Source organism: Achromobacter insolitus (assembly GCF_002209555.1).
GTDB classification, from domain to species: Bacteria; Pseudomonadota; Gammaproteobacteria; order Burkholderiales; family Burkholderiaceae_B; genus Achromobacter; species Achromobacter insolitus.
The window spans coordinates 55,974-112,250 of record NZ_NJIF01000014.1 but is presented as its reverse complement, the minus strand read 5'-3'; the positions used below and the strand labels follow the sequence as shown (position 1 = coordinate 112,250).

Sequence of the window (56,277 nt, the reverse complement as noted above, 5' to 3'; positions counted from 1 at the left end):
GGGGTGTTGGGCGGGTTTCAGAGTGAGAGGGTGATGGAGTACGAGGATATGAAGAGGGCGTTGGCTGAGGTTAGTGATGGGTTGCCGGGGGAGAAGGCGCAGTAGCAGGTTCTGTTTCTGTTTCTGAAGGTTCAGGTTCTTGAGACGCCCGATGGCGCTGCGCGCTGGTGAGGAGCGCTCTGGGATGTCACGGGCAATTTTTCGTGACGGTCCATCAAAGCGCGTTGGCAGGTCAATCGCCACTTGAACTCCAATGCCGGATGGGTGGCGCGCGTACGGGTCTTCATGCGCAAACAGCTGCCCGCCGCGCGCCCCCCATCACCGCCCCCTCCCCCTAACGGCGACGCCATCAGAAAACCCGCCTACGCATGCGCGCCAGCGATCACAATCACACTTCAAATAATCACGTATGTATTAATCGGCCGCCCGCGCGGCCGATTAATGCGGGCACCCCAAGACTCTCCCCTGACCCCGGCTCCAGCAGCGCCACAAGCCAAGACGCACATAGCCCGTCGTCGCGGGCGCGTGGCGGCTCGCAACCTCGATGCGCCCGAGGGAATCTGAAGGGAAGGCCGAAGGCCTGGACGAAGATGACAAGGGGGAAGTCCGGAGCGAAGGCTCCGGACCGCAATCGTGGGCGCGAGCCGCCACGCGCCCGCGACGACGGGTGACCTACGAAGAGCTATGCAGATCGCCCCAAGAACAACGTCAAAGCCCGTTCTGCTTGAACCAATCCAACATCCGAGTCCAAGCCTGCTCGGCCTCCGCCTTCCGATAAGAAGGCCGATAATCCGCATGAAACGCATGCGGCGCGTCCGGATATACATCGATCCGCGAAGCCTTCGCCGCAGCCGGACCCTGCGCCAGCTCCAGCCGCATCTTGTCCACGTCGGTCATCGGGATACCGGCATCCTTGCCTCCGTATGCGCCCAGCACTTTCGCCTTCAGCGCATTCACCTGGCTCAGCACCGATCTGGGCTTCAATTCCGAAGGCTGTCCGCCCAACTGGCCGTACCAGGCCGCGCCGGCCTTGAGCTTAGGGTTGTGGGCGGCGTACAGCCAGACCTGGCGGCCACCCCAGCAGAAGCCTACGATGCCCAGCCGGTCCGGATTGCCGCCGTTGGAGGCGGCCCAGGCGGCGGTTGCATCCAGGTCGGACGTCACTTGCGCATCCGGGACCTTGCCGATGATTTCGGCCTGGAGCTTGGGGATCTCGGTGTACTTGGACGGATCGCCCTGGCGCGCGAACAGTTCAGGCGCGATGGCCAGGTAGCCCTGATGGGCCAGCCGGCGGCATACGTCCTGGATGTACTCGTGCACCCCGAAAATCTCCGACACCACCAGCACGGTGGGCAGGTCCTTCTTGCCCTTGGGCGCCGCGCGGTAGGCGGGCATCTTGCCGTCCTGGACCGGGATGTCCACCTTGCCGGCCAGAAGGCCGCTGGTGTCGGTCGTGATCGTGGTCTGCGCCACGGCCTGCCCGGCCGCCAGCGAAAAACCCGTCGCCACCGTGGTGGCGATGAAACCCCGCCGATCCAGCCTCAAGGGCGGAAGCAGGCTGTCGAAGTGCGCGTCCTGGTCATTCATCGAGAATCTCCTGGCAAAAAGCTGGCGCAAGGCAGTCTTGCACCGCCCACGGGGCCAGCCTGGTTCACTTCAGGGAGAAGTCCACGCGCGAGGGTTGTCCCTCGTCCTTGATGCCGTCCGCGTCCAGCTGCGGCGCAACGATAAACACACGATCCGCGAGTCCTTCCTGGGCTTGCAGCTTCTCATAAACCGCCTGCGCGCGCGCATCGGCCAGTTGGCGCAACTGCTCATCGCCAACGGGCGCCACGCTGCGCAGCATCTCCTCCATCTGCTCCGGCGGAACGGACTTGGCCATGCCGATGAAGTTGCGCGGCTTGTCCTTGATGTCCGTGTCGTCGTAGACCTCTTCCAGGTACTTGGCGCGTTCCGCGCCCGATACCTGGACGCCCGCCGGGTTCGGCTTCTTGCCGCGCGGTGTGACGTCCGCTGCCTTGGCGGCGCGGATCTTGGCGTCGACCCAGGCCTGGCGCAGGCCTTCCATGTCGGTCTTGGGGTCGGCGCGGCCGCTGATGTCCATTTTCAACGCGGGACGATCCGTCAGCGCCTTGATCAGCGTATCCAGGCGCTGCACGCTGTCCTCGGTCAGCGCCGCGCTGCCTGGCGCGAACTCCACGTAGGACAGTTCCTCGCCGCCGCCAAAGGCCGAGGCGAGCAGGCTGAAGGGCGACGTGACGGCTTTGACCACCAGGTTCAGCAGCACCCGCACCACAATGCCGCCCACGGAGAACTCCGGGTCGTCCAGCGAACCGGAAATCGGGAGGTTGATGTCGATGTTGCCGCGCGAATCCTTCAGCAGGGCCACGGCCAGCAGCACCGGCAGCTTGGTCGCGTCCGGACTGTTGGTCTTGTCGCCGAAGGTCAGTTGATTGAGCACCACGTGGTTGGTGGCTTGCAGCGCGCGGTCCTTGATCTTGTATTCCAGGTCCACCGACAGCTTGCCGCGCTTGATGGGGTAGCCCACGTACTTCGCGGAATAAGTATTGAAGCGCGGCAGGTCCACGCCCTTTGCCGATGCCTTCAGGTCCAGCGACAGGTACTTGGCGAAAGGCTGCACCACGCCGCTGATAGAAAGCGGCGCGGTGGTGTAGACGCGGCCGGTGACCTTGACCTTGGCGGGCTGGGGGTTGGTGGACGACACTGCCGTGATCGAGCCGTCGATGCTGGACAGCTCGGCCACGTAGTTGGGCTTGACGAAGCGGTCCGTGAAAGTCATGCGGCCGCGGCTCAACGTGACGCTATTGACCGAGATGTCCGGCATGCCGCCGCTCTTGGCGGCTGTGGTGGCGGGCGGCGGCGCCGCGCTGCGACCTGGCGTCTGCGTGTCCTGGGTGATGGAGCCGCCCGCCTGGCCAGGAGCCGCCACGAGATCCATGACGTTCAGGCGGCCCTGCGCATTGAGCAGCACGCGACCGTAGAAATCCTCCAGTGCGATGTCGCCCAGCCTGGCCCCTATCTTGTCGCCCGCCACCGAGATATCCATGCCGGTGAAGCCCAGGCGCTTCCAGTTCAGGAAGTCGTCGTTGTTGACGCGGTCCTGCAGGTCCACCCCAGTGACCTCGACGCCCCCCTTCCAGCTGGCCCTCATCGGGGCGGAGCCCGCGGCGGCGGCGAACTCGGCGTTGCCGCGGGCGCCCAGGGTAATGGCGCGCACGGTCGCATTCAAGCTGGAGGCGGCGTACGGCGCGAAGGACGCGACGTTCAGCTCGGCCAGGTCCACCGAGGTTTTTACCGTCAATGGCTGGAGCGTGAACGCCCCCTTGAGATCCAGCTTGCCGTTGCCCTGGACCCCGGCGGCGGCCAGCATGAAGTTGCTCTGGCCCGGCCCCATCGCCAGTCGATCGGCGGTCACGCGCAGGCTTTGCATCGCAATGTCCAGCCCCGGCTTGAGCGATTCGTCTCGGGCCTTGAATTGCGCCAGGTCGGCCTGCACGGCGGTGGCCGACGCGTCCACCGCCCCGTCCTTTTCATGCACATGGACCTGCGCACTTGCGGCCAGGCGGCCGTCCAGCAACGCGATCGGCGCCGCGCTGCGCACGGCCGGCGCCAAGGGTGCGAGGGCGACATTGCCCAGACGCACGCCCAGTTCCAGCGAGAGCGGCTTCAAGACGAGCGGCCCTTTGGCGCGCAGCCAGCCTCCGTCGGTGCTGTTGTCCATGGTCAGCCACAGATTGATGGGCTGGTCTGGCGCTTGCGGCAGGGCCACGCCCTCGACCGTCGCGGCCAGGCCAGTCATCACGTAGTCCAGCTTGCTCACCGCGTCGGTGACGTAGACCTCGCCTTCGTGCAGATTGAAGGCGTCCAGCTCAACCTTCCATTCCGCGGGCGCGGGCGCAGGCGGAGGCGCGGCGGCATCCGTGGATGCGGGCGTGGCGGGATTCGCGGCAGGGGCGTTTGCCGCCGCCGGGACCGCGGCCGCTTCGTTGGCGGGGGCTGCTGCGGCGGCTGGAGCCGTGGCTGCTGCGGTAGTCGTTGCTGCGGTTGTAATTGCTGCGGTTGGAGTTGCTGCGGTAGTCGTTGCTGCGGCCGTGGTTCCAGATGCCGCTGCGGCGGCGGGCGCCTTGGCTACCGCGACCGGCGCCGTCGCCGCGTTGTCTGCCGCCTTGTCTGCCGCCTTGGCAGGGTCCAGGCCGCTGGCTTTCCGCAGCTTGTCGGCCACTGGCGTGGCGGTGGGCTCCACGCCCCCCAGCCGCTTCAGCCCGGCAACCACGTCCAGCCAGTTCAGGTGTTCATTGGCATGGCGACGCACATGGATCTGCGGCGCCCACAGGCCGATTTCGCCCACGTAGGCATGACGCGCAATGGGCTCCAGCTCCAGGCGGGTGACGGTCAGCGCGCTCCAGGCGGCCAGGTTCTCGCCGGCGGCGTCGCGCAAGTCCAGCCGCCGCAGCCCCAGGTCGCCGACGACGCGGATCTTGGGCGGCGCGTCCTTGGGCTGCTCGAATACGACCTGCAGATTGGAATCCAGCAGCGCGCTCTCGAGCTTGAACGGCAGCGGCATGGGCCAGACATCCGCCCACTTCTCCAGTTGCAGGCCATTGAATGCCACGCGCAACGTGGACGACGGCACTTTGTCGAACGGCCTGGCCACGCCGTTCAGGTCGAAGGGGCTGCCATTGATGCGCAGATGCACGCGCGGCTGGACGTCGATGTCGGTGGCGTAACCGAAGGTGGAAATGAAGGGCACGCCCACGCCAAGTTCATCGACGACCTGCTTGCGGCCGGTGACCTTGTCGTCCAGCGTGATCGAGCCGTTCTCGATCACCATATTGTTCAGCGAGAAGCGCGGCAGCCCTTCGTCCGGCTTGGGCGGCTCTTCGGGCTTGGCGGCCGTCAATTCGGCCACTCGTTGCTGAATATCAGAGAAATTGAATCGCATGACGTCCTCGCGGACGATGGCGATGTTAGGCTCGCGCAGCGTCAGTCGATCCACGACCGGCGCAAACCAGAACAGGGAAGTCCAGGCCGCGCTGACATCGAGCTCGGCCAGCCTCAGCAACGGCGTCTGCGAATCAGGTTGCGCCACGGCCAGGTCGCGTGCCCGGACGGTCAGCGTGAAGGGATTGAAGCTGATGTCGCCGACGGAGACGTCCCGCCCGATCATCTTGGAGACGTCCTGCACCAGGACGTTGTGCAGCACTTTGGGGACTTGCCAGGCGGCAACCCCGAAAAGGACAAGTACGAATGCCGCGATACCCAGAAGAATCTTGCCGACCCGGCGGGTTAACCGAAGTTTGGGCATCCGCAAGGGCATTGCGCGTCTCCTGATACGAATTGAAGGCCGAGCGTTTCCGTCCTTCCAATAACTACAGGCGCGATTATCGCGCCCCCTGCACCGCTCGTCTATCATAGGCGTATCAGCGGCCCCAACCCGGCCAGCCGGGACCACCCTTTTCAATCATTAACAATTTTCGCTCCCGATTCCCATGTCCACGCCCACCCCAACCCTGAGTCACCTGGACGAAGCCGGACAGGTCCGCATGGTCGATGTCATCGCCAAGACGGACACTGAGCGCGTGGCCATCGCCACCGCCAGCGTGCGCATGAATGCCGTTGCCTATGGCCTGCTGACCCAGCCGGGCCAGGGCAAGGGCGAAGTCCTCAACACCGCCCGCGTCGCCGCCATCCTGGCCGCCAAGCGTTGCGCCGACACCATTCCGCTGTGCCACAGCCTGCCTCTGGCCTTCGTCGGCGTCGAGTTCGCCCTGGACGACGCCGAGCATCGCATCGACGTGCTGGCCACCTGCCGCACCAGCTACAAGACCGGCGTGGAAATGGAAGCCATGATGGCCTGCAGCGTCGCCGCGCTGACCATCTACGACATGTGCAAGGCGGCCGACAAGGGCATCGTCATCGAGCAAGTTCGCCTTAAGTACAAGGCAGGAGGAAAAAGCGGTGAATGGCGCAACGATTAATCTTCTGTACTTCGCGCGCGTGGCCGAACTGGTCGGCAAGCGCTCCGAAGCCTGGCCCCTGCAGGGCGAGTCCACCGGCGCGCAGCTGCTCGCCGCGCTGGGCGAACGCTATCCGCAACTCGCGCCCTCGGCGCGCCTGAAGCTGGCCATCAACCAGACCCACGCCAAGCCGTCGGCCACCATCCGTGCGGGCGACGAGGTCGCGGTATTCGAACCCGTCACCGGAGGTTGAACGCCATGATCAGCGTCCAGGAAGCCGATTTCGACGGCGCCGCGCTCACGGCCGCGCTGCGGGAAAGCGCCGGCCCGGGCGTGGGCGGCATCGTCACGTTCGTAGGCTATGTGCGCGACTACGCGCCCGACACCCCCACCGATACGCTCTTTCTCGAACACTACCCTGGCATGTGCGAACGCGAACTGGAAGAGATCGCCGCAACCGCCCGCGCCCGCTGGAACCTTGACGGCACCGTCATCGTGCACCGCGTGGGCGCATTGCCGCGCAATGCCCAGATCGTCTTCGTGGCGGCGGCCAGCGCCCACCGCGGCGACGCCTTCCGCGGCTGCGAATACATCATCGACGCGCTCAAGACCCGCGCGCCCTTCTGGAAGCGCGAAACCCTGTCGGGCGGTAGCAGCTTCTGGGTGGAACAACGCCAATCCGACCAGGACCGCACGCAGTCCTGGGATGAAAAGGCCCCCACGCCGCACGCTACGCGCTTGCTGCCCCCCGAGGGGGCCGTTTTTGCCTCGGGACGGCCCAGCGGCAAAAAATCCTCAACGACAAAGAAGGAGCATCCATGAGCGACGAAAGCCTTGTTTCGCTGGCCTGCGCCGTACTGACGGTCAGCGACACCCGCAGCGCGGGCGACGACACCTCGGGCAACCTGCTGGCCCATAGCCTGGCCCATGCCGGCCATCAATGCGTGCGCCGCGACATCGTCAAAGACGACGTCTACCAGATCCGCCGCGTCATCAGCGACTGGATCGCCGACCCCGAGGTGCAGGTGATCCTGACCACGGGCGGCACGGGCTTCTCGCATCGCGACCATACGCCCGAGGCCATCGTGCCGCTGCTGGACCGCGAAATTCCGGGCTTTGGCGAACTGTTCCGCCAGATCTCCTATACCGAAATCGGCAGTTCCACCATCCAGTCCCGCGCCTTTGCCGGCTCGGCCAACCAGACGCTGATCTTCTGCCTGCCCGGTTCCAACAACGCCTGCGAAACGGCCTGGTCGCAGATCATCCGCGAACAACTGGACAGCAGCCATCGCCCCTGCAATTTCGCCACCCAATACAAGCAACGCGAAGAAGACAACTGACCCATGCTGGATTTTGATCAAGCCCAGACCCTGCTGGCCAATGCCGCGGGTCCGCTGCAACGCAGCGAAGAGGTGAGCCTGGCCGATGCCGCCGGCCGCGTGCTGGCCGCCGATCTCACCGCCACCGTGGACATCCCGCCCGCCGACAACAGCGCCATGGATGGCTATGCCCTGCGCGTAGCCGACTGGGGCGCTGGCGTGCGCCTGCCCATCCAGCAACGCTGCTATGCCGGCGAAATGCCGGAGCCGCTCAAGCCCGGCCACGCCATCAGACTCTTCACCGGCAGCCTCATCCCGGAAGGCGCGGACACGGTCGTCATGCAAGAGGACACCGTCGAAGCCGACGGGCAAGTGGAAATCTCGCGCCCCCCCGCGCCCGGCCAGCATATCCGCCGCCGCGGCGAAGACACGCTGGCGGGTGCCCCGCTGCTGGCCGCCGGCACGGTGCTGGAAGCGGCGCACGTGGCGTTGATGGCCTCGCAAGGACTGGCCCGCGTGCAGGTCTTCGGCCAGTTGCGAGTGGGCATCCTGACCACCGGCGACGAGCTGGTGCTGCCCGGCCAACCGCGCGCGGCCGAACAGATCTACAACTCCAATGGCCCCATGCTGGCTGCGCTGGCGCGCGGCATGGGCGCCCTGCCCGTGCATGTGCTGCACGCCCGCGATACCGAGGCCGACCTGCTGGCGGCCTTCAAGACGCTGCTGGCCGACTGCGACCTGGTGCTGAGCGTGGGCGGGGTATCGGTGGGCGAACGCGATCTGGTCAAACCCGCGCTAGCCGCGCTGGGCGGCGAACTGTCGCTCTGGAAAGTGCGCATGAAGCCGGGCAAGCCGGTAGCGCTGGCGCAGATCGACGGTAAGCCGGTGGTCGGCCTGCCCGGCAACCCCGTATCGGCCTACGCCGTGTACACGCTGCTGGTGACGCCGCTGATACGCCGCATGCAGGGCCGCGACGCGCTGTTCCCGCCGATCAGCCAGCTGCCCCTGCGCACCGAGCATCCGCGCCAGGACAGCCGCGAGGAATTCCTGCGCGTGCAGCGCCGCCTGGCCGACGACGGCAGCGCCGAACTGGTGCCCTATGGTCACCAGGGTTCCGGCGTCATCAGCTCGTTGCCCTGGGCGACGGGACTGGCCCGCCTGCCGGCCGACACGCGGGTACAGGACAAGGACCGGGTCGCCTACTACGACCTGCGTCACTGGCTGGCGTAGCGTTCCGCCGCCGCCAGTTCCTCGGGCGTATTGACGTTCATGAAGGCATCGGGCGCGTCGTCGAAGCGGGCTTCGACGGCGCCCGCCCTCGCCTGCCACAGCCCCACCTTGCGGTCCCCGGCCCGCAGGTACTCCAGCAGGTCGGGCAATAGCGACGTGCGCAAGGCCATGCAGGCCGAATGACGCTGTCCGCCCGCGGCCGCATAAGCCATGGGTGCTGCCGCGGATTCGGCCGCGCCGACCAGGCGCCCCGCCAGATCCGGGGGCAGGAACGGCGTGTCGCAAGGGACCACCACCAGCCACGCGTCTTGCCGCGCCGCCGCCAGGCCCGCGGCGATACCCAGCAGCGGCCCTTGCCAGGCGCCAAGATCCGCTTCACCGTCCCGCACCACCTCGCCGTAGGCGGCATAGCGGTCCTCGTGGCGGTTGGCGCTGATGATCAGGCGCGAGACCTGCGGCGCCAAACGGCGCGCGACATGCGCCACCATGGGCTCGCCCCGCAAGACTACGAGGCCCTTGTCTTGCCGGTTCATGCGCGTGCCCTCGCCGCCGGCCAGGATCAGGCCGGCGATTCCGGTGCGGACGGGCGTTTCAGCCACCGATGTAGCTCATCTCGATCTTGCGCGCTGGATCGGCCATGTTGCGGCCGCGCAGTTCCGAATAGTTATCGCTGCGTCCGGCCCAGATGCCCGCAATGATGGCGGCCAGCTCGGCATCGCTGGCGCCGTCGCGCAACGGCGCGCGCAGATCATAGCCGTCATGCGCGAACAGGCACAGGAAGAGCTTGCCTTCCGGCGACAGGCGCGCGCGCGTACAGCCGCCGCAAAAGGCGTGCGTGACGCTGGAAATGACGCCGATCTCGCCGCCGCCGTCCAGGTAGCGCCAGCGCTCGGCCACGCGCCCCATCTCGCCACTGGCGACAGGCTCCAGCGGATACGCCGCGCCGATGCGGTCCAGGACTTCCTGGCTGGGCACGACTTCGGCGAGATTCCAGCCGTTGGTATTGCCCACGTCCATGTATTCGATGAAACGCAGGATGTGCCCGGAATGCCGAAAGCGTTCCGCCATGGGCAGGATCTGACCGTCGTTCAGGCCGCGCCGCACCACCATGTTGACCTTGACCGGCGCCAGTCCGGCCTCGGCCGCGGCGTCAACGCCGCGCAGCACGTCGTCCGGCGTGAAGCCGCTGTCGCTCATACCCTGGAACATGGCAGGATCCAGCGCATCCAGGCTGACGGTGACCCGGGTGAGTCCCGCGGTCTTGAGCGCGGCGGCCTTGCGCGCCAGCATGCTGCCATTGGTGGTCAGGGTCAGGTCCAGCGGAGCCCCGGCGGGCGTGCGCAGCTCGGCCAGCAAGCCCACGAGGTTCTCGATATGTTTGCGCAGCAGGGGTTCGCCGCCGGTCAGGCGGATCTTCTCCACGCCAAGCTGCGTGAAAATGCCCGCCAGACGGCTGATTTCCTCGAACGAGAGCAGCGCGGAATGCGGCATGAAGGTGTAGCTGCTGTCGAAGACTTCACGCGGCATGCAGTACGTGCAGCGGAAATTGCAGCGGTCCGTGACCGAGATCCGGAGGTCGCGCAGCGGCCGCGCGCGCTGGTCCCGCGCGGGCTGCCCATGCGGCGGCAACTCGCCGGGCGCGACGGGCGCCAGAGGACCGCCGCGGCGATCGGCAAGAAAGATCACTTTGCTCATGGGGACATCATATCCCGGCGCATCGCGTTCCGTGCTCATGAAAAGGCCTCTTCCAGCGTCTGCAGCCGGCCCGTGTCCCGGGTGTCGTAGCCCGCCAGCTGGCTGACGTAGCCAACGTAGTCCGGACTGCGCATGATGGAGAGCAGGTCGCGCATGGCTGGCGTCTCCAGGGAGGACTTGCGGATGGCGAAGAAGTAGCGCTCGCGCACGAGCGGGATGAAATCCAGGCCGAAGCGGGAGGCGGCCGTCTCCACCCCCATGCCCGTGTCGGCCATGCCGCTGGCGATATGCGCGGCAATGGCCATGTGCGTGAATTCGTTGGTTTCGTACCCCTGGACCTCGCTGATGGAGACTCCCGCCCGCTGCAGCATCAGGCCCACCAGATAGCGGGTGCTGGAGCCGATCTGGCGGTTGACGAAGCGCACGTCGGGCCGCGCCAGGTCCGCCATGCCGCTGATCTGCTTGGGATTGCCCGCGGTCACGAACAGGCCAGCATTACGCACGGCCAGGTGGATGAGCATGTACTCGTCGGCGTGCAGCCATTGGGCGTAGCGCTCCATGATGGGCGCTTCGAAATCGCCCAGCGGCACCTGAAAGCCCGCCAGATCGCATTCGCGCCGCTCCAGCGAGGCCAGCGCCTCGATGGCGGTGCGGTAACGCAATTCCAGGCCGGGCTTGCGGTTGCCCATATGCTGCATCAGCGATTCCACGGCGAAACCGTGGCTGGCGTGCAAGCGCAGGTGCGGGCCGCTTTCGGGCAACAGGCGCTCCAGTTCTTCCTGCAATTCCGAGGCCATGCTGTCCAGCGTGGGCATCAGGCGCGCCTCGATGCGGCGGTTGGCCCACAGCAAACGCTGGGCGAAAGGGGTCAGCTGCGTGCCCTGGCGCCGATTGGTGATGAGCAGCTGGGTACCGAAGATGGCCTCGAAACGGCGCAGCACCCCCCAGGCATGCCGGTACGACAGTCCGCAGGCGCGGCAAGCGCCCGCGATGTTGCCCGTGGCGTCGATCGCGGACAGCAGGGCGAGCATGTCCTGCAGCGGGACGGGCGCCGGGTCGTCATCTCCGCCCAGAGTCCATTGCGGCCGCAGGCCGATACGGAACTTATATGTCATTTATTTCTTATTGAAGAGGGTGCATTACCCCGTTAGAGTACACAAATAACGCGGTTTGAGGGATTTTTATATGTTTTTTAAAACATATAAACAGCAAGCTCCCACCCGCCACAACAGCAACACAGGAGGAGACCGACGTGCACCAGCGCGAGGCAACATCCGATCTGGCGTCCAGCGGCGGCGCGCGCGGCGGCCAGATGGCCCTGGACGCGGCCCAGGCGTCCCACACCCCGGCCATCGCGGCCACGGCCCGCATACTCGCCCGGCTGAAGGACCAGCCCGGCCCGCTGCTGCCGGTGCTGCACGCGGTCCAGGATGAACTGGGCTGTATTCCGGCCCCGGCGGTGCAGACCATCGCCGAGGCCCTGAACCTGTCCCGCGCCGAGGTCCACGGCGTCATCACCTTCTATCCCCATTTCCGCAGCGAACCCGCGGCGCGCCACACCCTGGAGGTCTGCCGCGCCGAAGCCTGCCAGGCCATGGGCGGCGAACATCTGGCCGCCCATGCCCGCAGCGCACTGGGCTGCGACTTCCACGCCAGCAGCAAGAACGGCGACTTTTCGCTGGAACCGGTGTACTGCCTGGGCCTGTGCGCGCAGTCGCCGGCGGTGATGATCGACGGCCGCCCCCACGCCCGCGTTACGCCGCAAAAACTGGACCGCCTGATTGCCCGCACCCTGGAGGCCAAGGCATGAGCCTCCCTATCGTCATCTACGTGCCGCGCGACGCCGCGGCGCTGGCCATGGATGCGGATACGGTCGCTCGCGACATCGAGCGCGCAGCCGACGCCCGCGGGCTGTCCGTGCAGATCGTGCGCAACGGATCTCGCGGCCTGCTGTGGCTGGAGCCCATGGTCGAAGTCGTTACGCCGCAGGGCCGCATTGCCTATGGACCCGTGCAGCCCGAAGACGTGGACGCGCTGTTCGACGCCGGCTGGCAGAGCGGCGGCGAGCATCCGTTGCGCCTGGGCCTGACCGAAGAAATCCCCTACCTGAAGCATCAGGAACGCCTGACCTTCGCACGGGTCGGCGTGACCGATCCGCTGTCCTTGCAGGACTATGCCGCGCACGGCGGCTTGCAGGGGCTGCAACGCGCGCTGGCCATGGAGCCAGGGCAGATCATCGACGAAATGGTCGCCTCGGGCCTGCGCGGCCGCGGCGGCGCGGCATTCCCGACCGGCATCAAATGGAAGACAGTGGCCGGCACCCCCGGCGACCAGAAGTACATCGTCTGCAACGCGGACGAAGGCGATTCCGGCACCTTCGCCGATCGCCTGCTGATGGAAGGCGACCCTTATGTGCTGATCGAGGGCATGACCATCGCCGGCCTGGCGGTGGGCGCGACCTACGGCTACATCTACGTGCGTTCCGAGTACCCACAGGCCATAGCTACGCTGGAGGCCGCGATCACGCGGGCGCGCAGCGTGGGATGGCTGGGCAAGGACGTGCACGGCAGCGGCCGCCGCTTCGACCTCGAAGTGCGCAAGGGCGCGGGCGCCTATATCTGTGGCGAGGAAACGTCCCTGCTGGAAAGCATCGAGGGCAAGCGCGGCGTGGTCCGCGCCAAACCACCCCTGCCCGCGATCTCGGGCCTGTTCAGCAAGCCCACCGTGATCAACAACGTGATTTCGCTGGCTACCGTGCCTATCATCCTGGCCAAGGGCGCGGCCTATTACCGGGACTACGGCGTGGGCCGCTCGCACGGCACGCTGCCGTTCCAGCTGGCCGGCAACCTGAAGCATGGCGGACTGGTCGAGAAGGCCTTCGGCCTGAGCCTGCGCGACCTGCTGTACGGTTTTGGGGGCGGCAGCGCCTCCGGCCGGCCGCTGCGCGCGGTGCAGGTGGGCGGCCCGCTGGGCGCCTACCTGCCCGAATCGCAATGGGACGTGCCACTGGACTACGAGGCATACATCCAGATATCGGCCATGGTGGGCCATGGCGGGCTGGTGGCGTTCGACGACACCGTCGACATGGCGCGCATGGCGCGCTACGCGATGGAGTTCTGCGCGGTCGAATCCTGTGGCAAATGCACGCCTTGCCGAATCGGCTCCACGCGCGGCGTGGAAACCATAGACAAGATCGTCGCGGGCGGCCCCGGCCGCGAACAGCAGGTGCACCTGCTGCGCGACCTGTGCGACACGATGCTGGGCGGCTCGCTGTGCGCCCTGGGCGGCATGGCGCCCTATCCCGTGCTGTCGGCGCTGAACCACTTTCCGCAGGACTTCGGCATCGAGTCCTCCCATTCTGCCGCGCACGCGGCTTGAACCCGAGACCGTCATGCTAGAAACCGTCATCAAGCGCGATCGCGACATGGGCACGCCGGCGCGCGAGTCCGCCGCAACCGTCACCCTGACCATAGACGGCCAGGAAATCACGGTGCCCGAAGGCACCTCGCTGATGCGCGCGGCCGCCGAGGCCGGCATCAATATTCCCAAGCTGTGCGCCACCGACAGCCTGGAGCCCTTCGGCTCCTGCCGGCTGTGCCTGGTGCAGATCGAAGGCCGCCGCGGCTACCCTGCCTCGTGCACCACGCCCGCCGAAAACGGCATGGTGGTCCATACCGAAACGCCCAAGCTGCACGACCTGCGGCGCGGCGTCATGGAACTGTACATTTCCGACCACCCGCTGGACTGCCTGACCTGCCCGGCCAACGGCGACTGCGAACTGCAGGACATGGCCGGCGTGGTGGGGCTGCGCAACGTGCGTTACGGCTATGACGGCGCCAATCACCTGAAGAGCGAAAAGGACGAGTCCAATCCGTACTTCACCTATGACGCGTCGAAGTGCATCGTCTGCAACCGCTGCGTGCGCGCGTGCGAGGAAACCCAAGGCACCTTCGCCCTGACGATCTCCGGCAAGGGCTTCGAGTCGCGGGTATCGCCGGGGCAGGACCAGCCCTTCCTGGACAGCGAATGCGTGTCCTGCGGCGCCTGCGTGCAGGCCTGTCCGACCTCCACCCTGCAGGAAAAGACCGTCATCATGATGGGCCAGGCCGAACACTCGGTCGTGACCACCTGCGCCTACTGCGGCGTGGGCTGCGGCTTCAAGGCCGAGATGAAGGGGCAGGAAGTGGTGCGCATGGTGCCCTGGAAGGACGGGCAAGCCAACCGCGGCCATTCCTGCGTCAAAGGCCGCTTCGCCTGGGGTTACGCGACGCACAAGGAACGCGTGACCAAGCCCATGATCCGCAAGCACATCACCGATTCCTGGCAGGAAGTGTCCTGGGACGAGGCGATCAACTATGCGGCCTCCGAATTCCGCCGCATCCAGGCCCAATACGGCCGCGATGCGGTCGGCGGCATCACGTCGTCGCGCTGCACCAACGAAGAAACCTGGCTGGTGCAAAAGCTGGTGCGCGCGGCATTCGGCACCAACAACGTCGACACCTGCGCGCGCGTCTGCCATTCGCCCACCGGCTATGGCCTGAAGCAGACGCTGGGCGAATCCGCCGGAACGCAGACCTTCGATTCCGTCATGCACACCGACGTGGTGATCGTGATGGGCGCCAACCCGAGCAGCGGGCACCCCGTGTTCGCTTCCCGGTTGAAGCGCCGGCTGCGCGAGGGCGCTCGCCTGATCGTGATCGACCCCCGCCGCATCGAGCTGGTGAGTTCGCCGCACATCAAGGCCGACTTCCACCTGCAAGTGCGTCCCGGCACCAACACAGCGCTGCTGTCTTCGATGGCGCACGTCATCGCCACCGAGGGCCTGATTGCCGAGGACTTCGTGGCCGAGCGCTGCGAAACCCGCGCCTTCAATGAATGGCGCGATTTCGTATCGCTGCCGGAGAACTCCCCGGAAGCCATGGAGGAAATCACCGGCGTGCCGGCCCAGGCCGTGCGCGGCGCTGCGCGCCTGTACGCCACGGGCGGCAACGGCTCCATCTACTACGGCCTGGGCGTGACCGAGCACAGCCAGGGCTCCACCACCGTAATGGCCATCGCCAACCTCGCCATGGCCACCGGCAACGTCGGCCGCGAAGGCGTGGGCGTGAATCCGCTGCGGGGCCAGAACAATGTGCAGGGTTCCTGCGACATGGGTTCCTTCCCGCACGAGCTGCCGGGGTACCGCCACATTTCCGACAACGCGGTGCGCGCGCAGTTCGAACAGGACTGGGGCGTCACCCTGCAACCCGAACCGGGCCTGCGCATCCCCAACATGTTCGAGGCCGCCCTGGGCGGCTCGTTCAAGGGGCTGTACTGCCAGGGCGAAGACATCGTCCAGTCGGATCCCAACACCCAGCACGTGGCCGCATCGCTGGCCGCCATGGAGTGCATCGTGGTGCAGGACCTGTTCCTGAACGAGACGGCAAAGTACGCGCACGTCTTCCTGCCCGGTTCTTCGTTCCTGGAAAAGGACGGCACCTTCACCAACGCCGAACGCCGCATCTCGCGCGTGCGCAAGGTGATGGAGCCCAAGAACGGCAAGTCCGACTGGGAAGTGACCGTGGCACTGTCCAATGCGCTGGGCTATCCCATGGACTACAAGCATCCCAGCGAGATCATGGCCGAGATCGCGCGCCTGACCCCGACGTTCGCCGGCGTCACCTACGAAAAACTGGACAAGCTGGGCAGCCTGCAATGGCCCTGCAACGACGAAGCGCCAGACGGCACCCCCATCATGCACATCGACGAGTTCGTGCGCGGCAAGGGCAAGTTCATGATCACCAAGTACGTGCCCACGGACGAACGCAGCACGCGCCGTTTCCCGCTGCTGCTGACCACGGGCCGCATCCTGTCGCAATACAACGTGGGCGCGCAGACCCGGCGCACGCCCAACGTCATGTGGCATGGCGAGGACGTACTTGAACTGCATCCACAGGACGCCGAGGACCGCGGCGTGAAGGAAGGCGACTGGGTCGGCATCCAGAGCCGCGCCGGCGAGACCGTGCTGCGGGCCACGCTGACCGACAGGGTGCAGCCGGGCGTGGTATACACAACCTTCCATTTCCCCGAGTCCGGCGCCAACGTCGTCACTACCGACAGCTCCGACTGGGCCACCAATTGCCCCGAGTACAAGGTGACGGCCGTGCAGGTCACGCGCGTGTCGCAGCCTTCGGAGTGGCAACGCCAGTGGTCGCGCTTTGCGGACATCCAGCAAAAGCTGCTGCACGAGCGTTCGCGTGAAAGCGAGACGGCGCTGGCCGGGAAATAACCGCCAGCCCGAACCGCCAGGACGCCTTCATGCCTACGCCACCGACTTCCCGCCCCGACTGCACGCAGGTCCAGGTCTCGCGCGTGCGGGGCGGTGTCCTGTTGCCGGGCGCCGAAAGCGACTCCGTGGCCGAGGAAACGCCGGTGGCGCTGGAGTTCAATGGCATCAGCCACGCCACCATGCTGGCCACGCCCGCCGACCTGGAGGATTTTGCCGTGGGCTTCTCGCTGTCCGAAGGCATCATCGACAGCGTCAGCGACGTGCGTGGTATCGACCTGCTGCCGCAATGCGACGGCATCGTCGTGCAGCTGGAAATCTCCACGGCCTGCGAAGTGCGGCTGAAGTCCCGCCGACGGGCGATGGCCGGCCGCACGGGTTGCGGGCTGTGCGGCGTGGAAACACTGCCTGAGGTGCTGCGGCCGGTGGCGCCGGTCACCAACGGGGCGCCGGTGCGCATCCAGGCCGTGCTGGCCGCCATGCGCGACATGCGCGCCCGCCAGGCACTGCACGACATCACCGGCGCGACCCATGCCGCGGGCTGGGCCGGCGCGGATGGCGCGGTGGCGTTGGTGCGCGAGGACGTGGGCCGGCACAATGCGCTGGACAAGCTGGTGGGGGCCTTGGCGCGCCAGGCCATGCATGCCGGTGACGGCATTGTGGTGGTGTCCAGCCGCGCCAGCTTCGAGATGGTGCAGAAGACCGCGGCTGCGGGCGTCGCGGTGCTGGCGTCCGTTTCCGCGCCCACGGCGCTCGCCATCCGTCTTGCCCACCAGGCCAACGTCAGCCTGCTGGGCTTTCTGCGCGGCGAAGACGCCACGCTGTATTCACACCCCCAACGCATCATCTCCTGAACCGGACCTCACGCACGCATGGAAATCGGCAACCTGATCCGCATGGCCAACCGCATCGGCCAATTCTTCGAAGCCATGCCCGACCGGCAGGAAGCGCTGGAAGGCGTGGCCAACCATATCCACAAATTCTGGGAACCACGCATGCGCAATGAGTTGCTGGGTTTCCTGGAACGGCATCCCGACGGCAACGCCACAGACGAACGCCTGCACCCGCTGGTGCTGGAAGCGGTTACGCAGAACCGCCAGCGCCTCACCCCGCTAGCCCGGGTGGCCTAGCCCGGCGCAGCCTGCCGCGGTTGGGGCGCGAAGCTGCTACATTGGCAGCCCGCCTCTTCTTTTTGTCTTTCCCCATGAACACCCTGCCCTGCGCGCCCCGCCTTGCTGGAGCGACACGTTGACCGTCCCCGAAATCCGCTGGGAAGAAAACCAGACCCCGCACTCTGCCCGCTGGCGCTCGGAATCGGGCGCCGCGCCGCCCAAGCGCGTAGTGGTCGCGGATGACACCCTGACCGCCGACATGGCTTACCGCCAGGCCTGCGAAGGCGTCGGCCTGCTATGGCGCGGAGATTTCCAGAATGCGCGGCAACTGCTGCAGGCCATGACCCGGCGCGTGGACAAGCGGCCACGCAAACCGGTGGATACCCTGCTGGACGCCTTTAACCAGCACCGCCAGATCCAGTCGCAGCGCGCCCGTATCCTGGGCATGCTGCTCATTCCGTTCGACGCCGGCCATGGCATTCCGCTGCGCCGCGCACCGGACGCCCGGCAGGCCTGCGAAGAGGCCCATGGCCCGGCCGCCGAACCCTATGTCGCATCGCTGCGCGAGTTGCTGGGCCTGATCGGCGCCTTCGAATGGCGCAAGAAAGGCGTGGAAATCCCCGCCCTGAATGCCCGCATCCATCCGCACTACGGCGTGTTTTCGCCGCTGCGCGGCGAATACATAGATCTGGTGGCGCGCACCCCGATGCCTCGCGGCAGCGTGGCCTTCGACGTCGGCACAGGCACGGGCGTGCTCGCCGCCGTGATTGCGCGCCGCGGCGGCAAGCGTGTCATCGCCACCGACATGGATCCCCGCGCCTTGGCCTGCGCCCGGGAAAACCTGGAACGGCTGGGCCTGTCCAAGCAGGTCGAGGTCGTTCAGGCGGACCTCTTCCCCGAAGGCCGGGTGTCGCTGATCGTCTGCAATCCGCCGTGGTTGCCCGCCCGCCCCAGTTCGCCCGTGGAACATGCGGTCTATGATCCCGACAGCCGCATGCTGCGCGGCTTCCTCAATGGCCTGACGGCGCACCTGACGCCCAACGGCGAAGGCTGGCTGATCCTGTCGGACCTGGCCGAACACCTGGGCCTGCGCAGCCGCGAAGCGCTGCTGGAAATGATCAGCCAGGCCGGCCTGCGCGTCATCGAACGCATCGACACGCATCCCACGCATGGCCGCGCGCAAGACCCGAGCGATCCGTTGCACGCGGCCCGCTCGAAGGAAGTCACATCCCTGTGGCGCCTGGGCGCGGCCTGACGCGGCCCGACCTAACGCGGCCCGACCTGACGCGGCCCGGCCGGGCTAGATACTAGGCCCGGCCGGCCGCCACGTTTACGCTGATCGCGATGATGAAGACGTTGAAGAAAAAGGCGATGACGCTGTGCGTCAGCGCGGTGCGACGCACGCGCCGGTTCACGATCTGCACGTCCGACACCTGGAACGTCATGCCCAGCACCAGCGCGAAATAGGCGAAATCCCAGTAATCGGGTTCGTCGGTGCCCGGGAAGTCCAGGCCCTTGTGCATGGCGTTGCCATGGCCGTAGTAGCCGTGCGCATAGTGCAACGCGAAGATCATGTTCATGTAGAGCCAGGACAGGATAATGGTCGCGGCGGCGGCCAGCATGGCGAGCACGCTGCTCACCCCGCCCTCGCCTTGCAGCTCCACCCACAAGGCCATCATGACCATGCAGGACAGCGCCACGCTGCTCCACAGCACGCCGGTGCGGCCCACGTCCTGCTGCTGGGCGTGCCGGCGCATCGCCGCCGCGCTGGTCCGGCCGAAAACCCTGGCCGTCATCAGCAGGAAAACCAGCGCCCCCGCATCGAATCCCAGCAATAGCGCCAGCACCCACGGCACGCCCAGGGCGTACAGGCCGCCTGCCGTGGCCAGAAGCAAGCCGGCGCAAGCGACGAGCCGGCGATGCGCATGGAAGAACGGCAGCGCGGCGCCGGAAGCTGAATCGTCCTCGGGCTCGAAATCCTTGACCGGCGGCATGCGGCGCTCCTTGACGTAAGCAGACCCCGTGGGGCCCGTTGACGCTAACGCTAACCGATGCCGAGCAAACCGACCAGTGCACCGCCGAACAGCAGCCACAACGGGTGGATGCGGGTGCCGCTGCCCAGCAGCGCCACCACTGCAGTGATGGCGCCCAGCAGCCAGGTATGCACCGAGGCCTCGGTAATGAGCGCCGCGCTGGCCGCCACTAGCCCCACCGTCATGGGAAAGATGCCTGCCTGTATGACTCCGCGCCACGGGCGGTCCTTGAAGCGTTCCCACAGTCCCAGGGCGATCACGGTGATGAGGGAGGACGGACCGAACTTGGCGATGGTGGTGACCAACATGCCCAGCCCGCCCGCCACATGCCAGCCGACCAGCGTGACCACCATCAGATTGGGTCCCGGCGCGGCCTGTCCCAAGGCGAACAACGCGGAAAAGTCCGCCGCGCTCATCCAGCCGTGCACCTCCACCACCTGGCGCTGCATCTCGGGCAGGATGGTGTTGCCGCCGCCAAACGCCAGCACGGACAGTTCAGAGAAGATCAGGGCCAGCGCGATCAGTGTGTGGATCATCGACGTTGCCTCCAGACCATCAGAATGCTCAGCGGCGTCAGCACCGCCATGGTGGGCAAGAGAGGAATGCGCAGCACGGCGATGGCGATGAAACAGGCGGTAGCCACCACGCCGGCCAGCCAGTCCCGCCGCTTGATGACCGGCAGCCCGATCTTCACCGCCATCGAGATCAGCAGGCCCGCGGCGGCCGCCGCCAGTCCGGCGAACAGGTGCTGGATATGCGGGTCGTTCTGGAAACGGTCGTACACCATGCCCAGCAACACCACGATGGCGGACGGCGCCAGGATCAGCCCCATCAACGCCGCAAAGGCTCCTCGCGGACCGCGGAATTTCATGCCCAGCGCCACCGACAGGTTGATGATGTTGCCGCCGGGCAGGAACTGGCACAGGCCCAGCAGATCGGTGAATTCGGCGCCGCTGAGCCAGCGGTGCTTTTCGACGACCATACGCCGCGCCAGTGGCAGGGCGCCGCCGAAGGCCGTCAGGCCCAGCATGAGAAATCCGTAGAACAGTTGCCCGCAAGTGGGCGCGGGCCGAAGTTCGGCCTCAGGGATGGAAGGTGCTGCGTTCATCATTTTTATGCCGGCGCCGGGGGAAGGGCGCGGGGTGGAATATGGGGAAACCAACGAGATTGCAGCCTACTCTTCGGTTTGGATAATGTCTAATATATGACTATCTATATATTCATATCGGTTAAATATGGCATCCGTCGATCTCAGGCTGCTGCGCTACTTCCTGGCCGTGGCCGAGGAATCCCATCTGACCAAGGCTGCCGCCCGGCTGGGCATACGCCAGCCGCCGCTCAGCCAGCAGATCCGCGTGCTGGAACAGGAATTGGGCGTCACGCTGTTCCACCGCCTGCCGCGCGGCATGGAGCTGACCGAAAGCGGCCGCGCGCTATTGGACGATGCGCGTAACATCGTGACCCTGGTGGACCAGGCCGTGGAAGGCGTGCGGCGCGTATCGCAGGGAGAGGCGGGACGCCTGACCGTCGGCTTCACAGGATCGGCCGCTTTCCATCCCTTCGTGCCATCCGTCATCCGCCGTTTCCGGGAAGCCGCGCCGAACGTGCGGCTGGTGCTGGAGGAAAGCAGCACGGGCGAACTGATGGAGGCCGTGGGCGCGGGCCGCGTGGACGTGGCTTTCATCCGCGGCCCCTACGGGCTGGGGCCCGGCGTGGTGGTGGAGACCGTTCTGGAAGAACCGATGCTGGCTGCTTTTCCCGCCGACCACCCTGCCGTAAAGGGCCGGTCGCGCAAGCGCATCGCGTTGTCCGAGCTGGCCGAGGAATCCCTGATTCTCTACCGCCGCCACAGCGGCCCCGGCCTGTACGACGCCATCATCGCCGCCTGCGGCGCCGCCGGCTTCAGCCCCCGCGTGGCCCAGGAAGCGCCGCGCATGCTGTCCACCCTCAGCCTCGTGGCGGCGGGCCTGGGCGTGTCGCTGGTGCCCGCGTCGCTGCGCCGCGTGAACATCGAGGGGGTGGTATACGTCAACCTGGCCCAGCCCGCGGAACTGCGCGCGCCGCTGAACCTGATCTGGCGCGACGAATCCCTGTCCGGCGCCGCCCGCAAGCTGATCGACGAGGCGCGCCGGCAGCGGGAGGAATCCCTGGCCTGAACGCGCGGCGCTACACTGCCCGGCACCCGCACTCCGCATTGCAGCCATGTTTTCAGATTCACCCATAGGCATATACGACTCCGGCGTCGGCGGCCTGAGCGTGCTGCGCGCCATCCGCGACGCCCTGCCCCACGAATCCCTGCTGTACGTGGCCGATTCGGCCCACGTGCCCTACGGCGAAAAGACGCAAGAGTATGTCGAGCAGCGCGCCAGCATGCTGGCCGACTACTTCGTGTCGCGCCAGGCCAAGGCCATGGTGGTGGCCTGCAACACCGCGACGGCGGCCGCCATCGCCCAGCTGCGCCAGCGCCACCCAGGATTGGTCATCATCGGCGTGGAGCCCGCCATCAAGCCCGCGGCGCACCTGACCAGCACCGGCGTGGTGGGCGTTTTCGCCACCACCGGCACCTTGGCCAGCCCAAAGTTCGCTTCGCTGGTCCAGCGCGAGGCGCCCGAAGTCCGCATCCTGTTCAAGCCCTGCCCCGAGTGGGTGCGGCTGGTGGAGCAAGGCGTGCTCGGCGGCCCCGAGGCCGAGGCCGCGGTGCGCGCCCCCGTGGCGGAGCTGCGCGAAGCTGGCGCCGACGTGCTGGTGCTGGGCTGCACGCATTTTCCCTTCCTGCGCGAGGCAATCCAGGCAGCCGCCGGCCCCGGCGTGCCGCTGCTGGAAACCGGCGCGCCCGTCGCGCGCCGGCTGCGTCACCAGTTACAGGAACGCGGCCTGCTGCGCGCCTCGGGACCGGGCGCACTGCGCCTGGAAACCAGCGGCGCGGCGGATTCCCTGGGCACGCTGGCGAGCCGCCTCCTGGGACAGGCGCTTGCGGCGCACACGCTGGAGCCGCGCTGGCGCTGAATGCGCCCGGTTTGATCCCGCGCATTCCGCGCCTGTCGGATTCGGCCAATAATTCGGATACAGTGAACGACAACGCCGCCCGCGGCGCGCACAAGGAGACGCTCATGAAACGCATCCTGATCCCCGTGGACGGCTCGCAGCCGGCCGTCCATGCGGTCCAAGCCTTGCTCGACGCCCGCGACTACGACCTGGTCGAACGCGTGGAGCTGCTTACCGTCCAGATCCCCCTGAAGGCAGGCAAGATCGGCCGCGGCTTGTCGCAAGCCGAAATCGACGCCTATCACGAAGAAGAGGGGCGCAACGCGCTGCAAGCCGCCAGCGACCTGCTGACCCGGGCGGGCGTGCCCTTCCAGGCGCGCGTGGAAGTGGGCGCGGCAGCGGAGACCATCGTGCGCGTCGCCGACGAATCCGGCGCCGACGAGATCTACATGGGTTCGCGCGGGCTGGGCTCGGTGTCGTCCTGGTTCCTCGGGTCCGTCGCCACCCGCGTGCTGCACTTGACGGAGCTGCCCGTCACCCTGGTCAAGTAACCGTCAAGGAGCATCCATGCTGAACATCCTGGTCCCCGTAGACGGCTCCGACAACGCCAACCGCGCCGTCCTGTATGCCCGCCAGCTTGCCCAAGGCGCCGGGTCCGCGCGCGTCCACCTGCTTAACGTCCAGACTCCCGTTCAAGGCCGCGCGGGCCTGTCGCGCCTGATCACGCAGGACATGATCGACGAGTTCTACCTGCGCGAAGGCCAGGAAGCCACGGACGAGGCGCGCAAGCTGCTGGACGTGACCGGCACCGATTACACCAGCCATGTCGAATTCGGCCACGTGGCGACGGAAATCGCCGGCTACGCGCAAGACCATGGCTGCGCCCGCATCGTCATGGGCACGCGCGGCAACGGCTCGCTGACGAACATCCTGATCGGTTCGGTGGCCAACCAGGTGCTGCAACTGGCCGAAGTACCGGTCACGCTGGTCAAGTAAGCCTGGGCGCCGGCCTCAAGCGGCCGGCAGCCACAGGCACACTCTCAAGCCGCCCAGCGGGGATCGCTCCGCTCTCACCTGCCCGCCGTAAGTGCTGGCCAGGTCGCGCACGATGTCCAGCCCCAGGCCCGATCCCGGGCGCTGTTCATCCATGCGCACACCACGCAGGAAGATGAGCTCGCGCTCCTCGTCGGCAATGCCGGGACCATCGTCGTCGATCTGGATGAGCAACTGGCCGGCGCCGGTCGCAAGCGCCGTGACCTGCACCTGGCGTTCCGCCCATTTGCAGGCGTTATCCAACAGATTGCCGACCATCTCCTGCAGATCCTGCTCTTCGCCACGGAACACCAGGCCCTCGGCAAACGCGGGCATTTCCAGCAGCAATCCGCGCTGCGCATACAAGCGCTGCATGACGCGCAGCAGCCCTTCGATGGGTTTGCGCAATGGGGTGCGGCTGTCGGCCGCGCCGGAGGCCGCGGCGGCGCGGGCGCGCGCCAGGTGATAGTCGATCTGGCGGCGCGCCATGCCAACCTGTTCCTGCACCAGCGCCGCCAGCGGCCCCTCTTCGCGCGCCGCGGCATTGCCGAGGATCGTCAGTGGCGTCTTTACCGCATGGGCCAGGTTTCCGGCCTGCGTGCGTGCACGTTGGACCATGTCGGCGTTGACATCCAGGACACGGTTGAAATCATCCACCAGGGGCTGGATTTCGCTGGGAAAGCGGCCTTCTATACGCGTACTGGCGCCCCCGTGCTGGGTGGCCAGCTGACGCCTGAGCCTTGCCAGAGGCCGCAGCCCGACCACCACCTGCACCACCGCGGCCACCGTCAGTCCTGCCGCCAGCGCGCCCAGCGCAATCAGCAGCATATGGTTGAAGCGGCCGATGGGCTCGGCAAGCACCTGACTGTCGGCGGCCACGATCAGGCGCAGCGGCGAAGCCTCGGTCTCCGCCGGTTCGAGCGTGCGCGTCAGTGCCGTCAGGCGGTGTTTTTCCGGACCCGCGATGTCGTAGATGCCGTCGGCGCTGTCCGCCGCGGGAATCTCCAGCACCTGGTCCCAAAGAGAACGCGAGCGCGCCGCGCCCACGGCCGCCGGGCGGCCCTGTTCATCGAGCCGGTCGATCTGCCAATACAGGCCCGATAGCGGCTGCTCCAGGCGCGGATCGCTCAAAGGCGGCGACACGACGAGGCGGCCGTCCGGACCGGTGTTCACGGCGGCCGTGAGCTGATTCAGGTGCAGGGTCAGTTCGGCGCGCAACTGTTCGGTGATGTGCTGGCGGAACAGGCTGGCCAGGCCCCACCCGGCCAGCACCACCGTGATCAGGATCCAGGCCAGCGTACCGGCCAACAGGCGCCAGCGCAGCGAGCCCGGCGCGCGCGCACGTCCGGCCATCATGCGGCGCATGCCAGGCGGTAGCCCAGGCCGCGCACGGTTTCGATGGTGTCGGGCGGCAGTTTCTTGCGCAACCGCGCGATGAACACATCGATGGTGTTGGAATCGCGGTCATGGTCCTGGGCGTAAACGTGCTCCGTCAGTTCGCTGCGCGAAATGACTTCGCCCGCGCGCTGCATCAAAACGGCCAGCACCTTGAATTCGTGGCTGGTCAGGGACAGCGCCTGGCCGTCGACCGTGACCTTGGCCAGTCGCGTGTCCAGCATCAGCGATCCGCAGCGCCACTGCGCGCTGGCGTGGTTGCTGGAGCGGCGCAGCAGCGCCCGCACCCGCGCCAGCAGCTCTTCCATGTGGAAGGGCTTGGTCAGGTAATCGTCGGCGCCGGCGTCGATGCCGGCGACCTTCTCATGCCAGTTGTCGCGCGCCGTCAGGATCAACACCGGCATGCCCTGACCGCCGGCGCGCCATTGCTTGAGCACCGTCAGGCCGTCCATGACCGGCAGGCCCAGATCCAGCACGACGACGTCGTAGGCCTCGACCGCACCCATGTATTGCGCCGTGCCGCCGTCCGCCGCGGTATCCACCGTGTAGCCCGCCTGGCGCAAGGCATCGGCCAGCTGCGCGGCCAGCGTGGGTTCGTCTTCGACCACCAGTATGCGCATCAGTGCTTGTCCCGGAATTGGATGTCGCGGCCCTTCACGCCCAGCACCTTGCCGTCGCGTGCATCGATCTTCAGCTTGACCAGGCGGCCGCCGTTTTGCAGCAGCCGGATCTCGTAGATGAATTCGCCATCGTCTTCCTCGAATTCGACCTTGACCACCTGCCCAGGATAGTCGCGCTCGACGATGTCGAGCACCGAGCGCAGGGGCAGGACCTTGCCCGCCTGCAGCGCCTGGCGCGCCTGTTCGTGGTCGCTTTCGTCCGCGAGGCCCGCGCTGGGGCCCGCGGCCAGCGCCAGCATCAGCGCGCCGCAAGACAGCCAGATTCGGGTACGGGTTCCAGGGGTCATGGTTTCTTTCGCATTCAGGGTCCGCCAAAAGCGGCGATTGTCCGCCCAGTTATAGCGCCGGAAAAATGAACGGCACGTGAACGGCAGCTTCAGAATTGGTTCATCCGCACACCCGAATAATGCGGTCATGGTCGCCATTCCGGCAACCCGCAACAACCTAGGAGCCATTCCATGACCGCAATCCGCAACACCCTGGCCGCCCTGGCGCTTGGCGCCGCCACCCTGACCGGCGCCGCCGCCGTGCACGCCCAGACGCCCGCCCCGGCGCCGGCCCAGCCCGCCGCCACGGCCCCCGCCAGCGCGACGCTGACCGTGCGCCAGATCTACGACACGCTGACCGCCGCAGGCTATCGCAACATCACCGAGATCGAGCTCGAGCACGGCCGCTACGATGTCAAGGCCGACAACGCGCAAGGCCAGCGCGTGAAGCTGCGGGTGGACGCCCAGAGCGGCGCCGTCCTGCGCAGCCGCATCAAGGACTGAAGCGCCGGCGCGCACGCGCCTTCCCACGCTCCGCCCGCATCCGGCGGGCCGGGCGCCCGACACGGATACCATCATGAAACCGATAGGAACCGGCGCCGCACTAGGCGGCTTTCTGCTCGTCCTCAGCCTGGCCTGGGGGCTGGACGCGTTCATCCTGCAGCCGCCAGGCGTAGGCGCCTGGTACTGGGTGGCGCGCCAGCAAGGCCTCTACCTCACCGGCGTCTGGTCCATCGGACTGATGGCATTGATCATGCTGCTGGCGCTGCGGCCCGCGTGGCTGGAACGCCCCCTGGGCGGCATGGACAAGATCTACCGGCTGCATAAATGGGCCGGCATCCTCGCTGTGTCAGCCGGCGCCATGCATTGGTTGCTGAAGCTGGCCAGCGGCCCGTTGAAAAGCCTGGCGGACGCGGCCAACCGCCCCGCCCGCGACGTCGTACTGCCGCTCTTTGAAAGCTCCCGCGGCCTGGCCAAGGACCTGGGCGAATGGTCGATCTACCTGCTGCTCGCGATGCTGGCAATCACGTTGTGGCGGCGCTTTCCCTACCGGGGATGGCGTCTCCTGCACCGCGCCATGCCTGTGCTGTTCCTGGCGCTGGTGTTCCACACGGCGGCGCTGGCTCCCGCGCGCTACTGGAGCGGTCCCGCGGGCCTGCTGCTGATTCCGCTGTTGTCCGCCGGTTTGTATGCCGCACTGATGGCGCTCTTGGGACGCGTGGGCAGCGGCCGCCGCGCGCAAGGCAGGATCGTGTCGCTGACTCACCAGCCAGGCGGCATCCTGGAGGTCAGCTGCGAACTCGACGGCAACTGGCGCGGGCATCAGGCGGGACAGTTCGCCTTCGTCACTTTTGACCGCAAGGAAGGCGCCCATCCCTATACCATCGCCAGCGCCCCGCATCAGGGCGAGCGCCGCGTCACGTTCCAGATCAAGGCGCTGGGCGACTACACCCGCAAGCTGGCGCGCACGCTGCGCATCGGCCAGCCGGTCGGCGTCGAGGGCCCCTACGGGCGCTTTCAGTTGACGCCGGACGCGGGCGCAACGTCCCAGGCCCAGGTCTGGGTCGCAGGCGGGATCGGCGTTACGCCGTTTCTCGCGTGGCTGGAGGCCTTGCAGGACGGACAGGCCCCGACGCCGCGCGTGTGGCTGCATTACTGCGTGCGCGACGCCTCAACCGATCCGTTCGTGCCGCTGCTCAAGGAACGCTGCGCCGCGCTGGACGGCGTGACGCTCACCGTCCACAGCGCGCGCGACGGCGACACGCTGACGGCGGGTACGCTGGCACAGGGCGCGGTGGCCGCCGGCCGCGTCGCCGACGTCTGGTTCTGCGGACCGGCCGGCCTGTCGGACGCGCTCAGGCGCGGCCTGCGCAAGCTGGGCGTCCAGTCCGTGCGCTGGCATCAGGAAGCATTCGAGATCCGTTGACCGCGCCGGGGCTGCGTAAGTCCAAGCGTATGATGGGCCTCACCGCCCCCGGAGCATGCATCATGCCCACTCCACGCCTACTGCTGGCGGCAGCGCTGGCTGCCGCCACCCTCAACGCCTGCGGCGAAATGGCGACCCTGCCGGTCGAGGCCGGCATGGGCCCATCGCCCCAGTTGCCCGCCCCCAAACCCACGACGATTCCGACCGTAAAGACAGCCAAGGCCGTAGGCTGGCCTGCGGGTGCGCATCCCGTGGCCGCCAGCGGCATGGCGGTGACGGAATTCGCCAGCGGCCTGGATCATCCGCGCTGGCTGTACGTGCTGCCCAACGGCGACGTGCTCGTGGCCGAGACCAATGCGCCGCCCAAACCCGAATCGGCCTCCGGCGGCTTCAAGGCCTGGGTCGCAGGCCTGGTGATGAAGCGCGCCGGCGCCAGGACCCCCAGCGCGAACCGCATCACCCTGTTGCGCGATACGGACCGCGACGGCGTCGCCGACGTGCGCAGCGTGCTGCTTGAAGGCCTGAACTCCCCATTCGGCATGGCCTTGATCGGCAATCAGCTGTACGTGGCCAATGCCGATGCCGTGGTCCGATTTCCGTACGAAACCGGGCAGCAGCGGATCAGCGCCGCGGGCGTGAAGGTCACGGACCTGCCAGCGGGCCTCAACCACCACTGGACCAAGAACCTGCTGGCCAGCCCGGACGGCAGCAGGCTGTACGTATCCGTCGGCTCGAACAGCAACGTCGGTGAAAACGGCATGGACATCGAAGCAGGCCGCGCGGCCATCTGGGAGATCGACGTCGCCAGCGGCGACAAGCGCCTGTATGCCACCGGTTTGCGCAATCCGGTGGGCATGGCCTGGGGCCCGGACGGCAAGACGCTGTGGACCGCTGTCAACGAGCGCGACGAACTGGGCAGCGACCTGGTGCCCGACTATATGACCTCGGTACAGGACGGCGGCTTTTACGGCTGGCCATACAGCTACTTCGGCCAGCACGTCGACACCCGGGTCCAGCCGCCGCGTCCGGACCTGGTGGCTCGCGCCATCGTGCCCGACTACGCGCTGGGTCCGCACACCGCCTCGCTGGGGCTGGCCTGGTCGGGAGGATCCCGCCTGCCGGCACCCTACACAAACGGCATGTTCGTGGGCCAGCATGGTTCATGGAACCGCGATCCGCGCAGCGGCTACAAGGTCATCTTCGTGCCCTTTCGCGACGGCAAGCCCGACGGACCGGCGCGCGACGTGCTGACGGGATTTCTGAACGAAAGCGGCGAGGCCCAGGGACGCCCGGTAGGCGTGGCGATCGACCGCCAGGGCGGCTTGCTGACGGCCGACGACGTGGGCAATGTGGTGTGGCGGGTCGCTCCCGCTTCTACAATGGCCGCTCCCCAATAATTCGAGACCAGGAGTGAGCATGAGCACGGAAAAAGTGGCGATCGTCACCGCCGGCGGCAGCGGCATGGGCGCGGCGGCGGCGCGCAAACTGGCGGCTGACGGTTGGCGCGTAGCCATACTGTCTTCCTCCGGCAAGGGCGAAGCCCTGGCCCGGGAACTGGACGGTCTGGGCATCACGGGATCCAACCGGTCGCCCGAGGATCTGGCGCGGCTGGTGGATGCGACCCTTCAGAAATGGGGCAGGATCGACGCCGTGGTCAACAGCGCCGGCCACGGCCCCAAGGGTCCGCTGCTGGAGATCAGCGACGAGGACTGGCACCTGGGCATGGAGTTCTACCTGCTGAACGTGGTGCGCATCGCCCGCCTGGTCGCCCCCGTGATGAAGCGCCAGAAGTCCGGCGCCATCGTCAATATCTCGACCTATGCCACCTTCGAGCCGGAGGCCCTGTTTCCCACGTCGGGCGTGTTCCGCGCCGGACTGGCCGCCTTCACCAAGGTGTTCGCGGACGAATACGCGGAACACAATGTGCGGATGAACAACGTGCTGCCGGGCTTTATCGACAGCCTGCCCGAAAAGGAAGACCGCCGCGTGCGCATCCCAATGGGCCGGTACGGCACTGCGGAAGAGGTCGCGGACCTGATCGCCTTCCTGGCGTCCGACGCCTCTTCCTACATCACGGGCCAGAACATCCGCATCGACGGCGGCATCACGCGTTCGGTCTGAAACTCATGCTTTAGGACTAGTCTCTCGTCCGAATGACGGTATTGAAGCCCGCCCGGGGCTTCAGTACCGTAGGTTTTCGCATTCGACGAGGTGCCGCGCATGTCCGCTACGCCGTCAGCGGCTGCGCCGCAGTCCGCCGAGATCTCCCACGCAAAACCCACCCCGGGCCAAGCTTCGCGCTTCCTGGCGCAGGCCACGTTCGGCCCCACGCCCGCGGACATCGACGCGGTCGTGCGCGACGGCTACGCGGCCTGGCTGGACGCGCAACTGGCGATGCCTGCCTCGCAGACCCATTTCGACTGGCTGCTCCAGCAAGGCAAGAACACCGAAGAATTCAAAGGCAATGGTATCAACGCGCCGCTGGAGTCCACGCTGTGGCGCAAGTTCATCTCGGCGCCGGACCAGGTGCGCACGCGGGTGGCGTTCGCGCTGTCGGAGATCTTCGTGGTGGGCGTGTCGTCCATCACAGCGTCCTGGCCCCTATTCGGCGCGGCGGGCTTCATGGACCTGCTGGCCGAGCATGCCCTGGGCAATTACCAGCAGCTGCTGACGGCCGTCACCCGCAACCTGTCGATGGGATGCATGCTGACCTATCGCGGCAATCGCAAGGAAGATCCCAAGACCGGCCGCCATCCCGACGAGAACTATGCGCGCGAGGTCATGCAATTGTTCAGCATCGGCCTGCTGGAACTGGAACCGGACGGCACCATAAGAATGGTCGATGGCGCACCCGTGGAAACCTATTCCAATGCGGACGTGCAAGGGCTGGCCAAGGTCTTTACCGGTTGGGATATCAACGGTCCGGAAACCGACGTGGAATTCCACCGCCGCCCCATGGCCCTGAACAACGCGTTGCACTCGCTGGCCGAAAAGCGCTTCCTGGGCGCGGTGGTGCCGGCAGGCACCGACGGCCACCTGTCGCTCAAGCGCGCCATGGAGGTGATTTGCGCCCATCCCAACGTAGGGCCATTCATCGGCACGCAACTCATCCAGCGGCTGGTGACCAGCAACCCCAGCCGCGCCTATGTCGCCCGGGTATCCGCGGCCTTCAACGACGACGGCGCCGGCACGCGGGGAAACCTGAAGGCGGTCGTGCGCGCCATTCTGCTGGACCCGGAAGCGCGCAACCCCGACCTGGCGGCCCCCGGCTGGGGCAAAGTGCGCGAACCCATCGTGCGCTTTGCGGCCTGGGCGCGAGCCTTCGGCGCCACCTCCAACACGGGCGCCTGGGCCATGCCGGACACCACCGACAATACGATCCGGCTGGCCCAGAGCCCGATGCGGTCGGCGACCGTCTTCAATTTCTTCCGGCCGCGCTACGTGCCGCCAGTGACCGAGCTGGCGCGCCAGCACCTGGTGGCGCCGGAACTGCAGATCACCGACGAAACCAGCATCGCTGGTTACCTGAATTTCCTGGCCATCTACGTGGACCGGGGCTGGGAAGACTTGCAAACGCCTTATGCCGCCGAGATCGCGCTGGCGCCGGACCCTGCCGCGCTGGTGGCACGGATCGTGCTGCTGCTGGCCGGCGACGCCTATTCCGCCGAGACCGCCGACGCCATCGCCCGCGCCGTGGCCACGATACCTGCGGGCCGCCCGCGAGACCGGGTGCGCGCCGCGATCATGCTGGTGGCCGCCAGCCCCGAATACCTGGTGCAGAAATGACGAACTCCCGCCACGACGCATCCGCCCGCCGCCGCGAATTCCTGCTGCGCGCCTGCGCGCTGGGAGCCACGGGGGCTGGCGCGCCGCTGGCGCTGAACCTGGCCGCCTTGGGCGCGGCGGCGGCGCAGTCCGCCCCGGCCGCTACCTACAAGGCGCTGGTCTGCGTTTTTCTGTATGGCGGCAACGACCCCTATAACTCGCTGGTGCCTTATGACGCGGCCGCATACAAGGCATATGCCCAGGCGCGCAGCGATATCGCCTTGCCGCGCGACGCTCTTCAAGCCACCGCCCTGCGCGGGAAAGCGCCCGCGCCCGGCGGCGCTCAATTCGCGCTTGCGCCCTCGCTGGCGCCGCTCAAGCCCTTGTACGAAAGCGGCGACATGGCGGTGCTGCTGAACATCGGCCCCCTGGTGGCGCCCACGTCCAAACAGGAATACATCGGTGCGCGCGTGCCCTTGCCGCCCAAGCTGTTTTCGCACAACGACCAGCAATCCTATTGGCAGGCGCTGGCGCCGGAGGGGGCCGCATCGGGATGGGCGGGGCGGCTGACGGATCTGTACGCGAATGCCAACGCACAGCGTACCTTTACCGGGATCACCGCCGGCGGCAGCAGCGTGCTGCTGGCGGGACGCAAGGTCGCTGGCTACCGCGTGGGCATCCACGGGTCCACGCAGATAGAACTGCTGACCCGCGACATGTATGGTTCCAGCGCGTGCACGGCCTTGCTGCGCCAACTGATCACGCAACCGCGCGAGCATCTGATGGAACGCGAGATGTCGCGCATCGCCGCCCAGTCCATCGACGCCGACACCCGCCTGCGCGCGGCGCTGGCCGACGTGGCCGTGCCGGGCGACTTCTCTTCGCCCCTAGCCCAGCAGCTGAAGATCGTCGCCCGCATCATCGCAGCCCGGCAAGCGCTGGGCGCCCGCCGCCAGGTGTTCTTCGTGTCGCAGAATGGGTACGACAACCATGCCGGCCTGAACGACACCCATCCCGCGCTGCTGAAGGAATTGGGCCAGGCCTTGGCGACATTCCAGCAGGCGTTGTCGAAGCTGGGCGTGGCGGATCAGGTCACCACGTTTACGGCATCGGAGTTCGGCCGCACCCTGGGCTCCAACGGCAACGGCTCGGACCATGGCTGGGGTTCGCATCATTTCGTGCTGGGCGGCGCCGTCCAGGGCGGACGCTACTACGGCAGCCACCCCGAGATTGCCTTGAACGGTCCGGGCTTCGTGGACAACGGACGCCTCTTGCCCACCCTGGCCGTGGACCAGCTCGGCGCGGCCCTGGGAGGCTGGTTTGGCGCCAGCCGCGATGACCTGGGCGTGGTGTTTCCCAACCTGCGGCGCTTCGACGCGCAAGCGCTGGACCTGCTGCTGCGCGCTTAGAAAGGCGCCGCGCCGCCCCCCACATTTACAGCTGCCGCGCCTGTTCGCGCAGCAGGTATTTCTGGATTTTTCCCGTGGCGGTCTTGGGCAAGGGTCCGAAAACAAACGTGCGCGGGACCTTGAAGCCGGCCAACCGGGCTCGGCAGAAGCCGGTCAGTTCGTCCGCGGTCGCGCCGCAGCCGTCCTTGAACGTGACGAAGGCGCAGGGCGTTTCGCCCCACTTGGCGTCGGGCCGCGCCACCACAGCCGCTTCCAGCACGGCGGGATGCGCATACAACACATCCTCCACCTCGACCGTCGAGATATTCTCACCTCCGGAGATGACGATGTCCTTGGCGCGATCCTTGATCTGGATATAACCGTCGGGGTGCACCACGCCCAGGTCGCCGGTGTGGAACCAGCCGCCAGCGAAGGCGTCGGCCGTGGCCTGCGGGTTCTTCAGGTAGCCCTTCATGAGCGTGTTGCCGCGCATCATGATTTCGCCCACGGTAGCGCCGTCTGGCGGCACCGGCGCCAGAGTGGCGGGATCCAGGACTCGCACTTGTTCCATCGTGTGTTTGCGCACGCCGATGCGCGCCTTCAGCGCTGCCTGCTCCTCCAGCGGCAGATCGTTCCAGGCCTCGTGCCATGCGCAGCTGATCGACGGGCCATAGCTCTCCGTCAGGCCGTATAGATGCGTGACGTCTATGCCCAGCTCATCCATCGCAGCGATGACGGCGGCCGGCGGCGCGGAGCCGCCAGTCAGCACTTGCACAGGTCGCGCAGCACGGCGCTTCACGCCCGGCGGGCTGTTGATGAGCATGCTCAGCACGACCGGCGCGGCACAGAAGTAATCGACTCCATGCGACTGGATGGCGTCGAATATGGCGCCGGCCTCGACCCGCCGCAGGCAGACGTTGGTGCCCGCCAACAGGGCAATGGTCCAGGGGAAACTCCAGCCGTTGCAATGGAACATGGGCAAGGTCCAGAGGTACACGGCATGCTGGCGCATGTCGCAGGCCAGGGCGTTGCCCATGGCATTCAGATAGGCGCCGCGATGGTGGTACAGCACTCCCTTGGGGCGGCCGGTCGTGCCAGAGGTGTAGTTCAGGCAGAGCGACTGCCATTCATCCGCCGGCCAGGCAAAGCCGGACGCTTCATCGCCCATCTCCAGCAATGCCTCGTAGCGCATCTCGCCGATCGGCTCCCCCGGCCCGGCATATTCGGGATCGTCGATGTCCACGACCCGGATCGGCTTGCGTATCCTGGCCAGCGCCTGCGCCATGACGGGCGCGTACTCGCGGTCCGTCAGCAGCACGACTGCCGCGCCATGCTCCAGGATGAAGGCCAGCGTGTCGGCATCCAGCCTGGTGTTCAGGGCATTGAGCACCGCGCCCGCCATGGCGACGCCGAAATGGGCCTCGTACAGCGCCGGGATGTTGGGCGCCATCACGGCCACCGTGTCCCCGGGCCGCACGCCCAGGCGCGCCAGTCCGCTGGCCAGCCGGCGACAGCGGGCATAGGTCTGCCGCCAGGTCTGGCGCAGCGCGCCGTGGACGATGGCGGTGCGTTCTGGATAGACCTTTGCCGCGCGCTCTATGAAGGTCAGCGGCGAAAGCGCCAGGTGGTTGGCGCCATTGCGCTCGATATCCAGGGCATCGGAGTCAGGGGTGTCGGCGGGCATCGGAGTCTCACAGGGGCGGAGCGCTCACCATGCCCTTCAGGCGGCGGCGAGCGGGGACAGGCCGCGCATCGTGGCGCGCAGCAGGGAATCTGACAGGTCCGCGTCCGCATGCATCAGGCGCTGCAGCAGGCGGGCGGGACTGTCGCCAGGCGCTTCCAGATGCCAGCCGTACAGATGCAGGCCGCTCAGCGTGCAGGCATCCTCCAGGCCGTCCAGCGCGGCATGCCCCTGCGTCCGGCGCGAGGAGAGCGGCAAGGCGTTGTCGGTGCAGTCCACCACCAGGATGGACGTAGGCCGGGAGAAATAGTCCGCCACCCGGGCGCGGGCCTCGTCCAGCCGACGCAACGCCGCGGCGTCCAGCAGCTCTCCGGCCAGGCGCGTCTTGAGCAGCACGTTGCGCTCATCGAGTTCGACGATGTGCAGGTCTTTTTCCACCCAGTCCGCATGGACCGGCACCCGCTTGCGGCGAAAGACTTCGGCCGCCGCCAGGCCCGTGCTCAATCCTTCGCCCGCAAGCAACTGTTTGAAGAAGTCCCGCTCGGCCATGGCGCGGTCCAGTTCCTGCAGTTCCAGATCGAGCGCATGGCGTTCGCGCAGGCACTGCGCGCGGCGGGCATGTAGTTGTTCGTCGGCCGGGCTGCGTTGCAGATCCAGCCATGCCGCCAGGCGCACGCCGCTGCGTTGGCCCAGGCGTTCGATGCAGCGGCGCAGCTCCCGCAGGAACAGCGCCGCGCCCGCTTCCTCTTGGGCAAGACCGGGCGCCAACGCCGGGAGCAGCAGCAGGCGCCCTGGCGGTTCGCTGGCATAGCTGGCCAGCGCCATGCCCAGCTCGTTTTCAAGAATGCTGGCGCCCGGCGCCTGGTCCAGCGTCGCGCAAGGCTGGAAGCAGCGCGCGGCTTCGGTGAAAAGCGTGCGGAAAGGCTCGCCCGCCTGCCGGGGCGGCGCATCGCCTTCGAGGGGCAGGCTGCTCACGGGCCGCGGCAAAAGGGGATCGGACCAATCGTAGGGAAGGATGTCTTGCAGGGTGTGCACACCCACTGTGTGCGGCGCCGGCACCAGCACGACCAGCGTGCCGCCTGCGGCCAGCAGCCGCTTGAATTGCTCGCGCCAATGGCGGCTGGTGGCCAGCAGCCATTCGGAAGCGCCTACGCCAAGCACCGGCGGATCGGTGCGTTCGCAGGCGGCGTCCAGCACAGGGAACAAGCCGGCGGGATTCCATATGAGCACGTCCGCCTGATCCAGCGAGGCGGGCTCGTCAAAGGACAGAACGGCGGCCAGGCTGTGGGGCGCAAGCGCCAGCGGAAGGTCGAGCGTTGAAATATTCATATCGCTAATCCGTACTTGACTTTCGAAATCAATATATCATAAAGTCTAGTTAACTAGACAAATATACAAATCGTATATACATATTCCGGAACCCAGCTGTCATGTCCACTCTTACGAACGTACGCAGCGAGCCTCCCGTAGCCAGCGGCCCCGTGGCGCTGGACCGGGACTCCCCTCTGCCGCTCTATGTGCAGATCAAGCGGCGCGTGTTGATGATGATCCTGAACTGGCAGCAGGAAAGCGACCGTTTCCACACCGACCACGAGCTGAGCGAGCAGTTCAACGTCAGCCGCATGACGGTCCGCCAGGCCATCCAGGAGCTGGTCGACGAAGGCTATCTGCGACGGGTCCGCGGCTCTGGCACTTTCGTCTGCGCCCCCAAGATCGACGAGCAGTTCAGCCCGGCCATGGACTTCATCGACCAATGGTCCGCGCATGGCCGCCCGCTGAGCCTGCGCGTGCTGCACTGCGCCCAGGAACCCGCGTCCGTCGCGGTGGCACGCCAGCTGGATCTGGCGCCGGGCACGCCGGTCTGGAGCATCCTGCGCCTGCGCACCGTCCAGCAGGTGCCGATTTCAATCGACTACCGCTATGTGCGCATCGACCGCATTCCCCATATCGACGCCCGCCAGGCCGAGGCCGGTTCGCTGCTGGAACTGATCGGCCGCCAGGTCGAACTGGCCTACGGAAACCTCAAGATCGAAGGCGGGGCGGTGCAGGAAGAACATGCGGACTACCTCAGCCTGCTGCCCGGCGACCCTGTCCTGACGAGGCACCTGGTGTATTTCGACAAGCAGGACCGGCCGGTCATGTCCGGCTTGTCCCATTACCGCGCGGACCAGGTCCGGTACTCGGTGCGCGTGCCGCTGCAGAACGGCGCAGGCAAGACGGACCAGGTGTCGGACTCGCTGGAGTTCCGCAATCCCTCGGGCTCGGCGGAGACCTAGCCGCCTACGTTTTCGCTGTTCGTGGAAGTTGCTGCACCCCCCAAATCCCGCATCAGGCACAGGAGTAGCACCATGACTTGCATAAAGACGTTTCTGGAATTCTCGCGCCGCGCGGCCATGGCATTGCCCGCTGCCGCGCTGATGCTGGGCATGCACGCCGCCAGCGCCCAGGGCACGGTCCGGATAGGGTCCATCCTGTCCGTGACCGGTCCCGCGGCCTTTCTCGGCGAAGACATGAAGGCCGGCATGGAAATGGCCATCGACGACATCAACGCCGCGGGCGGCATCGGCGGCAAGAAGGTCGAATGGGTGTTCTACGACGCCGAAAGCCAGACCGCCAAGGCGATCAACGCCACCAAGCGGTTGCTGTCCCAGGACAAGGTGGACATCATCGTGGGCGGCGGCAACATGAGCGGTATCGCGATGGCCATGGTGCCAATGGTGGACAAGGCCGCCACGCCCTTCATCTCCACCGAAGGCTCGATGCAGATCGTGATGCCGGTGGCGGAACGCAAGTATGTATTCAAGAGCACCGTGGACGACGACCAGGTCATCGACCGGGTGCTGGACTACTTCGACAAAAAAGGCATCAAGCGCGCCGCCCTGCTGGCCGACAACAGCGGCTTCGGCCAGAGCGCGGTCGAGCAGATGAAGCGGCTTGCCGCCAAGCGCGGGATCGAGATCACCTACGAATCCTTCAACCCCGCCGACACCGACCTGACTCCACAGCTCACGCGCATCAAGAACGCCTCGGTGCAGGCCATCATCTGCTGGACGGTCACCCCGGCGGGCGTCGTGTTTATCAAGCAGGCGCAACAACTGGGCCTGGACAAGCTCACGCTGGTCCACAGCTATGGCTTCGTCGACCAGCGCTACATGAAGCTGGCGGGCGACTCGGTCAAGGACCTGCTGCTGGTCAGCGTCAAGTTCCCGGTGGGCCAGGACCTGCCCGATGCCGACCCCATCAAGACCCGCATCCTGGACCTCAGCAAGCGCTTCGAGGCCCGCTACAAGCGCAAGCCCAACCAGTTCGTGGCCCAGACCTACGACGCCATCATGCTGGCTCGCACCGCCCTGGACAAGAGCGGCGGCGACAAGGAAAAGACGCGTGATCAGCTGGCGGCCATTACCGGCTACCAGGGCGTGGGCGGCGTGTTCAATTTCTCGCCGCAACGCCACTCCGGCCTGGACAAGGACGACATCGTCATGCTCGGCTACCGGGACGGGCAATTCCGGCTGGCCGACTACAAGTAAGCCGCCCCTCTCTCTTAGCAATCTCCACTCACCCATTCACGCGCGCCGCGGGCGCCGCAAACCAGGGAGTGCAGTCATGAACGTAGCAAGCGCCGAGCCGCGTACGATCCTGGACGATCCGGAAAGCATCTTTCCGCTGGACCTGGACACCCGGATCCCCAAGATCCGCGACCTCTATCACCTGGCAACGGTCAAGCAGTGGGACCCGCGCACCGACATCGATTGGCATCTGTTCGACGCCTCGCAGTACACGCCCGAACAGCGCTACGCGGCCCGCCAGTACTGGAGCCGCCGGGCCTGGAGCGAATACGGCGCCATCTCGGAAAGCCCGGCCTTGCAGATCCGCTTCTGCCACGACAAATGCGAGCCCGACCTGCGTCTGTTCTTCACCATCCGCTCGCAGGAAGAAAGCCGCCACGCGGAAGCCTGCTACCGCATGGCCGAAGCGCTGGGCGGCTACATGGAGCAACCGGCGCAGGCCGCATACCAGGGTTCCGTGGCCACGCACGGTGTGCGCAAGATGGCGCTGGATCCCGAGGTGTCGGTCGAGGCGATCCTCGCGGCGCTGGTCTGCGCCGCCGAGGAAATCGCGTTCGACGTATTCCGCCATCTGGTGGAGATCACGCGCGATCCCGTCGCCAAGCAGATCTGCGCCCGCATCATGCGCGACGAGGTCCGGCATTGCGCATTCGGCTGGCGCTTCCTCGACCACCGCATCCCGCAAATGTCCCCCGCCGAAGTCAAGGTGGTGGAGAACGCGGTGATCAACATGATGGAGAAAGTCGAGCTCAACGGCTATCACAGCGCCTGGCTGGCGCCCGACAACCCCGCCTCGCGCGCCGAAATGGAGGTGGACCGAATCACCTGGGAAGCCGGTCTGGGCTCCACGGTCGAAGAACTGGAAAAGCCCCTGTTCGTTGAAACGGTGCAGCGCGTGCGACGGCAGATGGAGCCCTGGGGCGTGCGCCTGCCCCTGCTGCACCACCCGAAGATCGGCGAATTCTGAACCCGAGGACCCGTCATGAACGCAGCTACGACCAGGATTCCCGTTGAGCGCCGCTTCCCGCTGACGCTCAAGCAGTCCATCACTTCCATCCGCGAATTGTATGAAGCCGGCAAACAGCAGCGCTGGGCGCCCGAGACGGACATTCCCTGGGCCAGCCTGGATCTCGGCGCGCTGGACGCCCAGGTCCGCGACGCGGCCCGCCTGACCTGGAGCCGGCGCGCGTGGGTGGAGTACGCGGGCCTGAGCGAAACGCCGGCGCTGCTGGTGCGCCTGTGCCTGGAGAGCGGCCGCGAGTCCGACCCCAAGTACTTCCTCACCGTGCGCAACACCGAAGAAGCCTGGCAGATCGAGTGCTTCCATCGCTACGCGACGCTTTTGGGAGGCTACCTTAACCGCCCGCCCAGCCCGCAGCAGGAAGCCATCTTCAACCAGTGCCGGCATCGTCAGGTGCTGGACGCCGCATGCAATGCCGATGCCTTTTTCACCGCGCATGCCGCGGTGGAAGATGGATTGGAGCTGGAACTATTCCGGGCCTATCTGGATAACGCCACGGAACCCGTGGCGCGCCGCATCCTGGAGCAATGCGTGCAGGCCAAGGAGCGCCACGCCACTTTCGGCTGGCTCTATGTCGCGGAACGCGCGACCGCATGGTCCGACGCCGACCGCGCCGCGGTGGCCCAGGCCGTCTCGGGTTACCTAAGCGACGTCGAACTGCGTGGCTACCACTGTCCCTGGCTCGCCGATCCCGACGGCCCCGAAAGCCGGGCCAACGCCCTGACCGCCGCGGCCGGACTGGGCGCCGTGGCGGCGGACAAGGAATACGAGATCCTGTGGCAGTACCTGGAGACGGTGACGCGGCGCCTGGCCGAGTTCGGCGTCGAACTGCCCGGCATCGCGCTTTCGATGCGTCGGCCCAACTGAGCGCGACGGGGCCCCGCCATGGATATGTCCGCGCAAATCGTCCAATTGCTGGTCGCCGGAATCACCACCGGCAGCATCTACGCCATCGTGGCAGTGGGGTTCAACGTCATATTCAAGAGCACCGACGCCATCAATTTCGCACAAGGCGAATGGGTCATGATGGGCGGTATGGTAGCGGCGGCCTGTTACGCGGTCGCCGAGTTGCCGCTGTGGCTGTCCTGCCTGGCGGCCGTGGCCCTGGTTGCCCTGGCAGGCGGGCTATCGGAGCGCCTGGTGATCCATCCGTTGAAGAAGCCCGCGCCGTTGCTGGTGACGCTGCTCAGCATCGGCCTGGCAATTTGCACCAAGAGCCTGGTGATGCTGGGGCTGGGCAAGACGCCCATGGGCTATCCGGCGTTCTCGGGCGATGCGCCGGTACCGCTGGCCGGCGCGCAGATTCCGCCGCAGAGCTTCTGGGTGATGGGGGTGGCGCTTCTCTTCATGCTGGGCACCCACTTCTTCTTCGAACGCACGCTGCTGGGCAAAACGCTGCGGGCCACGGCCATCGACCGTGACGCCGCCGCCCTGGTCGGTATCAATGTCCGGCGGTCGGTGACCGTGGCCTTCGTGCTGGCAGCGCTGGCAGGCGGCATCGCGGGCGTGATCATCGCGCCGCTGACCTTTACGTCCTATGACCACGGCACGATGCTTGGCTTCAAAGGCTTCAGCGCGGCTATGTTGGGCGGACTGGGCAGCTTGCAGGGCGCCTTGCTCGGCGGACTGCTTCTGGGCGTGATCGAAGCGCTGGGAGGCGGCCTGATTTCCTCGCAGTACAAGGATGCGCTGTCCTTCATCGTGCTGCTGCTGGTGCTGTTCTACCGCCCCCAGGGCTTGCTGGGCAAAGCCGAAATCAACAAAGTCTGAAAGGGGCTGACGATGAAATCCGAACTGCATCCGCCCGGCGAAGGCGCGCACCGCGACCTGCGCATCCTGCTGGCGCTATGGGGCCTGTTCCTTCTGTTTCCGCTGGTGGCGCCCAACAGCTATGCCGTGGGCCTCGCGGTGACCTTCTGCATCAACCTGATGCTGATCGCCAGCCTCAACCTGCTGATGGGTTACTGCGGACAGATCTCGATGTGCCAGGCAGGCTTTTTCGGCCTGGGCGCGTATGTCAGCGGCGTGCTGTCCGCCAAGTACGGCCTGACGGCGCTGGCCGGCATCCCGGTGGCGCTGGCGATCGCGAGCATGGCGGCGCTCTTGATCGCCCTGCCCGTCCTGCGCCTGCGCGGGCACTACCTGGCCATGGCGACGCTGGGATTCAACGCCATCCTGTCGGTGCTGTTCGTCGAACTGGTGGACCTGACGGGCGGCCCCAACGGCCTGTCGGGCGTCGAGCCCATCACGGTCGCCGGCTACGCCTTCGATACCGATCGCCGCTTCTTCTATCTGGCCTGGGCAACGGGCCTGCTGCTGATGTGGGGCCTCCTGAACCTGACCCGCTCGCGCATCGGCCGCGCCATGATCAGCGTGGCCGGCAGCGAGGTCGGCGCGGCCAGCCTGGGCATCAATACCTATGCGCTGAAGGTAATGGTCTTCGTGCTCTGCGCCGCGGTCGCGGCCCTGGCGGGCACCTTCTACGTGCACTTCAATCAGTTCGCGTCCCCCGAGACCTTCAGCTTCTCGGCGTCGGTGCTGCTGCTGGTCATGGTCGCGGTCGGCGGCTGGGGCAAGTATTGGGGGCCCTTGTTCGGCGCGCTGGTCTACACCGCCGCGCCGGAATTCCTGCGCGCATTCCACGACGTCGAATTGCTGCTGTTCGGCCTGGGCATGATCCTGGTCCTGATGTTCTTCCCGGGCGGGCTGGCGGGGCTGGCGCAGCGGCTATGCCGGCGTTCCTCCGCCCTGCCCGCGTCCCCGGTAGCCGCCGCGAAAGGAAAGGTGCGCCATGGATGATCGCGATTTCCTCTCGGTACGGGACCTGGGCATCAACTTCGGCGGGCTGGCCGCGCTTGCCGACCTGTCGTTCGACCTGAGGCAAGGCCAGATCAAGGGTTTGATCGGGCCCAACGGCGCGGGCAAGAGCACCTTGTTCAACATCGTCGCGGGCTTGCTGCAGCCGGGGCGCGGCGACGTGAGCTTCCGCGGCCGCTCGGTACAGGGCCTGCCGCCCCACCAGCGCGTCAGGCTGGGCATCGCCCGCACGTTCCAGAACCTGCAGATCTTCAAGGATCTGACGGTACTGGAGAACGTCATGGTGGGCTGCCATGCGCGCTTTGGCTCCGGCATGTGGGCCTGCATGCTGCGCACGCCCAGGCAACGCCGCGACGAACGCCAGATGCGTGATATCGCGATGCAGCGGCTGGAGCAGCTGCATCTGGCCCGCCACGCCGATGTGCTGGCTGCCGACCTGAGCTTCGGCCAGGCCAAGATCCTGGAAATAGCGCGCGCCCTGGCGGCCGACCCCAGCCTGTTGCTGCTGGATGAGCCCGTCGCAGGCGTGCCGCACGCCGAGGTGGCGCAAGTCGCGCAAGTCATACGCGAGGTCAATGCCAGCGGAGTCAGCGTGCTGCTGGTCGAGCACAACATGAGCTTCGTCATGCAATTGTGCGATGACATCCTGGTGCTGAATTACGGCCGCAAGATCGCCGAAGGCCAGGCCGATGCGGTGCGCGTCGATCCCCTGGTCCTGAAAGCCTATCTCGGGGAGGACATGCCCGATGCTTGAGATCACCAACCTGTGCGCCTCTTACGGCGCCGGCGATGTGCTGCGCGACACCAGCCTGGAGATTCCGGCCGGGCAGATAGGCTGCCTGCTCGGCGCGAACGGCGCCGGCAAGACCACGGTCATGCGCAGCCTGAGCGGCCTTTTGCGGCCGCTGCGCGGAAGCGTCCGCTTCGAAGGGGAAGCGATAGAAGCGCTGTCCGCGGATCGCATCGTCGATCGCGGCATCGTCCTGGTGCCCGAAGGCAGGCGCGTCTTCGCCCCGCTGTCGGTCAGCGAAAACCTGGAGATGGGCGGCTACAAGCTGCTCAAGCAGCGTCGCCAGACGGAGTTCCGCCGCAACCTCGACTTCGTGCTGGACCTGTTCCCGCGGCTGTCCGAGCGCGCGCGCCAAGCTGCGGGAACGCTGTCTGGCGGCGAACAGCAGATGGTCGCGATAGGCCGCGCGCTGATGAGCAGCCCGCGCCTGCTGATGCTGGATGAGCCCTCCATGGGCCTCGCGCCCCTGGTCGTGAAGGACATCTTCCTGTCGCTGCGGCGGCTCAAGCAGGAAGGACTGACGCTGTTCATCGCCGAACAGAACGCCAGGCTCACCTTGAGCGCCGCGGACTACGGCTACGTGCTGCAGGAAGGCCGGGTGGCGTATTCGGGCAGCGCCCAGGCGCTGCGCGACGATACACGGGTACAGGCGGCCTATCTGGGCGCCTGACAGGAGACAGGTGAAGCGATGACGTTTTCTTCCCAGGAGCAGGCGATCGATCCGGAGCAGGAAGCGCAGTACAACCTGCGCGCCAGGCATCCCGAACGCGAGGAGATCTACTTTACCTATGCGCGCCGCAGCGCGCGCACCCGTGGCCGCCACGAAGCGCGCCTGGACCTGCGCTTCGGCGACCGGCCCTCGAGCGTGCTGGACCTGTTCGTTCCCGACCAGGTCCCGGCGCCGCCGCTGCTGGTCTTCATCCACGGCGGCTACTGGCGGGCCCTGGACAAACACGGCTTCTCGTTCATCGCCGACGAGTACCTGGCGCGGGGCGTCGCCGTGGCGCTGCCCAACTACACGCTGGCGCCTCATGCGCGCGTGTCCGAGATCGTCGATGAAGCCTGTACGGCCGTGTCCTGGCTGACCACCCAGGGCGAACGCCATGGCTACGATGCCGGCCGCATCGTGCTGTCCGGCCACTCGGCGGGCGGACATATGGCCGCCCGGGCGTTGTGTCGCGATCTGGTGCCCGCCCTGGCCGGCAGGATACGGGGCTATGTCGGCCTGAGCGGCCTGTTCGATCTCGAACCCTTGCTGCGCACGTCCATCAACCGCGATCTCAACATGAGCGCGGCCGAAGCGCGCAGCCTGGGACTGTATGAGCGCGCCGCGCTCTATGAGGTCCCCCTGGTGTTCGCGGCGGGAGCCCTGGAAACCGAGGGTTTTCGCGGACAGAGCCGGGACTTCTCGCAGCATTGCGCCAGCCATGGCTATGAGGTCGAAAACCTCGTGGTGCCGCAACGCAACCATTTCGATCTGCTGACCGATTTCGCCAGCAGCGGCTATCCGCTGTTCAACAAGACGCTCGATCTGCTGCTGCCAGGCGCGGGCCGGGCGTGATCTTCCACGAGGAGTCCCCATGGCAGGCCATCCACTCAATCCCGCCAGCGTCTGCGCCCCCTTGGGCCCCTACAGCCAGGGCGTGCTGACAGAAGGCGCCGGGCGCTGGCTGCACATCGCCGGCCAGGTCGGAGTATCGTCCGAGGGTGAGCTCGCGCAAGGCTTCGAGGCCCAGGCCCACGCCGCCTGGCGCAACATCCAGGCCATGCTGGAGGCCGCGGGCATGAACGCGGGCGACCTGGTCAAGGTGGTGACGTATGTCACGGACGAAAGCCAGTTGCCATTGCTCGGCCCCGTCAGGATGGCCTATCTGGGCGAGGCGCGCCCCGCCGCGACGTTGGTCGTGGTCCGCGCCCTGGCGCGGCCGCAGTGGCTGATCGAAGTGGAAGCGTCGGCGTACAAGCCCGCATGACCCCCGGGGCGGCATCGCCCGAAGGAGAGTGAGCATGTTCGAGGACCTACGCAACAAGCGGGCCCTGGTGACCGGCGCCTTCGGCGGCCTGGGCGCGGAGTTCGCTCGCACCCTGGCCAATGCGGGCGCGCACGTCGCCCTGGCCGGACGCAGGCTGCAGGCGGGCGAACAACTGGCCGCGCAGCTGGCCGCGCCGGACCGGCGGGCATGCGCCATCGCGCTGGACGTGACCCAGCCCGACAGCGTGGCCGGCCTGTTCGACGCGGCGTCCGAACGCCTGGGTGGCGCCATCGACATCCTGGTCAACAACGCCGGCATCACGACCGCCCGACCTGCGCTGGAACATACCGAATCCGACTGGATGGACGTGATCGACGTCAATCTGAACGGGACCTGGCGCGTAGCGCAGGCCGCGGGCCGCCACATGCAGGCGCAGGGCGGCGGCAGCATCATCAACATCGCCTCCATACTGGGCTTGCGCGTAGCGCAACAAGTGCCCGCGTACGCGGCTTCCAAGGCCGCGCTGATCCAGCTGACACAGGCGCTGGCCCTGGAATGGGCGCGCCACGGCATCCGCGTCAATGCCCTGGCTCCCGGCTACATCGAAACGGATCTCAACCGCGAATTCTTCGCCAGCGACGCGGGACAGGCGCTGATCCGGCGCGTGCCGCAGCGCCGGCTGGGGCAGGCACGCGAACTCTCCGCCCCCTTGCTGCTGCTGGCTTCCGACGCCTCTTCCTTCATGACCGGGTCGGTCCTGGTCGTGGATGGCGGACACCTCATTTCCACGCTCTGACTCCGGGATCATTATGGACTTCAGCCTCACGCCAGAAATCGAAAGCTACCGACTACGCATCAAGGCATTTGTCGAGACGCATATCCTGCCCGTGGAGGCGGACCCGTCCTCCTACGACGAACACGAGAACATCCGCGAGGAAGTCCTGCAGCCCTTGCGCCGCCGCGCCCGCGAAGCCGGGCTGTGGGCCCTGCAGATGCCGCGCGAACGCGGCGGCCAGGGCCTGTCGCGCGTCGGCATGGCGGCCTGCTACGAGGAAATGAACGTGTCCATCTTCGGACCCGTGGTGTTCAACAGCGCGGCCCCCGACGACGGCAACATGATGGTGCTGGAGAAGGTCGCCACCGAGGCGCAGAAAGCGCGCTGGCTGCAACCCATCGTGGACGGCAAGGTGCGCTCATCCTTCGCCATGACCGAGCCGCATCCGGGCAGCGGTTCGGACCCCTCCATGATGCGCACCACCGCCACCCTGAAAGACGGCACGTGGCGCGTGCACGGCAAGAAGTGGTTCATTACCGGCGCGGGCGTGGCACAGCATTTCATCCTGATGGCCAAGACGTCGGACGATCCGCGCAAGGGCCTTACCGCCTTCCTGTTCGACGCGGACCAGCCCGGCTGGCGCATTGAGCGCCGCATCCCCATCATGGGTCCGGAAGAACATGGCGGCCACTGCGAACTGGTGTTCGACGGACTGGAGATCCCCGACGAGAACCGCCTGCTCGGGGTGGGCGATGGCCTGAAGGTGACCCAGATCCGGCTGGGACCCGCGCGGCTGACCCACTGCATGCGCTGGCTGGGGCTGGCCCGGCGCTCCCTGGCGATCGCGCGCGACTACGTGGCAACCCGGCAGAGCTTCGGCACCGCCCTGGCCGAGCGCGAAGGCGTGCAATGGATGCTGGGCGAATGCGCCATGGCGATCGAGATCGGCCGCCTGCTGACTATGCGCGCCGCCGTCAGCCTGGACCAGGGCAGCTTCGCGCGCAAGGAGGTGTCCATGGCGAAGATCGTCGTCTCGGAGACGCTGCACAAGGCGGTCGACACCGCCATCCAGTTGACCGGCGCGCGCGGCTACTCCCGCGATACGGCCCTGGCATGGATCTACCGTTACGCGCGCCAGGCCCGGCTGGTCGATGGCGCGTCCGAAGTCCACAAGATGGTGCTGGCGCGATTCCTGATGGACGAAGGCGATGACTTCTGGCGTTGGCAAGCGCAGAAGCAAGCCGGGGCGCAATCGTGACGGGCGCGGCGCAAGGCCTTGCCGGCCAGGACGCGCTGGCCGCCTATCTGGTGCGCGCGGGATACGCGGGGCAGGCTGACGAGGTGGCAGTGCGGCGCCTGGCGGGCGGCCAGTCGAATCCGACCTACGTGGTAACCACGAGCCGCGGCCAGTATGTGCTGCGCAAGCAACCCGCAGGCAAGCTGCTGCCCTCGGCCCACGCCATCGACCGGGAGTTCCAGGTCATGCGGGCACTGGAGCGCAGCGAGGTGCCCGTGCCGCGCATGCTGGACTACTGCGCGGACGACAGCCTGCTCGGAACGCCTTTCTACCTGATGGACTATGTGCAGGGGCGCACCTTCGTCGACCCTGCCCTGCCGGGCCTGGATCGGGCCGAACGCGGCGCGATCTACGCGGAGACCAGCCGCGTGCTCGCGGCCCTGCATGAACTGGACTACACCGCCCTGGGCCTGGAAAGCTATGGCCGCCCCGGCAATTATTACGCCCGACAGATCTCGCGCTGGACGCGCCAGTACCGGGAAAGCCGGCCGGCGGCAGACCTGCCCGCCATGGAGTCGCTGATCGACTGGCTGCCGCGCAATATCCCCGCCAGCGACGAAACCCGGCTGGTGCACGGAGACTTCCGCCTGGACAACCTGATCTTCCACCCCGTCGAACCCCGGGCCCTGGCCCTGCTGGACTGGGAGCTTTCCACCCTGGGGCACCCGCTGGCGGACCTGGCCTACTACTGCATGTGCTGGCGGGTATCGCCACAGCTGTGGCGCGGCGTGGCCGGATGCGATCTTGCCACCCTGGGCATCCCCACGGAGGACGAAGCCGTGGCGGCGTATTGCCGCGCGCGCGGGCTTTCCGGCGTGTCCGACTGGGGCTTCTACCTGGCCTACAGCTTCTTTCGCATGGCGGCCATCCTGCAAGGCGTTGCCGCTCGCGCCTCGGGCGGCAACGCCGCTGCCGACGACGCCCAGGCCATGGGCGCCAAGGTGGAGCCGCTGGCCGAGCTGGGTTGGGAATGCGCGCGCAACGACGCGCCTTGATTCCTGACCGGCCGGGCGCCGACGGCGGGCTGGCGCCCGGAGCCCAACCGCTCTATAACCTGAGAATCAGGCCGGCATGCCCGCCGGACGCCCTCGCCTCCTTCCCCGTCCATGACCTTGTCCTGCTCCCTGGCGCTGCAGCCCGCCACCGAAGACGACCTGCCCTTCCTGCTCACCCTGCGCAAATCCACCATGCAGGAACACCTGCGGCGCGCCGGCGCGCCGCTGGATGACGACCACCACCTGGCCCGCATCCGCTACCGTTTCGATGACGCCAGGATCGTCTGGCTGGACGGCCGCCCCGCCGGCCTGTTCAAGCATGGCCGTGACGCGGCCGCCTGGCGCATCATCCAGATCCAGATCGACCCGGCGTTCCAAGGCCGCGGGCTGGGCCGCCGCTTGCTGCAACGCGTGCTGGACGAGGCCGACGCCGAAGGCGTCCCCGTTACCCTGAGCGTGCTGAAGGGCAACCCCGCCCGGCGCCTGTACGAAGCGCTGGGCTTCATCCCCATGGAGGAAACCGAACTGGAATTCGAAATGCGTCGCGAACCCGGCGCTGTCCGGCCGGCCGGCTGACCCTTTGCAACTTCTTTCAGCCCGGCTGGAATAAAGCCGGGACCGGCAGCGTCTGTAGAGGGCAGTCTCCCACTTTCCCTATCTACGTACGAGGCAAACCATGCGCAAACACATCGCCGCAGCCCTGGCCATTTCCGCCGCCGCCCTGTTTTCGGCTGGCGCCCATGCCCAGGCCGTCAAGACCCAGGACGGCATGCTGGTCAATAGCGCCGGCATGACGCTTTACACCTTCGACAAGGATGCCGGCGGCAAGAGCGCCTGCAATGACCAGTGCGCCAAGATCTGGCCGCCGGTCATGGCCAGCGCCGACGCCAAACCCATGGGCGACCTGACCGTCATCACCCGCGACGACGGCAGCAAGCAATGGGCCAGCAAGGGCAAGCCGCTGTACACCTACGCCAAGGACGCCAAGGCCGGCGACAAGACCGGCGACAACTTCAAGGAAGTCTGGCACATCGCCAAGCCCTGACGCGGTGGTTCCCATCAAACGCAGCAACCCATGCGCGCCGAAGACGAAGCCCTGATCCTGGCCTGCATCCCCAGCCTGCGGCGCTATGCCCGCGGGCTGACGGGCGACCCCCATCGGGCCGACGACCTGGTCCAGGACACGCTGGAGCGCGCATGGAGCCGCTATTCGCGATGGCAACGGCGGGGCGAACTGCGCGCCTGGATGTTCGGCATCATGCACAACCATTTCATCGACGGCGTGCGCGCCAGCAGCCGGCGGGCCGAACAGACCGCCTTGGGCGAGCTGCCCGACGCACCGGTGCGCGCCACGCAGACGGATCACCTGGAGGTGCGCGATCTGGACCGCTGCCTGCAAGCCCTGCCCGCCGAGCAGCGGGAGGTGCTGCTGCTTATCTGCGTGGAGGACCTGTCCTATCAGGAAACCGCCCGGATACTGGACGTGCCGATGGGCACCGTCATGTCGCGCCTGTCGCGCGCCCGCGAGAAGCTGGGCGCGCTGATGCAGGCGCGCGACACCGTCAGCAAGCTCCATCGCGTGAAATGACATGAACGAAAAACGCCTCCATGCGGTGCCCGGCACGGGCACCCCGATTACCGAAGCCGACCTGCATGCCTATGCGGACGGCCAATTGCCGCCGGCGCGGCGCGCCGAGGTCGAGACTTTCCTGGCGGCGCATCCGCAGGACCAGGGCCGCGTCGATGAATGGCGGGAACAGCGGCGCTTGCTGCACGCCATGCTGGATCCGGTGCTGGACGAGCCGCTGCCGCTGCGCCTGCCCCTGGCGCGGCCCGCGAACCCGTGGCCGTGGCGCGCACTGGCGGCCGGCGTGGCAATTGCCGCCGTGAGCGCCAGCGCTGCCTGGATCACCCGAGGCGCCATGGACGCCCGCCAGCTGCAAGCGGCGCTGGCCACGGCCAGCCCGGAACGCGTCGCCGGCGGCTACGCTCAGCGCGCCGCCATTGCCCACGCGGTCTACGCGCCCGACATGGGGCGCCCCGTGGAAGTGGGCGCCGACAATGAGAAAGGCCTGGTCACCTGGCTCACCAAGCGCATGGGCGCGACCATGCGCCCGCCGTCCCTGTCGCAGGCGGGTTACGAGCTGGTGGGCGGCCGCCTGCTGCCGGGCGGCGCGGGCCCGGTGGCGCTGTTCATGTATGGCGCGGCGGACGGCCAGCGGCTGACGCTTTACGTGACCCGCGAGGCTGCGGGCGGCCAGACGGCATTCCAGTTCACCCAGGAAGGCCCGGTGCGGGTGTTCTATTGGGTCGAAGGACAGTTCGGCTACGCCCTGTCCGGCGCGGTCAGCCGCGACGAGCTGCTGCGCGTCTCGCAGGAAGTCTACCGGCAACTGCAGGGCTAGCCCGAGGACGGGGCGCGCCCGCCGGCTTGCGCCCGCGCCTCGTTTAGCATATGCAGCGTGATCTTGCGCACCTCCGCGCGGCTCATGCCGATATGCGTACGCAGCATGCGGGCGGCTTCATCGGCCCGCCGCGCCAGCACGGCGCGCAGGATCGCGGCGTGCTCCTCATAAGTGGCGTCCACGCGGAAGTCCTTGGTGAAGTCCAGCCGCCGCACGATGCGGATCTTCTCGGTCACGTCGCGATGGATCTGCGCCATCTCGGGGTTGCCGGCCGCGGCCACCAGCGAACAATGAAACGCTTCGTCCAACTGCGCCACCAGCCGCCCGTCCAGGATGCGCTGCCGCGGCGGCGCCAGCCACACGTCTTTCAGCGCGCCCAGGATGCCAGCGGGATCCATATGCTCCCTGGCGCATAGCCGTTCCACGGCAGCCTGCTCCAGCACCACGCGCACGTCGTACAGCGCTTCGAAGCGCTCGAAATCGAAAGGCCGTACCTGCCAGCCGCTGCGCGGCTGCGGCAGCACGTAGCCTTCGCGCTCCAGCCGTGCCAGGCCCAGCCGCACGGGAGTGCGGCTGACGCCCAGCCGAGCCGCCACCTCGGCTTCGGTGAAACGTTCGCCCGGCAGCACGCGGAAGTCGAACAATTCTTCCTTCAGGCATTGGTAGACCTGATCGGCCAGCGAGCCGGCCAGGGCCGGCGCCTGGCGCATGGCCGGAACGGTTTGCACGGATTCCAGGCGCATGCTCAGGCGACGGGGCAGGCCACGTCTTCGGCCAGCACGATCAGCGGGTCGCCGGCATTTACGGGTTTGCCGGGCACGCAGCGGATCGCGGCCACGGTCCCGGCCGCGGGCGCGATGACGGACAGCTCCATCTTCATGGCCTCGACCACCACCAGCGTGTCGCCGGCCGATACGCTCTGGCCCACTTGCACGGGGATCTTCCAGACGTTGCCGCACATGTCGGCGCTGACCAGGCTTTCCCCTTCGCGCAGCGCTACCTCGGGGTCGGGCTCGGGACCTGGCGCGTCCTGCTCCACCGCGGCGCCCTCGCTTTTCCACAGCGCCACCTCGGCATCGAAGGCGCTTCTTTGACGCATCTGGAAGGCAGCAATGCTGTCGGCCTCCTCCGCCAGGAAACGCTGGTGCGCAGCGAAATCGAAGACCTCTTCCTCGATGCGGATCGTGGCGCGGCCTTCGCGGAAGTCCTCGCGCAGCACGTCGAGTTCCGCCTCGCTCACGGGGTAGAAGCGCACCTGATCGAAAAAGCGCAGCAGCCAGGGCTTGCCATCCTGGAACACCGGATTCTTCAGGAACTTGTTCCAGATCGGCAGCGTGCGCCCGACCAGTTGGTAACCGCCAGGCGAATCCATGCCGTAAATGCACATGTACACGCCGCCTATGCCCACCGTGCCTTCGGCCGTGTACGTGCGCGCCGGATTGTACTTGGACGTCAACAGGCGGTGACGCGGATCTATCGGCACGGCGCAGGGGGCCCCCAGGTACACGTCGCCCAGCCCCATGATCAGATAGCTGGCGTCGAACACGATGTCGCGGACCTGCTTGCGGCTGGCCAGGCCATTGATGCGCTGGATGAAGTCCACATTGTTCGGCAACCAGGGCGCGCTGGCGCGCACGGTCTCCTGATAGCGCTGCACCGCGCCCAGCGTGGCCGAGTCCTCGAACGCCATGGGCAGGTAGACCACGCGGGTGGGCACCTTGAGCGTGGCCACGTCGGCCAGGCCGGCTTCAATGCGCAACAAGCGCTCGATCAGCTCGCCTTGCAGGATGACGCGGCTGTCATAGCGGATCTGCAGCGAACGCACGCCGGGCGACAGCTCCTGCACGCCGCCGATAGGATCGGCGTTGAGCGCCTCCATCAGCAGGTGTATGCGCATGCGCAGCGCCAGGTCCAGCACGTTGTCGCCGTATTCCAGCAGCAGGTAGCCGTCGCCCGCCTGGCGGTAGGAGACCGAAGGCCGCGCGCCCTGCGCCGGCAGCGCCGCCACAATGGGCTCCGCGACCGCGGTCGCGGCGGGCGCCTGGTCCGGGCCGGCCTGCACCGGTGGGGCCAGTTCGGCCACGCAGCGATCCTGCGCCGCCTCCAGCGCCACGGCCTGCCGGTAATCCATGCGCACGAAGCGGATGCGGTCGCCGGGCTTGACCTGCCCCACCTTCCACAGCTCGGCGCGGGCGATGGTGACGGGGCAGACGAAGCCGCCAAGGCTGGGACCGTCGCGCGTCAGGATGACGGGGCTGTCGCCGGTGAAGTTGATACTGCCGATGGCGTATTCGCAATCGTGGATATTGGACGGGTGCAAGCCGGCTTCGCCACCGTCCTCACGCGCCCACGTTGGCTTGGGGCCGATCAGGCGCACGCCCAGCCGGTTGGAGTTGTAGTGCACCTCCCAGTCCGCCGCGAAAAACGCGTCTATGGCTTCGGGCTGGAAGAAATCCGGCGCGCCATGCGGACCGTAGAGCACGCCGATTTCCCAGGCATTGCCGTAAGCCGGTATCAATCCGGCGGGCGCTGCCTGGGGCTCGGACACGGCGGGCGCCGCTTCAGCCAGCCCGGGGCGGACCAGCGGCAGCATGTCGCCCACGCGCAGCGTGCGGCCGGCGTGGCCGCCGAACTGCCCCAGCGCAAAGGTAGAGCGGCTGCCCAGGTAGACCGGCACGTCCAGGCCGTTACGCACGGCCAGGTAGCTGCGGCAGCCCGACAGCGCGCGGCCGGTCGCCAGCACCTGGCCCGAGCGCACGGCCACCGGGGCCCACATAGGCACGGGTTCACCATCCAGCGTGGCCTCGCAGGCGGCTCCCGTCAACGCCACGATGGCGTCGCCATGAAAGCGCAAGGTCGGACCGACCAAGGTGGCCTCGATGCCGGCGGCGTCGGCGGCATTGCCGACGATGCGGTTGGCCATGCGGAAGGCATAGTCGTCCATCGGTCCCGACGGCGGCACGCCGATATCCCAGTAACCCACCCGGCCCGGATAATCCTGCACGCTGGTATAGGTGCCTGCCACCAGCACCTCGATCGCGGCGGGCCGGTAGGCGAAGCTGTCCAGGAAGCGCGTGGACAGCTCGCCGGCGCGAAAGCGCGCGTCGTCCACGATCTGCCGCAGATAGTCCAGGTTGGTGGCGATGCCATGCAGGCGCGTGCGGGCCAGCGCGGCGGACAACTTGTCCAGCGCGGCCTCGCGCGTGTCGGCGTGCACGATCAGCTTGGCCAGCATGGGGTCGTAGAACGCAGGCACGTCGGTGCCAGTCTCGACCCAGCCATCCACTCGCACGCCATCCGGGAAGGACACCTCGGTCAGCATCCCCGGCGATGGCTGGAATTGGCGCAGCGGATCCTCGGCATAAAGACGCACTTCAATAGCCGCGCCCTGCGGCGCGCGCGACATGGCGGCGTAGTCCAGCGGTTCGCCCGCGGCCACGCGCAACATGCATTCCACCAAGTCCAGCCCGGTCACCGCTTCGGTCACGGGATGCTCGACCTGCAAGCGGGTGTTCACTTCCAGGAAGTAGAAGCTGTCGCGCGCCGGATCGTAAATGAATTCCACGGTGCCGGCGGAGCGGTAGTTGACCGTTGTGCCCAGCCTCACGGCGGCGTCGAGCAACGCCGCGCGCGTTGCCGCGGGCAGCAGCGGCGCGGGGGTTTCTTCGATGACTTTCTGGTTGCGGCGCTGCACCGAGCAGTCGCGCTCCCCCAACGCCAGCACCCGGCCGGCGCCATCGCCGAATATCTGGACTTCCACATGGCGCGCGTTCTCGACGTAGCGCTCGATGAAGGCGCCGCCATCGCTGAAGAAGTGTTCGCCCATGCGCTGCACGCTGTCGAAGGCGGCGGTCAGCTCGGCTTCGTTTTCGCAGCGCGACAAGCCGATGCCGCCGCCGCCCGCCGTGCTTTTGAGCATGACCGGATAGCCGATGCGTTCGGCCTGCGACAGCGCTTCGCCCAGGCTGCCCAGCAGGCCCGTGCCGGGCGTCATCGGTACGCCGGCCTCGGCCGCCAGCTCGCGGGAACGGTGCTTCAGGCCGAATTCGCGTATCTGCAAAGGCGTAGGGCCGACGAATGCAATGCCCGCGGCCTCGCAGGCCTGCGCGAAATCGGCGCTCTCGGACAGGAAGCCATAGCCGGGGTAGATCGCCTGCGCGCCATGCTCGCGGGCGGCAGCCAGCAACAGATCCATGCGCAGGTAGCTATCGGCGGCCTTGTCGCCGCCAAGGGCCACGGCCACGTCGGCGGCGCGCACGTGCGCGGCGTTGCGGTCCGGGTCGGAGTAAACAGCCACGCTGCGTATGCCCAGGCGCTTAAGCGTGCGGATGGCGCGGACGGCGATTTCGCCGCGGTTGGCAATCAGAACGGTATCGAACACGGTGCGACTCCCTGATGACTTTGCGGGGGGATTGGCTTAGGCGGGGATCAGGCTTTGGCGGCCAGGCTGGCCAGATAGGCGCGCCAGCCGCCGAACCCGGTGATGTCGCGCGCGCCCTCCAGGCCGCGCGGCTCGCAGATGAAGCCCTTGACCTCGCGGCCATCCTCCAGCGTCAGCGTGCCGATTCCGAGCGGCGCGGGGATTTCGGCCACGAATGCGCCGAAGGCAGTCAGCGGCACATCCCAGAGCTCCACCTCGATGGGCGCGCCGCTGGCCGACTTCACCAGCCCGGGCTTGGGCGGCGAGGTGTTGGCCAGGGCATACAGGCGGTAGTCGCCCGCCGTTCGCGTCTGCTCGACGAACACGGCGCCGCGCGAGGTCAGTTGATGATTCAGCGGCATGCCGCGCAGGTGCGCGCCGACCACCGACACGCGCACTGTGTCACGCGTTGGCGCGCGGCCCGGGCCGGCGGCGGGCAACGCGGCGCCGGTGGCGCCCAGAGGCAGCCCGAGACGCGCCTGCCATTGGCGGCCGAACTGCGCCAGGGCATGGTCCTGCCACGCCAGGCCCAGCAACGTGATGCCCGCGGGCAGCCCATCGCCGCGCATGCCGGCCGGCAGCGCCAGCGCCGACAGATCCGCCAGGTTCGCGAAGTTGGTGTAGATGCCCAGGCGCGAATTCAGCGTCACCGGATCGGCTTGCAGTTGAGCGATGGTGTAGATCGAGGGAGCCGTCGGCACGACCAGGGCGTCGAAGCCTGCCAGCGACTGATGGATGCGCCGCGCCAGTTCCGCGCGCCTGTACTCGGCCTTGAACGTGTCCAGCGCGGTATAGCTGGCGGCCTGCTCGACAATGCCGCGCACCACCGGGTGGATGGCGTCGGGATTTCGCTTCCACAGTGCCTCCACGGCCGCGAAGCGCTCGGCCACCCACGGGCCTTGATAGAGCAGCGCGGCCAACTCGTTGAACGGCGTGAAGTCGATGGGTTCGACCGTCGCGCCGGAATCTTTCAGGACACGCACCGCCTCGTCGAACGCGGCCGCCGCCTGCGCGTCGCCGAAGAACTCCCGCTGCGCGGGTATCGCCAGCCTGGGCTGCGCGGGCCAGGGACGCTCGCCCGCGACAGGCTGCGGGCGCGAATAGGGATCGCGCTCATCGAAGCCCGCCGCGATGTCTGCCACGAGCTCAGCGTCATCGACCGTCAGCGCAAACACCGACACGCAGTCCTGGGTGCGGCATGCCGGCACTACCCCGGCCGTGCTGAGCCTGCCCTTGGTGGGCTTGAGACCGACGATGTTGTTAAAGCCTGCCGGCACGCGGCCCGAGCCCGCGGTATCGGTGCCCAGCGAGAATGCCGCAAGCCCGCGCGCCACCACGGACGCCGAGCCCGAACTGGAGCCGCCGCTGACGTATTCCGCATTGAAAGCGTTGGCCACGGCGCCCAGCGGCGAACGCGTGCCCACCAGCCCGGTGGCGAACTGATCCAGGTTGGTCTTGCCGACC

The 56,277-nt window shown here is 67.2% G+C and carries 54 protein-coding genes and 1 pseudogene (2 of these 55 running past the window's edge); 39 read left to right on the top strand and 16 right to left on the bottom strand.

Annotation, left to right across the window (positions count from 1 at the left end; all coding sequences use genetic code 11):
• Window positions 1-105, top strand: the 3' end of a protein-coding gene (locus CEY08_RS28205) for a hypothetical protein (protein WP_063643411.1). Its footprint begins 318 nt before the window's first position; the window shows 105 of its 423 coding nt (coding positions 319-423); its start codon lies off the left edge, out of view; the stop codon is at window positions 103-105.
• Between the two features lie 603 nt (window positions 106-708).
• Here the strand turns inward: CEY08_RS28205 and CEY08_RS28200 are convergent.
• Window positions 709-1,587 carry a dienelactone hydrolase family protein gene (locus tag CEY08_RS28200; protein ID WP_076815136.1) on the bottom strand — a complete coding sequence of 293 codons (879 nt, stop codon included), beginning with the start codon at window positions 1,585-1,587 and terminating at the stop codon, window positions 709-711.
• A 64-nt stretch (window positions 1,588-1,651) separates the two neighbouring features.
• Complete coding sequence (locus tag CEY08_RS28195; RefSeq protein WP_076815138.1) at window positions 1,652-5,338, bottom strand: DUF748 domain-containing protein; 3,687 nt, start codon at window positions 5,336-5,338, stop codon at window positions 1,652-1,654.
• A gap of 172 nt (window positions 5,339-5,510) precedes the next feature.
• Here CEY08_RS28195 and moaC point away from each other — a divergent pair, with 172 nt between their 5' ends.
• The 5 genes and pseudogenes from moaC to CEY08_RS28170 all read left to right on the top strand — a co-directional run bounded on the left by moaC (window position 5,511) and on the right by CEY08_RS28170 (window position 8,527).
• Entirely contained in the window at window positions 5,511-5,999 is a 489-nt protein-coding gene (moaC, locus tag CEY08_RS28190) for a cyclic pyranopterin monophosphate synthase MoaC (RefSeq protein ID WP_042794830.1), read from the top strand.
• A complete protein-coding gene (locus CEY08_RS28185) occupies window positions 5,980-6,231 on the top strand; it encodes a MoaD/ThiS family protein (protein ID WP_042794831.1) in 252 nt (83 codons plus the stop codon). The genes moaC and CEY08_RS28185 overlap by 20 nt, the downstream gene beginning before the upstream one ends.
• Before the next feature lie 5 nt (window positions 6,232-6,236).
• Window positions 6,237-6,689, top strand: a pseudogene (locus CEY08_RS28180) (molybdenum cofactor biosynthesis protein MoaE); the annotation flags it as partial.
• 107 nt (window positions 6,690-6,796) lie between these two features.
• Window positions 6,797-7,318, top strand: a complete 522-nt coding sequence (moaB, locus tag CEY08_RS28175; protein WP_063643418.1) for a molybdenum cofactor biosynthesis protein B — start codon at window positions 6,797-6,799, stop codon at window positions 7,316-7,318.
• Between the two features lie 3 nt (window positions 7,319-7,321).
• Entirely contained in the window at window positions 7,322-8,527 is a 1,206-nt protein-coding gene (locus CEY08_RS28170; protein WP_076815140.1) for a molybdopterin molybdotransferase MoeA, read from the top strand.
• Here the strand turns inward: CEY08_RS28170 and mobA are convergent.
• The 3 genes from mobA to CEY08_RS28155 are packed head-to-tail and all read right to left on the bottom strand — an operon-like array spanning window position 8,512 to window position 11,337.
• Window positions 8,512-9,126 (bottom strand): molybdenum cofactor guanylyltransferase MobA, encoded by a 615-nt coding sequence (gene mobA, locus CEY08_RS28165; protein WP_076815142.1) that lies wholly within the window; start codon window positions 9,124-9,126, stop codon window positions 8,512-8,514. The two genes, CEY08_RS28170 and mobA, sit on opposite strands and share 16 nt — an antisense overlap.
• Window positions 9,119-10,222, bottom strand: coding sequence for a GTP 3',8-cyclase MoaA (moaA, locus tag CEY08_RS28160; protein WP_076817867.1), 1,104 nt, complete (start codon window positions 10,220-10,222; stop codon window positions 9,119-9,121). The genes mobA and moaA overlap by 8 nt, the downstream gene beginning before the upstream one ends.
• Window positions 10,223-10,257: 35 nt before the next feature.
• Window positions 10,258-11,337 carry a substrate-binding domain-containing protein gene (locus CEY08_RS28155; RefSeq protein WP_042794834.1) on the bottom strand — a complete coding sequence of 360 codons (1,080 nt, stop codon included), beginning with the start codon at window positions 11,335-11,337 and terminating at the stop codon, window positions 10,258-10,260.
• Window positions 11,338-11,474: 137 nt separating this feature from the next.
• Here CEY08_RS28155 and CEY08_RS28150 point away from each other — a divergent pair, with 137 nt between their 5' ends.
• The 6 genes from CEY08_RS28150 to CEY08_RS28125 all read left to right on the top strand — a co-directional run bounded on the left by CEY08_RS28150 (window position 11,475) and on the right by CEY08_RS28125 (window position 18,854).
• On the top strand, window positions 11,475-12,032 hold the full coding sequence (locus tag CEY08_RS28150) for a formate dehydrogenase subunit gamma (RefSeq protein ID WP_063962458.1): 558 nt from the start codon (window positions 11,475-11,477) through the stop codon (window positions 12,030-12,032).
• Window positions 12,029-13,600 carry a formate dehydrogenase beta subunit gene (locus tag CEY08_RS28145; RefSeq protein WP_076815144.1) on the top strand — a complete coding sequence of 524 codons (1,572 nt, stop codon included), beginning with the start codon at window positions 12,029-12,031 and terminating at the stop codon, window positions 13,598-13,600. Before CEY08_RS28150 ends, CEY08_RS28145 begins: the two co-directional genes overlap by 4 nt.
• Before the next feature lie 13 nt (window positions 13,601-13,613).
• Window positions 13,614-16,490 carry a formate dehydrogenase subunit alpha gene (fdhF, locus tag CEY08_RS28140; RefSeq protein WP_076815146.1) on the top strand — a complete coding sequence of 959 codons (2,877 nt, stop codon included), beginning with the start codon at window positions 13,614-13,616 and terminating at the stop codon, window positions 16,488-16,490.
• A 29-nt stretch (window positions 16,491-16,519) separates the two neighbouring features.
• Window positions 16,520-17,341: a formate dehydrogenase accessory sulfurtransferase FdhD gene (gene fdhD, locus CEY08_RS28135; RefSeq protein WP_076815148.1), complete on the top strand. Its 822-nt coding sequence runs from the start codon at window positions 16,520-16,522 to the stop codon at window positions 17,339-17,341.
• An 18-nt stretch (window positions 17,342-17,359) separates the two neighbouring features.
• A complete protein-coding gene (locus CEY08_RS28130; protein WP_042794838.1) occupies window positions 17,360-17,617 on the top strand; it encodes a formate dehydrogenase subunit delta in 258 nt (85 codons plus the stop codon).
• Between the two features lie 118 nt (window positions 17,618-17,735).
• Window positions 17,736-18,854 carry a methyltransferase gene (locus CEY08_RS28125; protein ID WP_063643426.1) on the top strand — a complete coding sequence of 373 codons (1,119 nt, stop codon included), beginning with the start codon at window positions 17,736-17,738 and terminating at the stop codon, window positions 18,852-18,854.
• 52 nt (window positions 18,855-18,906) lie between these two features.
• Here CEY08_RS28125 and CEY08_RS28120 read toward each other — a convergent pair whose 3' ends face one another.
• From CEY08_RS28120 to CEY08_RS28110, 3 genes are read right to left on the bottom strand one after another with little or no spacing between them, the layout of a single operon-like run.
• Entirely contained in the window at window positions 18,907-19,593 is a 687-nt protein-coding gene (locus tag CEY08_RS28120; RefSeq protein WP_063643427.1) for a DUF1345 domain-containing protein, read from the bottom strand.
• Between the two features lie 50 nt (window positions 19,594-19,643).
• Window positions 19,644-20,168, bottom strand: a complete 525-nt coding sequence (locus tag CEY08_RS28115) for a chromate transporter (RefSeq protein WP_042794841.1) — start codon at window positions 20,166-20,168, stop codon at window positions 19,644-19,646.
• On the bottom strand, window positions 20,165-20,743 hold the full coding sequence (locus tag CEY08_RS28110; RefSeq protein ID WP_082884786.1) for a chromate transporter: 579 nt from the start codon (window positions 20,741-20,743) through the stop codon (window positions 20,165-20,167). The genes CEY08_RS28115 and CEY08_RS28110 overlap by 4 nt, the downstream gene beginning before the upstream one ends.
• 124 nt (window positions 20,744-20,867) lie before the next feature.
• Between CEY08_RS28110 and CEY08_RS28105 the strand changes: the two genes are divergently transcribed.
• From CEY08_RS28105 to CEY08_RS28090, 4 genes are all read left to right on the top strand, one after another.
• The gene (locus CEY08_RS28105; RefSeq protein WP_063643428.1) at window positions 20,868-21,788 is read left to right on the top strand and encodes a LysR family transcriptional regulator; all 921 of its coding nucleotides are present in this window, start codon (window positions 20,868-20,870) and stop codon (window positions 21,786-21,788) included.
• A 46-nt stretch (window positions 21,789-21,834) separates the two neighbouring features.
• Window positions 21,835-22,638: a glutamate racemase gene (murI, locus tag CEY08_RS28100; RefSeq protein ID WP_088607853.1), complete on the top strand. Its 804-nt coding sequence runs from the start codon at window positions 21,835-21,837 to the stop codon at window positions 22,636-22,638.
• Between the two features lie 104 nt (window positions 22,639-22,742).
• Window positions 22,743-23,168, top strand: a complete 426-nt coding sequence (locus CEY08_RS28095) for a universal stress protein (protein ID WP_076817870.1) — start codon at window positions 22,743-22,745, stop codon at window positions 23,166-23,168.
• A 16-nt stretch (window positions 23,169-23,184) separates the two neighbouring features.
• Window positions 23,185-23,613, top strand: a complete 429-nt coding sequence (locus CEY08_RS28090; protein WP_042794844.1) for a universal stress protein — start codon at window positions 23,185-23,187, stop codon at window positions 23,611-23,613.
• A gap of 15 nt (window positions 23,614-23,628) precedes the next feature.
• Here the strand turns inward: CEY08_RS28090 and CEY08_RS28085 are convergent, their stop codons facing one another.
• Genes CEY08_RS28085 through CEY08_RS28075 form a run of 3 tightly spaced genes read right to left on the bottom strand, consistent with a single transcriptional unit; the run spans window position 23,629 to window position 25,963 of the window.
• The gene (locus tag CEY08_RS28085) at window positions 23,629-25,005 is read right to left on the bottom strand and encodes a sensor histidine kinase (RefSeq protein ID WP_076815150.1); all 1,377 of its coding nucleotides are present in this window, start codon (window positions 25,003-25,005) and stop codon (window positions 23,629-23,631) included.
• Entirely contained in the window at window positions 25,002-25,664 is a 663-nt protein-coding gene (locus CEY08_RS28080) for a response regulator transcription factor (RefSeq protein ID WP_042794845.1), read from the bottom strand. The genes CEY08_RS28085 and CEY08_RS28080 overlap by 4 nt, the downstream gene beginning before the upstream one ends.
• Window positions 25,664-25,963 (bottom strand): PepSY domain-containing protein, encoded by a 300-nt coding sequence (locus tag CEY08_RS28075; RefSeq protein WP_372341678.1) that lies wholly within the window; start codon window positions 25,961-25,963, stop codon window positions 25,664-25,666. The genes CEY08_RS28080 and CEY08_RS28075 overlap by 1 nt, the downstream gene beginning before the upstream one ends.
• 219 nt (window positions 25,964-26,182) lie before the next feature.
• On the opposite strand from CEY08_RS28075, the gene CEY08_RS28070 reads away from it, so the two are divergent.
• The 6 genes from CEY08_RS28070 (at window position 26,183) to CEY08_RS28045 (ending at window position 33,091) form a co-directional block, all read left to right on the top strand.
• Entirely contained in the window at window positions 26,183-26,494 is a 312-nt protein-coding gene (locus CEY08_RS28070) for a PepSY domain-containing protein (RefSeq protein WP_063643432.1), read from the top strand.
• Between the two features lie 73 nt (window positions 26,495-26,567).
• On the top strand, window positions 26,568-27,917 hold the full coding sequence (locus CEY08_RS28065; protein ID WP_076815152.1) for a ferredoxin reductase family protein: 1,350 nt from the start codon (window positions 26,568-26,570) through the stop codon (window positions 27,915-27,917).
• A gap of 62 nt (window positions 27,918-27,979) precedes the next feature.
• A complete protein-coding gene (locus tag CEY08_RS28060) occupies window positions 27,980-29,314 on the top strand; it encodes a PQQ-dependent sugar dehydrogenase (protein ID WP_076815154.1) in 1,335 nt (444 codons plus the stop codon).
• 19 nt (window positions 29,315-29,333) lie between these two features.
• Window positions 29,334-30,038: an SDR family oxidoreductase gene (locus CEY08_RS28055; protein WP_042794846.1), complete on the top strand. Its 705-nt coding sequence runs from the start codon at window positions 29,334-29,336 to the stop codon at window positions 30,036-30,038.
• 99 nt (window positions 30,039-30,137) lie between these two features.
• Entirely contained in the window at window positions 30,138-31,703 is a 1,566-nt protein-coding gene (locus tag CEY08_RS28050) for a DUF1800 domain-containing protein (protein ID WP_076815156.1), read from the top strand.
• Window positions 31,700-33,091 (top strand): DUF1501 domain-containing protein, encoded by a 1,392-nt coding sequence (locus CEY08_RS28045; RefSeq protein WP_076815158.1) that lies wholly within the window; start codon window positions 31,700-31,702, stop codon window positions 33,089-33,091. The genes CEY08_RS28050 and CEY08_RS28045 overlap by 4 nt, the downstream gene beginning before the upstream one ends.
• Before the next feature lie 25 nt (window positions 33,092-33,116).
• Here the strand turns inward: CEY08_RS28045 and CEY08_RS28040 are convergent, their stop codons facing one another.
• Together CEY08_RS28040 and CEY08_RS28035 are read right to left on the bottom strand one after the other, a co-directional pair.
• Window positions 33,117-34,754, bottom strand: coding sequence for an acyl-CoA synthetase (locus CEY08_RS28040; RefSeq protein WP_076815159.1), 1,638 nt, complete (start codon window positions 34,752-34,754; stop codon window positions 33,117-33,119).
• Window positions 34,755-34,790: 36 nt separating this feature from the next.
• A complete protein-coding gene (locus tag CEY08_RS28035) occupies window positions 34,791-36,080 on the bottom strand; it encodes a hypothetical protein (protein ID WP_076815161.1) in 1,290 nt (429 codons plus the stop codon).
• Window positions 36,081-36,181: 101 nt separating this feature from the next.
• Between CEY08_RS28035 and CEY08_RS28030 the strand changes: the two genes are divergently transcribed.
• The 17 genes from CEY08_RS28030 (at window position 36,182) to CEY08_RS27950 (ending at window position 50,393) form a co-directional block, all read left to right on the top strand.
• Entirely contained in the window at window positions 36,182-37,027 is an 846-nt protein-coding gene (locus CEY08_RS28030) for a GntR family transcriptional regulator (protein ID WP_063643438.1), read from the top strand.
• A gap of 72 nt (window positions 37,028-37,099) precedes the next feature.
• A complete protein-coding gene (locus tag CEY08_RS28025) occupies window positions 37,100-38,281 on the top strand; it encodes an ABC transporter substrate-binding protein (protein ID WP_063643439.1) in 1,182 nt (393 codons plus the stop codon).
• A gap of 76 nt (window positions 38,282-38,357) precedes the next feature.
• The gene (locus CEY08_RS28020) at window positions 38,358-39,287 is read left to right on the top strand and encodes a ferritin-like domain-containing protein (protein WP_042794849.1); all 930 of its coding nucleotides are present in this window, start codon (window positions 38,358-38,360) and stop codon (window positions 39,285-39,287) included.
• A 15-nt stretch (window positions 39,288-39,302) separates the two neighbouring features.
• Complete coding sequence (locus CEY08_RS28015; RefSeq protein ID WP_042794850.1) at window positions 39,303-40,208, top strand: hypothetical protein; 906 nt, start codon at window positions 39,303-39,305, stop codon at window positions 40,206-40,208.
• An 18-nt stretch (window positions 40,209-40,226) separates the two neighbouring features.
• Window positions 40,227-41,111 carry a branched-chain amino acid ABC transporter permease gene (locus CEY08_RS28010; protein WP_042794851.1) on the top strand — a complete coding sequence of 295 codons (885 nt, stop codon included), beginning with the start codon at window positions 40,227-40,229 and terminating at the stop codon, window positions 41,109-41,111.
• Window positions 41,112-41,123: 12 nt separating this feature from the next.
• Entirely contained in the window at window positions 41,124-42,140 is a 1,017-nt protein-coding gene (locus tag CEY08_RS28005; protein ID WP_063962200.1) for a branched-chain amino acid ABC transporter permease, read from the top strand.
• Window positions 42,133-42,912: an ABC transporter ATP-binding protein gene (locus CEY08_RS28000; RefSeq protein WP_063643442.1), complete on the top strand. Its 780-nt coding sequence runs from the start codon at window positions 42,133-42,135 to the stop codon at window positions 42,910-42,912. The genes CEY08_RS28005 and CEY08_RS28000 overlap by 8 nt, the downstream gene beginning before the upstream one ends.
• Window positions 42,905-43,618, top strand: a complete 714-nt coding sequence (locus CEY08_RS27995; protein ID WP_042794853.1) for an ABC transporter ATP-binding protein — start codon at window positions 42,905-42,907, stop codon at window positions 43,616-43,618. Before CEY08_RS28000 ends, CEY08_RS27995 begins: the two co-directional genes overlap by 8 nt.
• An 18-nt stretch (window positions 43,619-43,636) precedes the next feature.
• The gene (locus CEY08_RS27990) at window positions 43,637-44,509 is read left to right on the top strand and encodes an alpha/beta hydrolase (RefSeq protein WP_076815162.1); all 873 of its coding nucleotides are present in this window, start codon (window positions 43,637-43,639) and stop codon (window positions 44,507-44,509) included.
• Between the two features lie 19 nt (window positions 44,510-44,528).
• Window positions 44,529-44,921, top strand: a complete 393-nt coding sequence (locus CEY08_RS27985; protein ID WP_042794854.1) for a RidA family protein — start codon at window positions 44,529-44,531, stop codon at window positions 44,919-44,921.
• Between the two features lie 34 nt (window positions 44,922-44,955).
• Window positions 44,956-45,717, top strand: coding sequence for an SDR family NAD(P)-dependent oxidoreductase (locus tag CEY08_RS27980; RefSeq protein WP_063643444.1), 762 nt, complete (start codon window positions 44,956-44,958; stop codon window positions 45,715-45,717).
• 13 nt (window positions 45,718-45,730) lie between these two features.
• Window positions 45,731-46,954 (top strand): acyl-CoA dehydrogenase family protein, encoded by a 1,224-nt coding sequence (locus CEY08_RS27975; protein WP_063643445.1) that lies wholly within the window; start codon window positions 45,731-45,733, stop codon window positions 46,952-46,954.
• Complete coding sequence (locus CEY08_RS27970; protein ID WP_076815164.1) at window positions 46,951-47,988, top strand: phosphotransferase; 1,038 nt, start codon at window positions 46,951-46,953, stop codon at window positions 47,986-47,988. Before CEY08_RS27975 ends, CEY08_RS27970 begins: the two co-directional genes overlap by 4 nt.
• Before the next feature lie 111 nt (window positions 47,989-48,099).
• Entirely contained in the window at window positions 48,100-48,564 is a 465-nt protein-coding gene (locus CEY08_RS27965; RefSeq protein WP_042794856.1) for a GNAT family N-acetyltransferase, read from the top strand.
• A gap of 100 nt (window positions 48,565-48,664) precedes the next feature.
• Complete coding sequence (locus CEY08_RS27960) at window positions 48,665-49,033, top strand: COG4315 family predicted lipoprotein (protein WP_076815166.1); 369 nt, start codon at window positions 48,665-48,667, stop codon at window positions 49,031-49,033.
• 30 nt (window positions 49,034-49,063) lie between these two features.
• Window positions 49,064-49,576 (top strand): RNA polymerase sigma factor, encoded by a 513-nt coding sequence (locus tag CEY08_RS27955; protein ID WP_042794858.1) that lies wholly within the window; start codon window positions 49,064-49,066, stop codon window positions 49,574-49,576.
• Between the two features lies 1 nt (window position 49,577).
• Window positions 49,578-50,393 carry an anti-sigma factor family protein gene (locus tag CEY08_RS27950; RefSeq protein ID WP_042794859.1) on the top strand — a complete coding sequence of 272 codons (816 nt, stop codon included), beginning with the start codon at window positions 49,578-49,580 and terminating at the stop codon, window positions 50,391-50,393.
• Here CEY08_RS27950 and CEY08_RS27945 read toward each other — a convergent pair.
• The 3 genes in view from CEY08_RS27945 to atzF are tightly spaced (at most 47 nt apart) and all read right to left on the bottom strand, a layout consistent with a single transcriptional unit that may run on beyond the window.
• Window positions 50,390-51,136, bottom strand: coding sequence for a GntR family transcriptional regulator (locus CEY08_RS27945; protein ID WP_084738593.1), 747 nt, complete (start codon window positions 51,134-51,136; stop codon window positions 50,390-50,392). The genes CEY08_RS27950 and CEY08_RS27945 overlap by 4 nt on opposite strands.
• Window positions 51,137-51,138: 2 nt before the next feature.
• Window positions 51,139-54,774, bottom strand: a complete 3,636-nt coding sequence (uca, locus tag CEY08_RS27940; RefSeq protein ID WP_076815168.1) for an urea carboxylase — start codon at window positions 54,772-54,774, stop codon at window positions 51,139-51,141.
• A 47-nt stretch (window positions 54,775-54,821) separates the two neighbouring features.
• On the bottom strand, window positions 54,822-56,277 hold the 3' portion of the coding sequence (gene atzF / locus CEY08_RS27935) for an allophanate hydrolase (RefSeq protein ID WP_076815170.1). Its footprint extends 374 nt past the window's final position; 1,456 of the gene's 1,830 nt are visible here — the last part of the coding sequence; its start codon lies beyond the right edge, outside the window — the gene reads right to left on this strand; it ends in the stop codon at window positions 54,822-54,824.

Bases quoted from the DNA above. Each gene is read 5' to 3' on its own strand.
- CEY08_RS28075 (WP_372341678.1), bottom strand. From the start codon at position 25,963: ATGCTGGCGCTGGCCGCGGGCCCCAGCGCGGGCCTCGCGGACGAAAGC.
- CEY08_RS28025 (WP_063643439.1), top strand. From the start codon at position 37,100: ATGACTTGCATAAAGACGTTTCTGGAATTCTCGCGCCGCGCGGCCATG.
- CEY08_RS28070 (WP_063643432.1), top strand. From the start codon at position 26,183: ATGACCGCAATCCGCAACACCCTGGCCGCCCTGGCGCTTGGCGCCGCC.
- CEY08_RS28195 (WP_076815138.1), bottom strand. From the start codon at position 5,338: ATGCCCTTGCGGATGCCCAAACTTCGGTTAACCCGCCGGGTCGGCAAG.
- CEY08_RS28065 (WP_076815152.1), top strand. From the start codon at position 26,568: ATGAAACCGATAGGAACCGGCGCCGCACTAGGCGGCTTTCTGCTCGTC.
- CEY08_RS28015 (WP_042794850.1), top strand. From the start codon at position 39,303: ATGAACGCAGCTACGACCAGGATTCCCGTTGAGCGCCGCTTCCCGCTG.
- CEY08_RS28095 (WP_076817870.1), top strand. From the start codon at position 22,743: ATGAAACGCATCCTGATCCCCGTGGACGGCTCGCAGCCGGCCGTCCAT.
- CEY08_RS28020 (WP_042794849.1), top strand. From the start codon at position 38,358: ATGAACGTAGCAAGCGCCGAGCCGCGTACGATCCTGGACGATCCGGAA.
- CEY08_RS27985 (WP_042794854.1), top strand. From the start codon at position 44,529: ATGGCAGGCCATCCACTCAATCCCGCCAGCGTCTGCGCCCCCTTGGGC.
- CEY08_RS27995 (WP_042794853.1), top strand. From the start codon at position 42,905: ATGCTTGAGATCACCAACCTGTGCGCCTCTTACGGCGCCGGCGATGTG.
- CEY08_RS27980 (WP_063643444.1), top strand. From the start codon at position 44,956: ATGTTCGAGGACCTACGCAACAAGCGGGCCCTGGTGACCGGCGCCTTC.
- CEY08_RS28110 (WP_082884786.1), bottom strand. From the start codon at position 20,743: ATGATGAACGCAGCACCTTCCATCCCTGAGGCCGAACTTCGGCCCGCG.
- moaA (WP_076817867.1), bottom strand. From the start codon at position 10,222: ATGAGCAAAGTGATCTTTCTTGCCGATCGCCGCGGCGGTCCTCTGGCG.
- CEY08_RS28115 (WP_042794841.1), bottom strand. From the start codon at position 20,168: ATGATCCACACACTGATCGCGCTGGCCCTGATCTTCTCTGAACTGTCC.
- CEY08_RS27960 (WP_076815166.1), top strand. From the start codon at position 48,665: ATGCGCAAACACATCGCCGCAGCCCTGGCCATTTCCGCCGCCGCCCTG.
- CEY08_RS27990 (WP_076815162.1), top strand. From the start codon at position 43,637: ATGACGTTTTCTTCCCAGGAGCAGGCGATCGATCCGGAGCAGGAAGCG.
- fdhD (WP_076815148.1), top strand. From the start codon at position 16,520: ATGCCTACGCCACCGACTTCCCGCCCCGACTGCACGCAGGTCCAGGTC.
- CEY08_RS28035 (WP_076815161.1), bottom strand. From the start codon at position 36,080: ATGAATATTTCAACGCTCGACCTTCCGCTGGCGCTTGCGCCCCACAGC.
- CEY08_RS27955 (WP_042794858.1), top strand. From the start codon at position 49,064: ATGCGCGCCGAAGACGAAGCCCTGATCCTGGCCTGCATCCCCAGCCTG.
- CEY08_RS28040 (WP_076815159.1), bottom strand. From the start codon at position 34,754: ATGCCCGCCGACACCCCTGACTCCGATGCCCTGGATATCGAGCGCAAT.
- CEY08_RS28170 (WP_076815140.1), top strand. From the start codon at position 7,322: ATGCTGGATTTTGATCAAGCCCAGACCCTGCTGGCCAATGCCGCGGGT.
- CEY08_RS28045 (WP_076815158.1), top strand. From the start codon at position 31,700: ATGACGAACTCCCGCCACGACGCATCCGCCCGCCGCCGCGAATTCCTG.
- CEY08_RS28005 (WP_063962200.1), top strand. From the start codon at position 41,124: ATGAAATCCGAACTGCATCCGCCCGGCGAAGGCGCGCACCGCGACCTG.
- CEY08_RS27950 (WP_042794859.1), top strand. From the start codon at position 49,578: ATGAACGAAAAACGCCTCCATGCGGTGCCCGGCACGGGCACCCCGATT.
- moaB (WP_063643418.1), top strand. From the start codon at position 6,797: ATGAGCGACGAAAGCCTTGTTTCGCTGGCCTGCGCCGTACTGACGGTC.
- CEY08_RS27975 (WP_063643445.1), top strand. From the start codon at position 45,731: ATGGACTTCAGCCTCACGCCAGAAATCGAAAGCTACCGACTACGCATC.
- CEY08_RS28155 (WP_042794834.1), bottom strand. From the start codon at position 11,337: ATGACATATAAGTTCCGTATCGGCCTGCGGCCGCAATGGACTCTGGGC.
- CEY08_RS28030 (WP_063643438.1), top strand. From the start codon at position 36,182: ATGTCCACTCTTACGAACGTACGCAGCGAGCCTCCCGTAGCCAGCGGC.
- CEY08_RS28120 (WP_063643427.1), bottom strand. From the start codon at position 19,593: ATGCCGCCGGTCAAGGATTTCGAGCCCGAGGACGATTCAGCTTCCGGC.
- CEY08_RS27945 (WP_084738593.1), bottom strand. From the start codon at position 51,136: ATGCGCCTGGAATCCGTGCAAACCGTTCCGGCCATGCGCCAGGCGCCG.
- CEY08_RS28060 (WP_076815154.1), top strand. From the start codon at position 27,980: ATGCCCACTCCACGCCTACTGCTGGCGGCAGCGCTGGCTGCCGCCACC.
- fdhF (WP_076815146.1), top strand. From the start codon at position 13,614: ATGCTAGAAACCGTCATCAAGCGCGATCGCGACATGGGCACGCCGGCG.
- CEY08_RS28145 (WP_076815144.1), top strand. From the start codon at position 12,029: ATGAGCCTCCCTATCGTCATCTACGTGCCGCGCGACGCCGCGGCGCTG.
- moaC (WP_042794830.1), top strand. From the start codon at position 5,511: ATGTCCACGCCCACCCCAACCCTGAGTCACCTGGACGAAGCCGGACAG.
- murI (WP_088607853.1), top strand. From the start codon at position 21,835: ATGTTTTCAGATTCACCCATAGGCATATACGACTCCGGCGTCGGCGGC.
- CEY08_RS28105 (WP_063643428.1), top strand. From the start codon at position 20,868: ATGGCATCCGTCGATCTCAGGCTGCTGCGCTACTTCCTGGCCGTGGCC.
- CEY08_RS28080 (WP_042794845.1), bottom strand. From the start codon at position 25,664: ATGCGCATACTGGTGGTCGAAGACGAACCCACGCTGGCCGCGCAGCTG.
- CEY08_RS28055 (WP_042794846.1), top strand. From the start codon at position 29,334: ATGAGCACGGAAAAAGTGGCGATCGTCACCGCCGGCGGCAGCGGCATG.
- CEY08_RS28200 (WP_076815136.1), bottom strand. From the start codon at position 1,587: ATGAATGACCAGGACGCGCACTTCGACAGCCTGCTTCCGCCCTTGAGG.
- CEY08_RS28050 (WP_076815156.1), top strand. From the start codon at position 30,138: ATGTCCGCTACGCCGTCAGCGGCTGCGCCGCAGTCCGCCGAGATCTCC.
- CEY08_RS28130 (WP_042794838.1), top strand. From the start codon at position 17,360: ATGGAAATCGGCAACCTGATCCGCATGGCCAACCGCATCGGCCAATTC.
- CEY08_RS28010 (WP_042794851.1), top strand. From the start codon at position 40,227: ATGGATATGTCCGCGCAAATCGTCCAATTGCTGGTCGCCGGAATCACC.
- CEY08_RS28090 (WP_042794844.1), top strand. From the start codon at position 23,185: ATGCTGAACATCCTGGTCCCCGTAGACGGCTCCGACAACGCCAACCGC.
- CEY08_RS28085 (WP_076815150.1), bottom strand. From the start codon at position 25,005: ATGATGGCCGGACGTGCGCGCGCGCCGGGCTCGCTGCGCTGGCGCCTG.
- CEY08_RS27965 (WP_042794856.1), top strand. From the start codon at position 48,100: ATGACCTTGTCCTGCTCCCTGGCGCTGCAGCCCGCCACCGAAGACGAC.
- CEY08_RS28000 (WP_063643442.1), top strand. From the start codon at position 42,133: ATGGATGATCGCGATTTCCTCTCGGTACGGGACCTGGGCATCAACTTC.